Origin of the sequence: Alistipes montrealensis (genome assembly GCF_018362775.1) — a bacterium.
Classification (GTDB): domain Bacteria; phylum Bacteroidota; class Bacteroidia; order Bacteroidales; family Rikenellaceae; genus Alistipes; species Alistipes montrealensis.
Map to the genome: position 1 here is coordinate 403,700 of NZ_JAGYXY010000001.1, position 57,671 is coordinate 461,370.

Annotated in this window: 48 protein-coding genes and 1 tRNA gene (2 of these 49 running past the window's edge); 32 read left to right on the forward strand and 17 right to left on the reverse strand. The window is 52.8% G+C overall.

Translation table 11 applies throughout. From position 1 onward, the window contains the following. From KG007_RS01620 to KG007_RS01635, 4 genes are all read right to left on the reverse strand, one after another. Positions 1–317: the beginning of an aminoacyl-histidine dipeptidase gene (locus tag KG007_RS01620; RefSeq protein WP_213347106.1), read on the reverse strand. The gene continues 1,141 nt to the left of window position 1, outside the view; the window shows 317 of its 1,458 coding nt (coding positions 1–317); it begins with the start codon at positions 315–317; the stop codon falls past the left edge of the window. 160 nt (positions 318–477) lie between these two features. Then, a complete protein-coding gene (locus KG007_RS01625; RefSeq protein ID WP_213347108.1) occupies positions 478–1,461 on the reverse strand; it encodes a PhoH family protein in 984 nt (327 codons plus the stop codon). A 3-nt stretch (positions 1,462–1,464) separates the two neighbouring features. Next, positions 1,465–2,058 (reverse strand): porin family protein, encoded by a 594-nt coding sequence (locus KG007_RS01630; RefSeq protein WP_213347110.1) that lies wholly within the window; start codon positions 2,056–2,058, stop codon positions 1,465–1,467. A gap of 18 nt (positions 2,059–2,076) precedes the next feature. Continuing rightward, positions 2,077–3,228, reverse strand: a complete 1,152-nt coding sequence (locus KG007_RS01635) for an MFS transporter (protein ID WP_213347111.1) — start codon at positions 3,226–3,228, stop codon at positions 2,077–2,079. Positions 3,229–3,513: 285 nt separating this feature from the next. Between KG007_RS01635 and KG007_RS01640 the strand changes: the two genes are divergently transcribed. Both KG007_RS01640 and der read left to right on the forward strand, forming a co-directional pair. Further along, the gene (locus KG007_RS01640; RefSeq protein ID WP_195458272.1) at positions 3,514–5,607 is read left to right on the forward strand and encodes a cation:proton antiporter; all 2,094 of its coding nucleotides are present in this window, start codon (positions 3,514–3,516) and stop codon (positions 5,605–5,607) included. 222 nt (positions 5,608–5,829) lie between these two features. Further along, positions 5,830–7,134, forward strand: a complete 1,305-nt coding sequence (der, locus tag KG007_RS01645; RefSeq protein WP_195458273.1) for a ribosome biogenesis GTPase Der — start codon at positions 5,830–5,832, stop codon at positions 7,132–7,134. A 199-nt stretch (positions 7,135–7,333) separates the two neighbouring features. Here der and KG007_RS01650 read toward each other — a convergent pair whose 3' ends face one another. Then, the gene (locus KG007_RS01650; RefSeq protein WP_394369636.1) at positions 7,334–7,927 is read right to left on the reverse strand and encodes a DUF417 family protein; all 594 of its coding nucleotides are present in this window, start codon (positions 7,925–7,927) and stop codon (positions 7,334–7,336) included. A gap of 88 nt (positions 7,928–8,015) precedes the next feature. Then, on the reverse strand, positions 8,016–8,849 hold the full coding sequence (locus tag KG007_RS01655; protein WP_213347112.1) for an AraC family transcriptional regulator: 834 nt from the start codon (positions 8,847–8,849) through the stop codon (positions 8,016–8,018). Between the two features lie 198 nt (positions 8,850–9,047). Here KG007_RS01655 and KG007_RS01660 point away from each other — a divergent pair, with 198 nt between their 5' ends. Continuing rightward, positions 9,048–10,547: a catalase gene (locus tag KG007_RS01660; RefSeq protein WP_195458275.1), complete on the forward strand. Its 1,500-nt coding sequence runs from the start codon at positions 9,048–9,050 to the stop codon at positions 10,545–10,547. Between the two features lie 99 nt (positions 10,548–10,646). Here the strand turns inward: KG007_RS01660 and KG007_RS01665 are convergent, their stop codons facing one another. From KG007_RS01665 to KG007_RS01680, 4 genes are all read right to left on the reverse strand, one after another. Further along, the gene (locus tag KG007_RS01665) at positions 10,647–11,300 is read right to left on the reverse strand and encodes a DedA family protein (protein ID WP_213347113.1); all 654 of its coding nucleotides are present in this window, start codon (positions 11,298–11,300) and stop codon (positions 10,647–10,649) included. 84 nt (positions 11,301–11,384) lie between these two features. Further along, on the reverse strand, positions 11,385–12,851 hold the full coding sequence (locus tag KG007_RS01670; RefSeq protein WP_213347114.1) for a DEAD/DEAH box helicase: 1,467 nt from the start codon (positions 12,849–12,851) through the stop codon (positions 11,385–11,387). Between the two features lie 21 nt (positions 12,852–12,872). Then, entirely contained in the window at positions 12,873–14,225 is a 1,353-nt protein-coding gene (miaB, locus tag KG007_RS01675) for a tRNA (N6-isopentenyl adenosine(37)-C2)-methylthiotransferase MiaB (protein WP_195458278.1), read from the reverse strand. Then, positions 14,226–15,215, reverse strand: a complete 990-nt coding sequence (locus KG007_RS01680) for a YitT family protein (RefSeq protein ID WP_195458279.1) — start codon at positions 15,213–15,215, stop codon at positions 14,226–14,228. It lies immediately after the preceding gene. A gap of 216 nt (positions 15,216–15,431) precedes the next feature. On the opposite strand from KG007_RS01680, the gene plsY reads away from it, so the two are divergent. The 4 genes from plsY (at position 15,432) to KG007_RS01700 (ending at position 20,041) form a co-directional block, all read left to right on the forward strand. Continuing rightward, entirely contained in the window at positions 15,432–16,133 is a 702-nt protein-coding gene (gene plsY, locus KG007_RS01685) for a glycerol-3-phosphate 1-O-acyltransferase PlsY (RefSeq protein WP_195458280.1), read from the forward strand. A gap of 120 nt (positions 16,134–16,253) precedes the next feature. Further along, on the forward strand, positions 16,254–17,954 hold the full coding sequence (locus tag KG007_RS01690) for an AMP-binding protein (RefSeq protein ID WP_195458281.1): 1,701 nt from the start codon (positions 16,254–16,256) through the stop codon (positions 17,952–17,954). Between the two features lie 283 nt (positions 17,955–18,237). Continuing rightward, positions 18,238–19,308: a sensor histidine kinase gene (locus KG007_RS01695; RefSeq protein WP_195458282.1), complete on the forward strand. Its 1,071-nt coding sequence runs from the start codon at positions 18,238–18,240 to the stop codon at positions 19,306–19,308. Continuing rightward, positions 19,301–20,041: a LytR/AlgR family response regulator transcription factor gene (locus tag KG007_RS01700; RefSeq protein WP_195458283.1), complete on the forward strand. Its 741-nt coding sequence runs from the start codon at positions 19,301–19,303 to the stop codon at positions 20,039–20,041. The genes KG007_RS01695 and KG007_RS01700 overlap by 8 nt, the downstream gene beginning before the upstream one ends. 26 nt (positions 20,042–20,067) lie before the next feature. Here the strand turns inward: KG007_RS01700 and KG007_RS01705 are convergent, their stop codons facing one another. Continuing rightward, the gene (locus KG007_RS01705; RefSeq protein WP_195458284.1) at positions 20,068–20,520 is read right to left on the reverse strand and encodes a type I restriction enzyme HsdR N-terminal domain-containing protein; all 453 of its coding nucleotides are present in this window, start codon (positions 20,518–20,520) and stop codon (positions 20,068–20,070) included. 51 nt (positions 20,521–20,571) lie between these two features. On the opposite strand from KG007_RS01705, the gene KG007_RS01710 reads away from it, so the two are divergent. The 5 genes from KG007_RS01710 to KG007_RS01730 all read left to right on the forward strand — a co-directional run bounded on the left by KG007_RS01710 (position 20,572) and on the right by KG007_RS01730 (position 25,610). After that, positions 20,572–21,870: a glycoside hydrolase family 2 TIM barrel-domain containing protein gene (locus KG007_RS01710; RefSeq protein ID WP_213347115.1), complete on the forward strand. Its 1,299-nt coding sequence runs from the start codon at positions 20,572–20,574 to the stop codon at positions 21,868–21,870. Positions 21,871–21,973: 103 nt separating this feature from the next. Continuing rightward, positions 21,974–22,046: transfer RNA gene (locus tag KG007_RS01715), tRNA-Lys, on the forward strand. Positions 22,047–22,350: 304 nt separating this feature from the next. After that, complete coding sequence (locus tag KG007_RS01720; RefSeq protein ID WP_213347116.1) at positions 22,351–23,565, forward strand: site-specific integrase; 1,215 nt, start codon at positions 22,351–22,353, stop codon at positions 23,563–23,565. Positions 23,566–23,576: 11 nt separating this feature from the next. Further along, positions 23,577–24,116 (forward strand): ORF6N domain-containing protein, encoded by a 540-nt coding sequence (locus KG007_RS01725; RefSeq protein ID WP_213347117.1) that lies wholly within the window; start codon positions 23,577–23,579, stop codon positions 24,114–24,116. Positions 24,117–24,326: 210 nt separating this feature from the next. Then, entirely contained in the window at positions 24,327–25,610 is a 1,284-nt protein-coding gene (locus KG007_RS01730; RefSeq protein ID WP_213347118.1) for a hypothetical protein, read from the forward strand. A 147-nt stretch (positions 25,611–25,757) separates the two neighbouring features. On the opposite strand, the gene KG007_RS01735 is transcribed toward KG007_RS01730, so the two are convergent. The 4 genes from KG007_RS01735 to KG007_RS01750 all read right to left on the reverse strand — a co-directional run bounded on the left by KG007_RS01735 (position 25,758) and on the right by KG007_RS01750 (position 29,550). Next, the gene (locus KG007_RS01735) at positions 25,758–25,982 is read right to left on the reverse strand and encodes a hypothetical protein (RefSeq protein ID WP_213347358.1); all 225 of its coding nucleotides are present in this window, start codon (positions 25,980–25,982) and stop codon (positions 25,758–25,760) included. Between the two features lie 5 nt (positions 25,983–25,987). Then, positions 25,988–26,728, reverse strand: coding sequence for a radical SAM protein (locus KG007_RS01740; RefSeq protein WP_249413212.1), 741 nt, complete (start codon positions 26,726–26,728; stop codon positions 25,988–25,990). A gap of 141 nt (positions 26,729–26,869) precedes the next feature. Then, positions 26,870–28,456 carry a hypothetical protein gene (locus KG007_RS01745; protein ID WP_213347119.1) on the reverse strand — a complete coding sequence of 529 codons (1,587 nt, stop codon included), beginning with the start codon at positions 28,454–28,456 and terminating at the stop codon, positions 26,870–26,872. A 161-nt stretch (positions 28,457–28,617) separates the two neighbouring features. Then, complete coding sequence (locus KG007_RS01750; protein ID WP_213347120.1) at positions 28,618–29,550, reverse strand: Fic family protein; 933 nt, start codon at positions 29,548–29,550, stop codon at positions 28,618–28,620. A gap of 163 nt (positions 29,551–29,713) precedes the next feature. Between KG007_RS01750 and KG007_RS01755 the strand changes: the two genes are divergently transcribed. After that, entirely contained in the window at positions 29,714–30,757 is a 1,044-nt protein-coding gene (locus KG007_RS01755; protein WP_213347121.1) for a hypothetical protein, read from the forward strand. Positions 30,758–30,819: 62 nt separating this feature from the next. On the opposite strand, the gene KG007_RS01760 is transcribed toward KG007_RS01755, so the two are convergent. Continuing rightward, entirely contained in the window at positions 30,820–31,758 is a 939-nt protein-coding gene (locus KG007_RS01760) for a HEPN domain-containing protein (RefSeq protein WP_249413213.1), read from the reverse strand. Positions 31,759–33,130: 1,372 nt separating this feature from the next. Between KG007_RS01760 and KG007_RS01765 the strand changes: the two genes are divergently transcribed. From KG007_RS01765 to KG007_RS01800, 8 genes are all read left to right on the forward strand, one after another. Next, positions 33,131–34,054, forward strand: coding sequence for a hypothetical protein (locus KG007_RS01765; RefSeq protein WP_213347123.1), 924 nt, complete (start codon positions 33,131–33,133; stop codon positions 34,052–34,054). A 279-nt stretch (positions 34,055–34,333) separates the two neighbouring features. Continuing rightward, on the forward strand, positions 34,334–35,167 hold the full coding sequence (locus KG007_RS01770) for a hypothetical protein (RefSeq protein WP_213347125.1): 834 nt from the start codon (positions 34,334–34,336) through the stop codon (positions 35,165–35,167). A 142-nt stretch (positions 35,168–35,309) separates the two neighbouring features. Then, the gene (locus tag KG007_RS01775; RefSeq protein WP_249413214.1) at positions 35,310–36,971 is read left to right on the forward strand and encodes a tetratricopeptide repeat protein; all 1,662 of its coding nucleotides are present in this window, start codon (positions 35,310–35,312) and stop codon (positions 36,969–36,971) included. 246 nt (positions 36,972–37,217) lie between these two features. After that, positions 37,218–37,604 carry a hypothetical protein gene (locus tag KG007_RS01780; RefSeq protein WP_213347129.1) on the forward strand — a complete coding sequence of 129 codons (387 nt, stop codon included), beginning with the start codon at positions 37,218–37,220 and terminating at the stop codon, positions 37,602–37,604. A gap of 112 nt (positions 37,605–37,716) precedes the next feature. Then, the gene (locus tag KG007_RS01785) at positions 37,717–38,976 is read left to right on the forward strand and encodes a BACON domain-containing protein (RefSeq protein WP_213347130.1); all 1,260 of its coding nucleotides are present in this window, start codon (positions 37,717–37,719) and stop codon (positions 38,974–38,976) included. 39 nt (positions 38,977–39,015) lie between these two features. Further along, positions 39,016–40,065, forward strand: a complete 1,050-nt coding sequence (locus KG007_RS01790) for a thiol-activated cytolysin family protein (RefSeq protein ID WP_213347132.1) — start codon at positions 39,016–39,018, stop codon at positions 40,063–40,065. Between the two features lie 290 nt (positions 40,066–40,355). Continuing rightward, a complete protein-coding gene (locus KG007_RS01795) occupies positions 40,356–41,969 on the forward strand; it encodes a thiol-activated cytolysin family protein (RefSeq protein WP_213347133.1) in 1,614 nt (537 codons plus the stop codon). After that, the gene (locus tag KG007_RS01800) at positions 41,969–42,406 is read left to right on the forward strand and encodes a hypothetical protein (RefSeq protein ID WP_213347134.1); all 438 of its coding nucleotides are present in this window, start codon (positions 41,969–41,971) and stop codon (positions 42,404–42,406) included. Before KG007_RS01795 ends, KG007_RS01800 begins: the two co-directional genes overlap by 1 nt. 83 nt (positions 42,407–42,489) lie before the next feature. Here KG007_RS01800 and KG007_RS01805 read toward each other — a convergent pair whose 3' ends face one another. After that, positions 42,490–43,404: a hypothetical protein gene (locus KG007_RS01805; protein WP_249413215.1), complete on the reverse strand. Its 915-nt coding sequence runs from the start codon at positions 43,402–43,404 to the stop codon at positions 42,490–42,492. Positions 43,405–44,481: 1,077 nt separating this feature from the next. On the opposite strand from KG007_RS01805, the gene KG007_RS14125 reads away from it, so the two are divergent. The 11 genes from KG007_RS14125 to KG007_RS01855 all read left to right on the forward strand — a co-directional run. Next, on the forward strand, positions 44,482–44,580 hold the full coding sequence (locus KG007_RS14125; protein WP_449500912.1) for a transposase-like zinc-binding domain-containing protein: 99 nt from the start codon (positions 44,482–44,484) through the stop codon (positions 44,578–44,580). A gap of 33 nt (positions 44,581–44,613) precedes the next feature. Next, the gene (locus KG007_RS14095; RefSeq protein WP_213347135.1) at positions 44,614–44,745 is read left to right on the forward strand and encodes a hypothetical protein; all 132 of its coding nucleotides are present in this window, start codon (positions 44,614–44,616) and stop codon (positions 44,743–44,745) included. 243 nt (positions 44,746–44,988) lie between these two features. Further along, the gene (locus KG007_RS01815; RefSeq protein ID WP_213347136.1) at positions 44,989–45,570 is read left to right on the forward strand and encodes an RNA polymerase sigma-70 factor; all 582 of its coding nucleotides are present in this window, start codon (positions 44,989–44,991) and stop codon (positions 45,568–45,570) included. 39 nt (positions 45,571–45,609) lie between these two features. After that, on the forward strand, positions 45,610–46,608 hold the full coding sequence (locus tag KG007_RS01820; protein ID WP_213347137.1) for a FecR family protein: 999 nt from the start codon (positions 45,610–45,612) through the stop codon (positions 46,606–46,608). Between the two features lie 120 nt (positions 46,609–46,728). After that, complete coding sequence (locus tag KG007_RS01825) at positions 46,729–50,280, forward strand: TonB-dependent receptor (protein WP_249413216.1); 3,552 nt, start codon at positions 46,729–46,731, stop codon at positions 50,278–50,280. A gap of 11 nt (positions 50,281–50,291) precedes the next feature. Next, positions 50,292–52,079 (forward strand): RagB/SusD family nutrient uptake outer membrane protein, encoded by a 1,788-nt coding sequence (locus tag KG007_RS01830; RefSeq protein WP_213347138.1) that lies wholly within the window; start codon positions 50,292–50,294, stop codon positions 52,077–52,079. 96 nt (positions 52,080–52,175) lie between these two features. Next, a complete protein-coding gene (locus tag KG007_RS01835) occupies positions 52,176–53,423 on the forward strand; it encodes a BACON domain-containing protein (RefSeq protein ID WP_213347139.1) in 1,248 nt (415 codons plus the stop codon). A gap of 19 nt (positions 53,424–53,442) precedes the next feature. After that, the gene (locus tag KG007_RS01840) at positions 53,443–54,726 is read left to right on the forward strand and encodes a BACON domain-containing protein (protein ID WP_213347140.1); all 1,284 of its coding nucleotides are present in this window, start codon (positions 53,443–53,445) and stop codon (positions 54,724–54,726) included. Positions 54,727–54,847: 121 nt separating this feature from the next. Next, on the forward strand, positions 54,848–55,813 hold the full coding sequence (locus KG007_RS01845) for a family 43 glycosylhydrolase (RefSeq protein ID WP_213347344.1): 966 nt from the start codon (positions 54,848–54,850) through the stop codon (positions 55,811–55,813). Between the two features lie 46 nt (positions 55,814–55,859). Then, on the forward strand, positions 55,860–56,939 hold the full coding sequence (locus KG007_RS01850; protein WP_213347141.1) for a metallophosphoesterase: 1,080 nt from the start codon (positions 55,860–55,862) through the stop codon (positions 56,937–56,939). Between the two features lie 29 nt (positions 56,940–56,968). Continuing rightward, a protein-coding gene (locus KG007_RS01855; protein WP_213347142.1) for a glycoside hydrolase family 2 protein crosses the window boundary here: on the forward strand, positions 56,969–57,671 show its 5' portion. 1,163 nt of this gene lie beyond the right edge of the window; only the first 703 of its 1,866 coding nucleotides appear in the window; it begins with the start codon at positions 56,969–56,971; its stop codon lies beyond the right edge, outside the window.

Genomic DNA, 57,671 nt, shown 5'->3' on the forward strand with positions numbered 1-57,671 from the left:
ACCCAGTCGCCGTCGACATATGCGTCGACGGGGTCCTTCGTGAAATCGAATTTCTTGTCGTTGTTCTTCTGCGGAACCATGTCGAGGTGGGCCTGCAGGATCACGCCCTTGCGGTTCTCCATCCCCTTCGAAGCGGGTTTCGAGACGTAGACGTTGTGCGCCGAATCCTCCTTGCATTCGAGGCCCTGCGAACGGGCGAAGTCGAGCACATATTTGCGGATTTTCTCCTCGTGGGACGAGGGGCGCGGAATGCGGACGATCTCCGCGAAATGCTTCCAGACGAGCGCCGGTTTCAGCGCAGCCAAATTACGATCCATAATATTGAAGTTTAATAGTTATATCTTTCAAATCCGGTTCTTTTACCGATATTCCATATCCGACCGCCGTTATCGCAGCCCCGGGACGCGTTTACATGCCTGCCCCATCCCGGCCCTCCCTCGGGGAGGGAGATGGCGTCCGCTCCGGACAGGCAGCCGATCAGCGGTCTCCGGCCTCGTCCTTTTCGACACTTTTGTCGAAGGCTTCGACGATGTGTTTCACGAGCGGGTGGCGGACGATGTCGCGTTTGTCGAACTCCACGATGCCGATGCCGCCGACATCCCGCAGAATCTCCATCGTGCGCACCAGGCCGCTGTCCGACTTGCGCGGCAGGTCGATCTGCGTCACGTCGCCCGTGACGATGAACTTCGCACTGCGCCCCATGCGCGTGAGGAACATCTTGATCTGCGACAGGGTGGTGTTCTGCGCCTCGTCGAGAATCACGAACGCATTGTCGAGCGTACGGCCGCGCATAAAGGCCAGCGGCGCGATCTGCACGGTTCCCTCTTCGAGGAACTTTTGCAGTTTCACGGGCGGGATCATGTCGTTCAGGGCGTCGTACAGCGGTTGCAGGTAAGGGTCGAGCTTCTCCTTCATGTCGCCGGGCAGGAAACCCAGTTTTTCGCCCGCCTCGACGGCCGGACGCGTGAGGATGATACGCCGCACCTGCTTTTCTTTCAGCGCCCGGACAGCCAGCGCAATGGCCGTATAGGTCTTACCCGAACCGGCAGGCCCCACGGCGAACAGCAGGTCGTTCTTGTCGTAGAGTTTGACGAGCCGCTGCTGGTTGACGGTCCGGGCGCGGACGATGTTGCCGTTGTTGCCATAGACGATCACGTCCTTGTCGACCGGGGCGTCGTCCTGGGCGATGCCGCCCGAAAAGCCCCCTGAGAAACACTGGTCGATGACCTGCGCCGAGATGTGTCCGTACTTGAGGTAATAGGCAGCAAGGCCCTCCATGCGCTTGGCGAAACGCACCGTGTCGGCCTCGGGACCGAGAACCTTGAGCGACTGTCCGCGCGCCACGATCTTCAGCGTGGGATACAGCGATTTGATCTGTTCGAGATAGGCGTTCTGCACCCCGTAAAGTTCGCGGGGATCGACGCCTTCGAGTGTGATTTCTTTTCCGACAGCTTCTGTCATAGGTTAAAACAAATATCCGAAGCTAAGCGCAACATTATAAGTACGAAGTTTGTCGAGCTGCCGTCCGTCGGGCAACAGCACGTCGTGTTTCGAGCGGAACTGGCCGTTGTAGCGCAGGTCGATCAGCAGGTGGCGGATCAATACGACCCCGGCGCCCACCGTGTAGGAAACCGAAGGACGCACGCGCCCGAAATCCAGCAGGTCGCCGCCCGACTTCTGCTTGCAGTCGTTCATCACCGTAAAGACCGGACCGGCATAAATACGCACGGGGTGCAGCAGGCGGAATGACGCCAGGACGGGTACGTCGATCGAGTTCGATTTGAGGTTGAGCTCCTTCTCGCCTTCGGGACGAATGCGGAGACCCTGGCGGACGTAAAGAATCTGCGGCTCGATGGCGAAAGCCCCGAGGTTGACGGCTGTGACGATACCGGCCTGCCAGCCCAGTTTGTTCTTTACGTCGGTGGCATCCATGTTGGTCGAGTAATCGGGGATGTTGATACCGCCGATCACGCCCCACTCCACCCGGGTGCGGGGACGCTGTGCGGCGGCACTCGCCGCCACGGCAACCAAAAGCAGGGTTAATAATACTTTGCGCATTACAGCAATTTTTAATTCTTAATTTTTAATTCTCAATCGGAAGGAGGCCCAGAGCATGTAACCGATGCACGCGGCAACGAACAGCATGCCCAGGTGCGGGTTGCCCGAAGCGCGGATAACCGCACCGCAGACAGGCCCCGAGACGGCTCCGGCGGAGATGGCCATGATCATCAGCCCGGCCACTCCGTTGGCATTCTCCGGAACGGCTTTGGTGGCGACGGCATAGAACGTAGCGAAGACGCACGCCATGGCGAACCCCAGCAGGCCCACGGCGGCATAGATGGCCGCTTCGTTGCGCACGAACAGCAGCGCGGCGCACAACGCCAGCGCCCCGGCCATGTTCCAGCTCAGGTACTTCACGTCGGAGACCTTCACCAGCACCCAGGCCCCGATAAGCGTACCGACGATGCGGCAGGCGTAGAACCCCGTGGTCGTGAGGATCGACGAAGGGTTGTCGATCAGCCGCACCGAGAGAAAACCGATACCCACATCGGCGGCGATGAACGCGGCCACGCCCAGCGTCGAGAGCAGCACGGCCCGGTTTTTCAGCAGGCGGAAGCAGTCGGCCAGCCCGGCGGCACGCTCCGGCTGCACAGGCTCGGGAACCGTCGTCAACTGCAACCAGACGCCCCCGACGACCGTAAGGCCCGCATAGATCGGCAGCAGAAGCCGCCACGACCCTGTCAAGGCCACCAGTCCCGTGACGATGGGCGCCAGCAGGAGCAGCGAAGTGTTGCGGAAAATCTGCCCCACGGTGAGGTAGCTGGTCATCCGCTCTCCGGGAACGATGGTCGCCAGCAGCGGGTTGACGGCCACCTGGATCGCCGTATTGCCGATACCCAGCAGCCCGAAGCCGGCGAAATACCAGCCCAGGGCGCAGTCCGCGCCTGCGGCATAGGGAACCATGAGGCCCGCGATCGTGAAGCCGTAGCCCAGGAGCGCCGTAGTCTTGCGCCCCCAACGGTTCATCAGCGCAGCGACCGGAGTCGAAAGCACCAGAAACCAGAGGAAAACCATCGTCGGCAGGAAGCTCACGGCAGCCTGCTGTCCGGGCGGGAACTCGGCGGCGATGCGGCCCGTGATCGGGGCCACCATGTCGCAGAATCCCATGATGAAAAAGCCCGCAAGCACGGGCCCGAGCAATCGTTTATCTACTTTGTCTACGCTCATCCGAGGCGAAATTTCCTGTTCCAAATTTTTCAAAGTTACATTTTTTTCCGCAAAAACCGAGTTTCGGACGGCTATTATTTCACATCTCCTGCTCCGCCGAACACAACAAATGCGACTCAATGAACAAAAAGCGTGCGAGATACGCAGGCCGCCGAAATATGGCGCAGCCCTGAAAAAGCGACCTTCGCACCGGCAGGCAGGCCGCGACGGCAACAAAACCCGGCGCACCGTTTGGATATAAACGCAGATTTCATTATATTTGTCTAAATACAACCGAATAATTCGATGCTTCTATTCTCGCACATAAACCTGACGCTGCCGCTCGAGGACCCGATCCTGAAGTTCCTGCTGATCCTGGTCATCATCCTCGCGGCTCCGCTCCTGCTGAACAAACTCAAAATCCCCTATTTGCTGGGGCTCATCATCGCCGGAGCGGTGATCGGTCCCCACGGCCTCAACCTCGTGCTGCGCGACAGCAGCATCATCCTATCGGGTACGGCCGGCCTCCTGTACATCATGTTCCTCTCGGGACTGGACATGGACATGTCCGATTTCCGCCACAACAGTTGGCGAAGCCTCATCTTCGGACTCTACACCTTCGGCGTACCGCTCACCTTCGGCATCCTGGCCGGCTACTACATCCTCGGGTTCTCGATCTATTCGTCGATCCTGCTCGCAGGACTGTTCGCTTCGCAGACACTCATCGCCTACCCCATCGTCAGCAAACTGGGCATCGCCCGCGACAAGGCCGTCACGATCGCCGTCGGCGGCACGGTCATCACCGACACGCTGGCCCTGCTGCTGCTCACCGTGATCGTCGGCATGGCCACGGGCAACGTCGACGACATGTTCTGGTGGCGGCTCGCGGGTTCCGTGACGCTCTGCATCGCCATCATCATCTTCCTGTTTCCGCTGCTGGCCCACTGGTTCTTCAAGCAGGTCAGCGACAACGTATCGCAGTACATTTTCGTGCTGGTGATGGTCTTCCTGGGCGCTTACCTCGCCCACCTCGCAGGGCTGGAGCCGATCATCGGCGCATTCCTCTCGGGACTGGCCCTCAACCGGCTGATCCCCCGCACATCGCCGCTGATGAACCGCATCGAGTTCGTCGGCAACGCCATCTTCATTCCCTTTTTCCTGATCGGCGTGGGCATGCTGATCGACTACCGGGCGTTCTTCCGCGACTGGGAGAGCCTCGAAGTGGCGGCGATCATGATCGTGCTGATCACAGCAGCGAAATTCATCGCCGCATGGCTCACGCAGAAGACCTTCCGCCTCTCGCCCGACCAGCGGACCGTCATCTTCGGCCTGAGTTCGGCCCACGTGGCCGCGACGCTCGCCGCCGTGATGGTCGGCTACAACATCATCCTGGGCCATACGCCCGACGGGGAGCCGATCCGCCTGCTGAACGAAAGCGTGCTCAACGGCACGATCCTGATGATCCTGGCGACCTGCACCGTGTCGACCTTCGCCACGCAGCGCGGCGCCCACAACATCGCCATCCGTAACACGCAGGACCACGAGGATAAAGCCCCCAGGCAGGAGGACCATATCCTGATCCCCGTGGCCGACGAACGTACGGCCAACGAACTGGTGTGGCTGAGTTCGATGCTCAAGCGCGCCAAGGAGCCCAACGGGCTTTACGCCCTGCACGCCATCGACAACAAGGCCGAAGACCCGAACCTCGAAAAACGCGCCCAGAAAGTCCTCGACGTAGCGGCTACGGCGGCGGCCTCGGGCGACATCTACCTGCAGGAGCTGATGCGCTACGACGTGAACATCTCCAACGCCATCGTCAGCGTCGTCCGCGAACGCAACATTACCGACATCGTGATGGGTATGCACCATGCATCACAGGCCGGGCCGACCCTGACGGGCATCCCCGGGACATCGGGCCCCGGCATCGGCAAGATGGCCGCCGACGTACTGGCGCAGAGCAACGTCACGACCTTCATGTACAACCCCATGCAGCCGCTGAACACCATCAAACGCCACCTGATCGTCGTGCCCGAGAAGGCCGAGCAGGAGGCGGGATTCCAGATGTGGCAGCGCCGCATCCGCCTCCTGGCCGAAAACTCGGGGGCCAAAATCGTCGTCTTCGCCCCGGAAGCGACGCTGGAATACCTGCGTCCCAAAGGGCGCAAACGCCCGGCGAACATCGACTTCGTACCCTTCGCGCAGTGGGACGACCTGCCGTCGCTCGAACACGACATGCGTGCCGACGACTGCCTGTGGTTCGTGATGAGCCGCCGCGACCGGGTTTCGTACAACCCCGTGATGAGCCGCATCCCGGCCTATCTCGAACACTTTTTCGCCGGGTACAGTTCCGTGCTGCTCTACCCCGTGCAGGCGGGCGACACCGAGAGCCGATATATCTGACGGACGGATGTAAAAAACGCGAAAAAATTTTTCTGCTCGCGGATTTGCGCTATCTTTGCAAATAATTCGCCCGGTCGGCATTGAGGCCGAAAACCCGGCTGCGATACGACAAGCCCCGTCCCCGGAGGAGGGCCAGGCAGGCAAACGCCCCAGAAACCGCAACTGCGGCGGGCGAAGCGGCCAAACAGAGCGAACAACAGAAAAATAAGAAAAAGATAAGATATGAGCCTTGTAGCAATCGTAGGCCGTCCGAACGTCGGCAAAAGCACCCTTTTCAACCGCCTCGTGGGCGAGCGGAAGGCCATCGTCGATGCGACGGCCGGAACCACCCGCGACCGCCATTACGGCAAGACCGACTGGAACGGCAAGGAGTTTTCGATCATCGACACGGGCGGTTACACTGTTAACTCGGAGGATATTTTCGAAGACGAAATCCGCCGCCAGGTGCTGCTGGCCATCGACGAAGCGGACGTGATCCTCTTCCTCGTGGAGGTAAGGACCGGTATCACCGACCTCGACATGCTGATGGCCGACATCCTGCGCCGCACCTCGAAGAAGGTGATTCTCGTCTGCAACAAGGTCGACAACAACGACCAGATTTACTCCTCGCACGAGTTCTACGCGCTGGGACTGGGCGATCCTTACTGCATCAGTTCGATGTCGGGAAGCGGCACGGGCGACCTGATGGACGCCATCCTGGCCGCGCTTCCCGTGGAGACGCTCGCCGAAGAGGACGAAGACCTGCCCCACATCACCATCGTAGGCCGCCCGAACGTCGGCAAGTCGTCGCTCACGAACGCCCTGCTGGGCGAAGAGCGCAACATCGTGACCTCGATCGCCGGGACCACCCGCGACTCGATCCACACGCGCTACAACAAATTCGGCATGGATTTCTACCTCGTGGACACGGCCGGCATGCGCAAGAAGGGCAAAACGATGGAAGACCTCGAATTCTACTCGGTGATGCGCTCAATCCGCGCCATCGAAAATTCGGACGTATGCATCCTGATGATCGACGCGCAGCAAGGCCTCGAATCGCAGGACCTGAACATCCACAACCTGATCGTCCGCAACCGCAAAGGATGCGTGATCGTGGTCAACAAATGGGACCTGATCGAAAAGGAGACCAATACGATGAAGGAGTGGACCGAGTTCCTCAAAAGAAAGCTCGCACCGTTCAACGACATTCCGATCATCTTCACCTCGGTGATGAACAAACAGCGCATCTTCGACGTACTGCAAACTGCCATCCGTGTCTACCAGTCGCGCAAGCGCCGCATTTCGACCTCGGAACTCAACGACTACATGCTGCCGCTGATCGAGAATTACCCGCCCCCCGCAACCAAGGGCAAATATATCAAGATCAAGTATGTGACCCAGTTACCGACGCCCACGCCGCAGTTTGCGTTCTTCGTCAACCTGCCGCAGTACATCAAGGAGCCTTACCGCCGCTTCCTCGAAAACAACATGCGCGACCACTGGGATTTTTCGGGTGTTCCGATGCAAATCTATTTCCGACAGAAGTAAGGTTTCGGACAGACGCACAACTCCCAACGGCTTGCAGACCCGAAAAATCCGGTACTGACAACCACCCCAAACCCCTCCTTGACAGGAGGGGCTTTTGTTACGGGTGTTCCGATGCAAATCTATTTCCGCAGAAGTAAGGTTTCAACCGATAGTCAAAGCATAGCCCATAGAAAAAGCCCCTCGGATTGAGGGGCTTTTTCTATGCCGTCCTGCGTCGTTCGAGCAGCCGCCGGGCCGTATCGGAGAGCAGGACCACGACGCCTGCCAGGATGGCCGTATCCTTGATTACGAGCCTGCCCGCGCCCGAAAGGAGCGGAAACCCGAACTCGCCGCTGCCCAGGTCGGGAACCCAGACTTCGGGGGTCGTCGCCAGGAACGAGAGGGTTCCGAGCGTCATCACGACAGCCAGCAGTTCGCCGACCAGTCCCACGCGCGCCGAGAAGAAGCCCAAAAAGGTCAAGATGCCGATCGACATGATCAGGATGCCCAGCCCGTGCGAGAATCCGTAGGTATTGTTCCGCTCGTGCCATTCGTGTTTGGCGGGATCGAAACTGCCTTCGGGCAGCTTGTACTGCTTGTACTCGGGAGCTTTACTGTCGTAGAAGAAACTCATAAAGGGGCTGTTGGCCACAAAGGGCACGATGCCTTCGGCTTCGTAGTTCCAGAATTTGAGTCCGCCGATCCAGACGAAGATCACCAGGACAGCAACCCGGATCATACCGAGTCCGAGCCGCTGCGAAGCAGCAGCGATTTTCAGAAAGCCGTAAAACAGGCCGGAGAGTTTTTGCATCATCGTTATTGAGTTTTTAGTGTTTCGATGGTGCAAAGTTCGGCATTTCAGGCCCGCAGTACGATAGCAGGACCGCCGGAAATATTGGCGATTATTCCCGTTGCGCCCGACGACGGAAATCGGTGATGCTTTCGCCGTTCATTTTGGCGAAAAAACGGCTGAACGCCGCCGTATCCTCGTAACCGAGCAGGTAGGCGACCTCCTTGGCGCTTTTGTCGGTATAAAGCAGCAGACGCCGCGCCTCGGCATTCACACGGTCGTGGATGACACTCAGCGGCGACGGGCGGCCGCAGGCGGCGAAGAGGTTGGAAAGGGTCTTGGGCGAGCGGTGCAGGAGTTCGGCGTAATCCTGTACGCGGCGGCGGGTGCGGAAATGTTCGTCGACAAGCACATAGAAACGACGCACGATGTCGAACAACTGCTCCTGCGGACCGTCGACCCCGAGATGCTCGCGCGCGGCGCGCGTACATACGATAATAAAACGTTTCAACTGCATGCGAAGCATCTCTTCGCGCAGTCCGTCGTCCACTTCGTACTCGGCGCACAATTCGTCGACGATGCGTCCGAGGGCCTCCTGCCGTTCGGCGGAAAGCACCAGCCGCAGCGGTTCGGAAGAGCCGTTGAACAGCAGGCCGTTGCACGAAACTTCACCGTCGTGGCCGAAGATGCAGTAGAAATTGCTGTCGAAAAGCAGCGAAAGGCATTCGCCGTCGGAACGAACGTTGCCCAGGCGGTGGAGGGGCGTCAGCGATATGATCTCCCCCGCAGCGAGCCGCAGCGGGACATGGTCGACCTCCAACGACAGGCTGCCCTGCCGCACCCAGAGGAATTTGTAAAGGTCGGAGCGGTGGATCGGTTCCGCATCGCGAAGGTCCCGGCACAAAACGAGATTGCCCTTCAAAGGAGTGCTGAATGCTATATTCATATTCCAAAGATAACACCTGAAAGCGAAAACCCTGCACAAAAGCCGAAAAAACCGGGTTCCGGATTTCGATCTGCCCGGGCATGATTTTGGCTATTATCAGTTTTTGTTATGCTGCCATCAATATTATTAATTTGTTTATCAGTAAATTATATTATACATTTACAAGAAGAAATTCTGCTCTAACCAAATAAAAAAATTATGGACAAAAAGAAACTGACAGCCGAAAACGGCCGGCCGATCGCCGACAACCAGAACATTCAGACAGCAGGCGTCCGCGGCCCCGTGACGCTGCAGGATCCGTGGTTCCTCGAAAAACTCGCCCATTTCGACCGCGAGGTCATTCCCGAACGCCGCATGCACGCCAAAGGCTCCGGCGCATTCGGGACCTTCACGGTCACACAGGACATCACCCGATACACCCGTGCGTCGATCTTCGCCCAAGTAGGCAAGAAGACCGAGTGCTTCGTGCGGTTCTCGACCGTGGCCGGAGAGCGCGGCGCGGCAGACGCCGAGCGTGACATCCGCGGCTTCGCGATGAAGTTCTACACCGACGCAGGCAACTGGGACCTCGTGGGCAACAACACCCCCGTATTCTTCCTGCGCGACCCGCTGAAATTCCCCGACCTGAACCATGCCGTGAAACGCGATCCGCGCACCAACCTGCGCTCGGCCAACAACAACTGGGACTTCTGGACATTGCTACCCGAAGCACTCCACCAGGTGACGATCACCATGTCGCCGCGCGGCATTCCGGCCTCTTACCGCCACATGCACGGATTCGGAAGCCACACGTACAGCTTCTACGACAAGGACAACCGGCGCACGTGGGTGAAGTTCCACCTCACGACCCAGCAGGGCATCAAAAACCTGACGGATGCGGAGGCCGAAGCCCTCGTGGGCAAGGACCGCGAATCGCACCAGCGCGACCTCTACGACGCCATCGAGCGCGGCGATTTCCCGCGCTGGACGATGTACGTGCAACTGATGACCGAGGAGGAGGCCCGCAACTACAAGCTCAATCCGTTCGACCTGACGAAGGTGTGGTATCACAAGGATTTCCCGCTGCACGAGGTCGGCGTCCTGGAACTCAACCGCAATCCGGAGAACTACTATGCGGATGTCGAACAGTCGGCATTCAACCCGATGAACATCGTCGAGGGCATCGGCTTCTCGCCCGACAAGATGTTGCAGGGGCGTCTGTTCTCCTACGGCGACGCACAGCGTTACCGGCTGGGCGTAAACCACACGGAAATTCCCGTGAACAAACCCCGCTGTCCGTTCCACGCCTTCCACCGCGACGGGCAGATGCGCACCGACGGCAACTACGGTTCGGCCAAGGGTTACGAACCCAACAGTTACGGCGAATGGCAGGACAATCCCGCCCTCAAGGAGCCGCCCCTGGCCGTGAACGGCGACGTGTACAACTACGACGAGCGCGAACTCGACAGCGACTATTTCACCCAGCCCGGTCTGCTGTGGCGCGTAATGTCGCCCGAAGACCAGAAGGCGACCTGCGAGAATACAGGCCGCGCCATGGGCGACGCCGAGTTGTTCATCAAGCAGCGCCACGTGCGCCACTGCTACTACGCCGATCCGGCCTACGGCAAGGGCGTGGCCGAAGCCCTCGGGATTTCGCTCGAAGAAGCCCTCGAGGCCGAGGACCCTGCGCATCCCTCGTGGGACCCGCGCCGGCATTAAAAAGACCCACCCTGCCGGGAGGCCAGCCCTTCGGGCCGGGGCCGGCAAACAAAAATCCCCGAAACTGCACAGTTTCGGGGATTTTTTATCGGGCCGGAATTATCGTTTCGCCGTTTTCCGAAAGGCCCAACGCGCCCGGATCACCTCGAAAACAGCCGGCAGGACCGAGACGAAAACAATCGCCACGATGAGCAGTTCGAGATTGCGCTGTACGAACGGCAGGTCGCCGAAGAAATAACCCGCACAGCAGAAAAGCAGCACCCATGCCGCTCCGCCGGCAACATTGTAGGCCATGAAATAGGTGTAGTGCATTTTTCCCATTCCGGCCACGAACGGCGCAAACGTGCGGACGATGGGCACGAAGCGGGCGAGAATAATGGTTTTGCCGCCGTACTTCTTATAAAACTCATGCGTTTTGTCGAGGTAGCCCTGCCTGAATATCCGGGAATCGGGATTGCTGAAAAGCCGCGTTCCGAAGAAATGGCCGATCATATAGTTGCACGAATCCCCCAACACGGCGGCGACGAAAACGACGAGAATCAGCATCGGCAGGGTGATCGGTATGCCGGGCAGCGCCGCAATGGCCCCCGCGACGAACAACAACGAATCGCCCGGCAGGAAAGGCGTGACCACCAGTCCCGTTTCACAGAAAATGATCAGGAACAGGATGGCATACGTCCACATATGATATTCCTGTACGATACCGATCATATACTGGTCGATATGCAGGATAAAATCAATTACGAAATCCATCGCTGCCCAGTTTACAAACACCCCGCCCGATTCCGGCGCCCGGCACTACTTTTACCCCGCGAAATACGACCTCCGACATTCCGGCTACGCCTGCGGAGCCCCTCCGCCGTTCTGCGGCTCTCCGCCCTGCGGCTTATTGCCGCGGCCCCGGTTACGGCCCCCGCGGTGGCGACGGCGGTCACGCGTACCGCGGTTGCCTTCGCCGCGGCCCGAAGCATGGTCGCTGTCCGGCGAAGCGGGTTGTGCGGCGGCAGATTGTGCACCAGCCGGACGCTCGCTGCGGCGGTCGCGGTCATTGCGCCCCGAACGGTCGTTCCGTCCGCCGCGGCCCCGGCCGGAACCGCCTCCCGAACCGGGACGGCCCCTGCGGCCACGTCCGAAGCGGGCACGGTTCTCGTCGGGAGCATATTTCGGCCCTGCACCCACGCTTTCGGGCAGGTCGGCCTTGCGGATATCCCGTTCGATGAATTTTTCGATCTGGTGGAACTTGCCCTGTTCCTCTTCGTTGACGAAGGTCACAGCGCTGCCCGTAGCCGCCGCGCGGGCCGTACGGCCGATGCGGTGGATATAGTCTTCGGGATCGTGCGGCACGTCGTAGTTGAGCACCAGGCCGATGTCCTCGATATCGATGCCTCGGGCGACGATGTCCGTAGCCACGAGAATCTTGACCTTGTTATTCTTGAAATTGAGCATCACCTCCTCGCGCTGGGCCTGCTCCAGGTCGGAGTGCATGGCCGCAACGTCGAGCTGCATGCGCTTGAGCGTATGGGCCAGCTCCTTGACCTTGAGTTTCGACGACGAGAAAATGATCGTCTTCGAATCGGTCGGTTCGGCGAACAGCTCGCGGATAATACCCAGTTTCTGGCTCTCATAGCAGATGTAAGCCGACTGGTCGATGGCCTCGTTCGGCTTAGAGATGGCGATGTTGACCTCCGCAGGGTTGCGCAGGATGGTTTTAGCCAGTTCGCGGATTTTCGGGGGCAGCGTCGCCGAGAACATGATCGTCTGCCGATCGGAGGGCATGTACGAAATGATCTTCATGATGTCGTCGCTGAAACCCATGTCGAGCATACGGTCGGCCTCGTCGAGAATCAGGTACTCGACGTGCGAAAGGTCGACGCCGCTGTTCTGCAGGTGGGCGATCATGCGGCCCGGGGTTGCGATCACCACGTCGGAACCCTGCAACATGCCGTTTTTCTGGACATCCCATCCTTTGCCGTCGCCGCCGCCGTAAACCACGGTCGTCGAAAGGGGCGCATAATAGGAAAAACCCTGGAACTGCTGGTCGATCTGCTGCGCCAGCTCGCGCGTCGGCACGATGATCAGCGACTTGACAACATTGTCGGGGTTGCCGTCGAGTAAAAGTTTATTGAGCAGCGGCAGCGTATAGGCCGCCGTCTTTCCCGTGCCGGTCTGGGCGCAGCCGATAATGTCGCGGCCCTCCAGGATCACCGGAATCGTGTGCTCCTGCACGGGAGTCATCTCGTGGAAATTCATATCCTCAAGGCCGTCGAGGATTTCATCCTCCAGGTCGAGTTCGTCAAAACGCATAACTTTATACTTTATGTATTATCAATAAATCTCTTCTCCGAAAAGCGTTGCAGGCGTACAGCCCGTAATGCGGACCTTCACGTAGTCGCCGACGCGGTGTTCGCCGCGGTCGAACACGACGACCTTGTTCTGCGAAGTGCGGCCCGACAACTGGTTCTTGTCGCGCTTCGATTCGCCCTCGACCAGCACCTCGAACTCCCGGCCCACGTCGCGCAGGTTGCTCGCATGTCCCAGTTCGTTTTGCAGGGCGATGATCTCCGACAGGCGGCGCGACTTCACTTCCTCGGGAACATCGTCCCCCAGGTGTTTCTCGGCAAACGTCCCGGGACGCTCGGAGTACTTGAACATGTATGCAAATTCATACCCGACCTCGCGCATCAGCGAAAGGGTCTGCTCGTGCTCCTCCTCCGTTTCGCCCGAGAATCCGGCGATCAGGTCGGTCGTAATCGTACAGTCGGGCAGGTAGCGGCGGATGGCGGCGATGCGGTCGAGATACCACTCGCGCGAATACTTGCGGTTCATACGGTCGAGCATCGACGTGGCGCCCGACTGGGCCGGCAGGTGGATCGAGCGGCAGATATTGGGCATCGAAGCCATGACCTCCAGCAGGCGGTCGCTCATGTCCTTGGGATGCGAAGTGGCGAAACGCACGCGCAACAGCGGCGAAATCGACGCCACGCGGCGCATCAGTTCCGGGAAATCGACATCGCCCGTACGGTAGGAATTGACGTTCTGACCCAACAGCGTCACCTCGCGGTAACCGTTCTCGAACAGATTCCGGGCCTCGGCAACGATAGTCGCAGCGTCGCGGCTCCGCTCACGGCCCCGGGTATAAGGAACCACGCAGTAGGAGCAGAAATTGTTGCATCCGCGCATGATCGCCACGAAAGCGCTCACGCCGTTGCGGTCGAGGCGCACAGGGGCGATTTCGGCATAGGTCTCCTCGGTCGAAAGCAGGACGTTGATCCCCTTGCCGCCCGCTTCGGCGTCGCGCACCAGGCGCGGCAGGTCGCGGTAGGCATCCGGCCCGGCCACGACATCGACGCCGTGGGGTCCCTCGACCAGTTTTTCGCGCAGACGCTCGGCCATGCAGCCGATGATGCCCACGACGAGGCCCGGATTTGCACGCCGGTAGCGCTTCATGTCTGCCAGGCGTCCCCAGATACGCTGCTCGGCATTGTCGCGGATCGAGCAGGTGTTGATCAGGATGACATCGGCCTCGCCGATCTGCTCCGTATAGACGTAACCCTCCCGCTGCATGATGGAGACGACCGTCTCGGTGTCGCTGACGTTCATCTGGCAGCCGTAGGTCTCGATAAAAAGTTTGCGCCCCGCACCTTGGAGCGGCCTTAATGTATTGCTGTTAAAACCCATTTATTCCGCGTGTATCTCGTTTTTCTCGGGGAACTGCTTGAACCCTTCCCCGAATGTTTCGTAGGCGTCGGTCACCACGACGAAGGCCTTGGGGTCGATCTCCTTGATCTTGTGCTGCACGAGGCGCACCTCCTTGCGGCTTACCACCAAAAAAATCATGTCGCGCAGCGAATCGGTGTACATGCCCTTCGATTTGATATAAGTGGCGCTGCGGTCCAGGTCATCGATGATGAACCGTTTGAGCTCCTCGTGGTGGTCGCTGATGATGAACAGCAATTTGTCGTACGACGCACCGTCGAGCAGGTAAGCGATCACCCGCGAGGAGATGTAGATCGTGATGAGCGAATAAAGCGTCAGCATCCAGCCGTTGGCGGCCGCTTCGCCCGTGCCTATTCCGAAGCCTATCACCGCGAGCCCCGACATCACGACGAAACCGTCGGCCAGCAGGATGCCCGTCGAAAATTTGATCCCGGCGAATTTCTGCAACAGCATGCCCACGATGTCGGTCCCTCCCGTGGTCGCCTGCTGCCGCACGACGATGCCCTGCCCGACGCCGATCACCACGGCGCCGATGACACACGTCAGCAGCAGGTCGTTCGAAAGGTCCAGCCGCCCGCCCAGCAACAGCGAAGGGTCCAGCGACTGAACCGCCTCGGCATCGGGGTAAACCAGCCGCGTGAGTATGTTCATGAAACCCGGCGTAAAGAGCGCCGCCAGCACCGTGCGCGTGCCGAATCCGCCGCCGAAGACCAGCATGGCAGTCAGCATCAGCGGGATGTCGAACATGTAGCCGAACGTTCCGACCTGTATCGAAGGAAAGATGTTGTGCAGCACGATACCCATGCCATAAACCCCGCCCGGCACGAACTTGTAAGGATTGACGAAAAGCACGAATCCCGCGCCCATGATCGAGCAGCCGAGGAAAATCAGGAACCACGAGCGCCACCACGCCCACGAGCCCATCGGTTCGAGCAAAGCCTTTGTGTTCATACGTTAAAATCTATTAGGGTGCAGGGATAACGCAGGCCATGCACAGCGGCATTTCAGGGCCGTGCCGAGGCGTCGCTTATCCGAGCCGGGGTTAATTCCTCGCAAAGATACTAAATTCTCCGGAAATGCAGGACATGCGGTCTGTTTTTTCGGGAGCGGTTTTCACATCCGGATTTTTTGATTATATTTGCATTAACAAGTTAACGTGCAAAAGTGATGATTCTGACGATTTATACGGCTACCACCATGATTATCATCGCCTATCTGCTGGGCTCGATTCCGAGCGCCGTGTGGATCGGCAAGAAATATTACGGCATCGACATCCGCGAACACGGCTCGAAAAACGCCGGCACGACCAACATGCTCCGCGTGCTGGGCCGCCGGGCCGCCCTGCCGGTCTTCGCGCTCGATTTCCTGAAGGGTTTCGTGGCGGTAACGATCATCGAACTGATGCAGTACGACGACCTGATCGGCATGAACGACCTCATAAACCTCAAGATCGGCGCCGTATTCGCCGCCGTGCTGGGACATATCTTCCCGATCTTCGCCGGATTCCGCGGCGGCAAGGGCGTCGCAACGCTCGTCGGCGCAGTGACGGGTATCTATCCACCCGTGGCGTTGCTGTGCTTCGGCGTATGGCTGGTGATGCTGATGGTTTCACACTACGTATCGCTTGCCTCGATAATCGCCGGCTGCTGTTTCCCGGTCTTTACGCTTATCTCCCCGAAAGTCAACGGGTCGGTTCCCTTCGTCGTCTTCTCGTTCGTGATCGCCATCCTGCTGATTTACACCCATCGCAAGAATATCGAACGCCTGCGAACGGGGACCGAATCCAAAACCTTCATCTGGAAGCCGCGGCGCATAAAGATAGACGACGAAAAGCCGAAAAAAACAGAAAACGAGAACCGTCCCAAGTAGTATTCCACCACCCTTTTGGTAGAAATAATCCGCAAAAAAGGATAAATTTCGCGGCCGACATACGGCAAACTAAATTTTTGCGTTATCTTTGCGCCGCAATAAGGACCTAAAGCAAGTCTTATGTTACAGGAAAACCTGCTGAAAATATACGAAAAAAGTTTTCGCGAAAACCGTGAAATGTCGGCGTTGACCGACTATTTCAAGGACGAGACGTTTTCGTATTATGAAATGGCCAAGGAGATTGCAAAACTCCACCTGCTCTACAAGAAAGCCGGTATCAAGCAAGGCGACAAGATCGCGCTGATCGGTCGCAACAATCCCCGCTGGTGCATTACCTATATAGGAACCATCACGTACGGCGCAGTGATCGTACCGATCCTCCAGGATTTCACCCCGACGGACATCATCCACATCGTCAACCATTCGGAGAGCCGCCTGCTGTTTCTGGGCGACAACTTCTGGGACGTGATCGAGGAGGACCAGATCAAGCAGATCGAGGCGGTATTCTCGCTGACGGATTTCCACGTGATATACGAGCGCGACGGCAAGTCGCTCACCAAGTTTCAGCGCGACATCGTCAAGAACTACCGCGCAAAATATCCGCGCGGCTTCAGCATAAACGACATCAAGTACCCCGAAATCCCCAACGACAAAGTCATCCTGCTGAACTACACTTCGGGAACGACCGGCTATTCGAAGGGCGTGATGCTCACGGTGAACAACCTCACGGGCAACGTGGTGTTCGCGATGACGATGGTCAACACCCAGACCGGGCAGCACTATTTCCAGAAAGGCGGACGCACGCTGTCGTTCCTGCCGCTGGCGCACGCCTACGGCTGCGCTTTCGACTTCCTGGCGCCGCTGGCCGTCGGAGGGCACATCACCCTGCTGGGTAAGATTCCGGCAGCGAAGATCCTGCTCGAAGCGATGGCTGTCGTGAAGCCCACGATCATCTGCTGCGTACCGATGATTCTCGAAAAGGTCTACCGCAAGCAGGTGCTCCCGATGCTGGAGAAGGGCCCGATGTCGATCGCCATGAAGATTCCGCTGCTCAACTCGGCCATCTACTCGGTGATCCGCAAAAAACTGATGGACGCCTTCGGCGGCAACGTCGGCATTTTCATCGTCGGCGGCGCACCGATGAACCAGGAGACCGAATCGTTCCTGATGAAGATTCGCTTCCCGATCACGATCGGCTACGGCATGACCGAATGCGCTCCGCTGATCAGTTTTACGCCCGACAACGAGTTCAAAGCCGGCTCGTGCGGCCGTTACCTGAAGGGGCTGCTCGAAGTGAAGATCGATTCGTCCGACCCGCAACAGGTGGCCGGCGAAATTTTCGTCCGCGGCGAGCATGTCATGCGGGGCTATTACAAGAACGACAAAGACACCAAAAGGGTTCTCGACGAGGACGGGTGGCTCCACACGGGCGACATGGCCACGATGGACCCCGACGGTACGCTCTACATCCGCGGACGTTCGAAGACCATGATCCTTTCGGGCAACGGACAGAATATCTACCCGGAAGAGATCGAGGACAAACTCAACAACATGTACATGGTACTCGAATCGCTGGTGCTCGACGCCGGGAACGGCAAGATCAAGGCGCTGGTGGTTCCCGACTACGAACAGGCCGAGGCCGAAGGCCTCGACAAAGCCGAACTGCCGCAGATCATGCAGAACAACCTGCAGGAACTGAATGCGCAGTTGGCCTCCTACGAACGGGTCTCGGACATCACGATCTACCCCACCGAATTCGAAAAGACCCCGAAACGAAGCATCAAGCGTTATTTATACGAACCATCGCTCTTAAACAAATAAGGCACAGGCAGGTAACCAATTGGATTCTCTATCCCAAAATTCTTCATAGTCACTGAATCCATTCTAACACAATGAGGCGTCACTAATTAGTACGGTTACCTGCTTTCTTCACACCCCGGCTCTCGGAGAGCCGGGGTGTTGCGTTCGATAGAATGCGTCACGGCAAAGCCCGAACAAGTTTGGCTTTGCCCGCAACTTTCACTATATTTACAGAACATAGGAGGCGTCACGGCAAAGCCCAAACAAGTTTGGCTTTGCCCGCAACTTTCACTATATTTGGGGCATGAAAATCCAGAAAAAACAAGCCATAGGCGAAAACCTGCTCTACCTGATGGTCTGGGCGGCCATCATCCTGGTCCCCGTCCTCAACTCGCAGATGATGTCCGAGATGCATGTCAACCTGGAGAACGTGCTGATCGCCTGGCGGCAAATAGCCCCCTACCTGATCATTTTCATCATCCACAATGCGATCATCGCCCCGCGCTACATGCTCAGGCGCAAATACGGGAAATACCTGCTGAGCAACCTGGCGCTGATCATCAGCGTATTCTGGCTGGTGCAGATCTACGAAGACCACCTTTCGGACCATCTGCTCACGCAGGCCGACCCTGAAGCCCTCGACGCTTACCGCAAGGCGTCGTTCTCCAACCTGGAGATGTACTGGAGCGTGGTGCTGGGGTTCTTCATGACCGGAGCCAATACGGGAATCAAACTGATATACCAGTCGATGCGCGACGAGCAGCAGATGGAGACGCTCAAGCGGCAGAACCTGCAGGCCGAAATGGATTACCTGAAATACCAGATCAACCCGCACTTCTTCATGAACACGCTCAACAACATCCACGCACTGATCGACATCGACTCCGAGTCGGCCAAAAGCGCCGTGATCGAGCTTTCGAAGATGATGCGCTACGTACTCTACGAATCGGGCCGCGAAATCATCTCGTTGAACCGCGACATACAGTTTGTGAAAAACTACATCGAACTGATGCGCATCCGCTACACCGAGGACATGGACATTCGCGTGGAGTATCCCCACGACCTGCCCGAGCAGTTGTCGATCCCGCCACTGCTGCTGATCGTCTTCGTCGAAAACGCCTTCAAACACGGCGTCAGCTACAACCATCCGTCGTTCATCCGCCTCACGATCGAATACGCCGACGGGCGGGTAACCAGCACGCTCACCAACAGCCGCCACGCTGCACAGAGCGTCAAACACCCCGCAGGTATCGGGCTGGAAAACGTCCGCAAACGCCTCGAACTGATCTACGGCGAGAAAAACTATTCGCTCGAAATCCGTGAGGAAGAAAAAACCTATACCGTAAAACTCGTAATCCCGACGCTCCATGCTTAAATGTATCGCTATCGATGATGAGCCGCTGGCTCTGCGTCAACTTGCAAACTACATCTCGAAGATTCCCTACCTGGAACTCGTCGCGAAATACAACAACGCCCTGGAAGCGCAGCAGATGCTTGCAACAGAGAAGGTGGACCTGATTTTCGTAGACATCAACATGCCCGACCTGAACGGCGTGGATTTCGTCCGCACACTGATCGACCGGCCGATGATCATTTTCACCACGGCCTACTCGGAATACGCCGTCGAAGGGTTCAAGCTCGATGCGGTGGACTACCTGCTCAAGCCGTTCAGTTTCGCCGACTTCAATCGTTCGGCAGCCAAGGCCAACTCGCTCTACGAACTCCGCCACAACCAGCGTCCGCCGCAGGAAGGAGAATCCGAAGCGCTGCCCAAGGACAAGGAATATATCTCGGTAAAAGCCGATTACAAGGTCTCGCTGGTGAAAATCAGCGACATCGTCTATCTCGAAAGCGAAGGCGAATACGTACGCATGCACCTCGCCGACGGAACGACCATCACGACGCTGTTTCGGCTCAAGAACATGGAAACGGCGCTTCCGTCGGAGTTGTTCATGCGCGTACACCGTTCGTACATCGTCAACCTGCGCATGATCAGGGCCTACGTCAAAGGGCGCATCTTCCTGAACGACATGGAGTACGTGCCGATCGGAGAGAATTACAAAGAGACCTTTCAGGGATATATCGACAAGAACTTCAAAAACCTGTAAAGGACTGCCCGGGCCGCATCCGGGAGCTATTCGCCGGAGAAGTCGGGAAAACCGGTCAACTGGGCATATTCCCCGTCACGGTATTCGCAGCAATAATGCCTCAGGCCGTTGGTCAGGATGATGTAACGCGCCCCGAGCACCGAGTTATAACGTACGGCCTGCGCAAGTGTCTGGCTGTTGATCGGGATGCCCGGAGCCTTGCACTCGGCCAGGAGCACCGGTTCGGCCCGGTCGCCCACCACCACGACATCGGCCCGCTGGGGCTGGCCGTTGAGCGCCACGGCATATTCCTGGACAATACGTTTGGGCAGCACGCCGCAATGCTCCGCCAAGTAAGCGATCAAGTGCTGCCGGACCCACTCCTCGGGAGTCAGCACAAGGTAAATTCCCCGCAGCGAATCCCAGACTTCCACGCTGTCGCCTCGGCGGCGAGCACGCAGCCGGATGGCAGGAAAATTGAGTTTGGGAAGCCCGGACATCGTAGTATCGAAAAATTTCTGTATCTTTACGGAGGACAAATATACGAACTTATGCGGACTATCCTTTCGACCATAGCGCTTTTTTCCCTTTGCGGGCTTTGCGCACAGGAGTACACCCCGTCCTACGGGCGCGAACTGCCTCGCGGCGAAATCCTCGTCTATCCTTCGGCCGAAGCGGCCACGGCAGCCGACGGAGGCGACACCCGCTACTTCACGCGGCTGACGGAGTGGAACCTGAAGGACAACGTTTTCTCGACGCAGTTCACCGTACCGTTCGCATGGGCCAACCGGCAGGTACTGTTCCACCTGGGCTGGGCATCGGGCGACTACGAGGTGCGTATAAACGGACGCCCGGTAGCTTACAATGCCGACGGGAACGATCCGTCGGAGTTCAACATCACCAAACAGGCTAAAGAGGGCCGCAATACGCTCGAAGTTATTCTCACACAACCGTCGGCCGTAGCGCCGCTCGAAAGTTGGAAAGAAGCTCCTTCGCCCGCCATCGGCGGAGCCTGGCTGATGAGCCAGCCGACCCTGCACATACGAGACGTACTGACCAAGACCAAGATCGCCGAAGACGGCAACGCCACGGCCGAGATTGCGGTCGTCGTGAAAAGCGACGCCCTCAATGCGCGCAGTTCCCGCATTCATTACCAGTTGCTTACCCCCACGGGCGAAAACGCCGCAGCCGGCCATAAAGACGTTACCCTCGACATGCGCCGTGAGGACACGCTGCGGTTCCTGGCCCGCATCCCATCGAACCTGTTGTGGAGCGCCGAACTGCCGACCCAGTACATGCTGCGGCTCAGAACCCAGCATGAAGGCCGCTACGCCGAATACCTGGAACTCCGGCTCGGGTTCCGTTCGGTGGAGATGCAGGAGGGCCAAATGTTCCTGAATGCGCGTCCCGTAACGCTGCACGCACGCGAAGTTCCTCCTTCGATCACCGAGAATGAAATTGCAGCATTGCGCGAACAGGGCTTCAATGCGCTCAAGTTACTGCCGGGTCCCGTGCCCGAATCGTTGCTGAATTTCTGCGACATACAGGGGCTCTACGTAATCGCGCAAGCGCCTGTCGACACCCGCCGCAGCGGGGAGTCGCGCCGCAAGGGCGGCAACCCGTCCAACGATCCCATCTGGAAGCCGGCTTACCTCGAACGCGCGGAGAACAGCTACCATACGACCAAACGCCATCCGTCGGTAGTCGCCTTCTCGCTGGCTACACAGTCGGCGAACGGCATTAACCTCTATGAAAGTTATTTGAATATGAAGCGTTTCGGCGATTCCCGGCCCTTCATATATCCGGATTCCGGCGGCGAGTGGAACAGCGACAAACTGGCGCTGGAATAACCCCCAAGGCCGAAAAGAGATAATTTTTTCAAAAATTTTGCAGCATTTTTTTGGAGATATAAAAATTATAGCTACCTTTGCAACCGCAATCACAAAGATTGATGCCTCTTTAGCTCAGTTGGTAGAGCACGACACTCTTAATGTTGGGGTCCAGGGTTCGAGCCCCTGAGGGGGTACAGATGGGGTCAAAAGTTGATACAGAACGGCGTCAGCCAAGTGTCAAACAAAGACCAACTTTTTGTAAAACCCTTGTAGTAAGCGTACTACAAGGGTTTTTTCTTTGTTTGGTTACGACAGCAGGTAGTCAAAGTGCGACAAAACTGCATACCTAAATCGTAACCAGTTTTCCCAAAACCATTTTGGTTACGATTTTTCCCTGTTTTTGGTTACGATTTGTCTTAAATGCCCGTTAGTTGTCATTTGATTGTCAGGCGTTTATACCGTTTATTAAACTACATTCGTAACCAAAAAAACAGAACTATGAAAAACACATTCAGCATCCTTTTTTACCTCAAAATGCAGCAAAAAAGGAACGGGTTACTCCCGATTATGGGGCGGATAACGGTAAATAAGCAGGCTACGCAGTTCTACACGCAGTTAGCCATTGACCCGCTCACGATGGAGTGGGATCGTAAATCGCAGAAAGTCAAAGGAAAAGGTGTATCTAACATCAACAACCAACTGCACAACCTCGAAGCGAAGATCAGAACAACCTATTACGAATTGCTGCAAAACAGGACTTTCGTAACTGCCGAGCAGGTAAAAAACAGTTTCCTGGGATTGACAGATTCCACTAACACCATTTTAGGTGTCTTTGCGGAATATAAGCAGCGCCAAAAGGATATGGTCGGCGTCTGTCGTTCGCTCTCCACGTACAAAAGAATCACCCTCGTCTATGACCGGGTAGAAGCGTTCATCAAGGCCGAGTACCGCCGTTCGGATATGTGTGCCGTGGAAGTCGATACGCTGTTCGTCGATAGGTTTTCCGATTTCCTGTTTACGACATACAAAATATCGAACAATCAGGTGCAGAAAATCATGCAGGTTTTCAAGCACGTCACGAAAATCTGCATCAAAAAGGGGCTGCTGAAAGCGGACCCGTTCGCCGACCATAAAATCAAATTCGACCCTGTAAACCCGAATTTCCTTACGGTGGATGAACTTAAACTTATCCTTCAAAAGTCCTTTACCGAGAACCGGCTGATTACGACCAAAGACCTTTTCGTATTCAGTTGCTTCACCGGATTGGCGTTCGTCGATGCCATGAACCTCAAACGGAGTAATATCACCACGGGCGACGACGGGAAGATGTGGATTAAGATTATGCGTCAGAAAACGAACATCCTTTCGATTATTCCGGTAATGGACCTTGCCATGTCCATCATCAAGAAATATGAAACCCTGCCTGGCGAGTGGGTACTACCCCGCTCCACACAACAGCATATTAATACCTATTTGAAAGAGTTGGCCGAGCGCTGCGGAATCAACAAGCGGCTGACATTCCACATGGCAAGGCATACCTACGCGACTACTGCCATGTCGTTCGGCGTTCCGCTGCCCACCATCGCCAAAACGATGGGACACGCAAATATGCGTATGACCCAGCATTACGCCCATGTTCTTCCCGAAAAAATCATCAACGACATCAGTGCGCTCAATAACGCGACGAAGCAGATACAAACCCTTTACCAATAAACTACTATATTATGGATGCAGTTCAGACAGCAATTAAAGACAAAATCATCGTTGTTCAGGGGTGTCAGGTGATTCTCGACAGCGATGTAGCAGTCCTTTACGGCGTCGAAACGAAGCGCGTAAACGAAGCGATCAAAAACAACCCCGACAAATTCCCGGACGGGTACATCCTCCAGCTTACCCCGGCAGAGTGGGAAGATTTGCGGTCGAAAATTTCGACCACAAAATCCGCAAAGGTCCGCTATGCCCCTAAAGCCTTTACCGAAAAGGGACTTTATATGCTGGCGACGATCCTGAAATCGCCTGTTGCCACGCAGACGACAATCGGGATTATCGAAACCTTTGCAAAGGTGAAAGAACTGTCCCACACGATGTCGGCGTTGCAAGAACCTGCCGACCCGCATCTGCAAGAGCGGCTTGCCGAGAAAGGCAGCCGCATCATCAGCGATTTGCTGGACGATGCTTTTGAAACTACGCAATCCGAAACCACTATCGAATGCAATTTAATTATGCTGAAAGTTAAGCATACAATTACACGAAAGCCAAAATAGTATGCAATCAGACTTGCAGGGACAATACCGTTCTACCGTATGAACCGAGAACGTTTATCCAGAACGTTACACATAAATCGAAATGATTATTATCCATGTCAAAACTGTGTAATTATCTATTTTTCTATTCTATATCAAAAGAATAGAATATTTTTCGTATATTCATAGTCGCGGAAGTAACCTGATTAAATAATTTAACCCCCGATAACTATGAAAATAGATTTTGAAAATTGGCTGGATAAACAATCTTATATCAAAGACGATCATCGAAGAATTTTCGACGATGCGGTTTTATGCTATAAAAACGGAATAATTCGCCCTGCACTTATGTTGTCCTATATCGGCTTTTTAAATATTATAAAAGATCGTCTACAAAACGCCCAACCTCCAACTCCATTTCCTGCTGCTCAATGGACAAAGATGCAACAAGAATTAGTAAGTGATCGTGATTGGGAAGAAACTGTAATAAATGCCTTATTCTCGCAACAAAAGAAAGACACCAACAAAGTTATAACAAAAGAAGCAATCTTCAATATCAGCGACGATATACGGGAACAGATTAAATATTGGAGAGATCGGCGAAACGATTGCGCCCATTACAAAAGAAATGATATTACGGATTCTCACATTCTGGCTTTTTGGGCATTTCTGAAAAGTAACCTTCCACTTATTACAGTCGAAGGCGGTTATATGTCATTAGTTAATAAATTTACAAAATTTTTCGACCCGTCAGTCACCCCGCCAGGATCAGATATAAGACCGTTATTAGCAGAAATCCCGGATGTCGTAACCGATGATAAGTTTGAGGATTTCTTTAAAAATGCCATTACTCTTCATGCCAGCGATATATATAGTACAATACATACAATAATACATCAAGCTCCAGCAAGAGTGCAAGACTTAATGAAAGGCTTGCTTATGATAAAACCAACGCTTTTATACCGATACCTTGCCGAATATCCGGCTGAAGTGGGAAATCTACCTTGGCCAAGCAAAGAAAGAATCAGAAAATATTGGTATAAAGACATAATACTTCACAGACAAAATTCCCTTTCAATATATGCAGAAATGCTTAACGCAGGATTAATCCCAGCGAAAGAAATTGAGGAAGCTAATAAGCATCTTTTAAAGCATTGTTATAGTGAAGATGTAGGAATAAATGGCATTTTGAAAAATCAAGTTCGTATTTTAAAATCTTACGACTTTTATGACATATTTATATCAGAATATGTTACCGAATACCATTTCAAACAAAATTATATTGCCACAAATTCCCATGCAGGTTTTTATCAGACCATTATTTGGAACTTTGGATTAAATGAAAAATTAGTCGGATTGTTATGCGAATATTTTAAACCTGGAGTAAAACATCCGTATACCGTAGAAATATATTTGCATAATATATTCGAAAATGATGCGGCCCTAAAAACTCAATTTATAGAAATTGCAAATGCACATGGTTGGGAAATACCTGACAACTTATTAGTAAAATAAAACTAAAGCGAGAGATTAAGCCTCTCGCTTTTTTCTATCAGAATTGGAGTTGTCGGCGCCCCTCCTGTGCGGATATCTCACCACGCAGAACATAAAATCCCCTATCGCATTAACCGCAACCATCTTTTTCCCGCGTTATCCAGCCAATTAAACGACACTATCCGGATTAAGGCCGTTTAGATTAGAATTCAGACCGGAATATGGTAAGACGGAATTAATAGGATAATCCCAGCCGGGGATTTTCACCGTGTCTATCCCAACTCCGGGGCACGGTATTTCGTCGATGGTTTCGACTTCCGCCAGCTTGCAGCGGGTCAGACCGAATAGGGCCAGCAGCACGATTAAGATGCTTACGAATGTTTTTCTTTTCATAGTTTCTATTCTTTGTAGTTTTTGTAGTTTACGGTGTGAAACGTCGCTTTGTGATTGCACCAGCGGGCCAGTCGCCGCTGTTCGGGTGTCGGATGGATTTTGTTCTCAAAATCGCGGTATGGCTGCGCAAAGGGCTGGCAACCCAGCGCCGATAATTCCTCGATGCGGGCCAGCGCGTCGTCCACCTCCCGGACCAGCACATAGAAAAACATCTTTGAAGCCGAGACGCCGCATTTTTTCAGCCTTTCTATGGCCTTGCGCACATCGTCACGGACGGCGGTGCTGTCGTAAGCCATGCGAATATATTTCAACCATTTCACCCGCGATAGCAGTTCGGCGATTGGGGGATTCCGGGCGATCTGCCGGGCATCAAGTCCCTGATTGAAGTCTACGCGCACCCCTAACCGGATAATCTTCTCGATCTGCTCCAGTCCCCATCCGGATGCAAGTACGTTGTTGTCGAGCAGTACGGCGTTGCGGCGTCCGTCTAAAAATTCTTCTATGTCGGCATTTCCCCGCAATGCACCCTCTTTGCGGGGGACCACGCACCACGGACAGCGGTTCACGCATCCGCGGGTCAGAAAACCTACTGCCGCGGGATAGTCATACAGCCCGTAATCGGGGCAGGTGTGTTCGACCTCCGGGGGCAGCACGGTCGAGTAGTCCCGATACCCGGTTCCGCCCTTTACCACCTCGCAGGGGAATCCGTGCGGATAATCGGGTGTAAACGTAAATACTTTCGACATATACACCCGGTCATATCGGCCGAACATGGGGTCGGCAAACTCCACGCTGTCGCCCTGGGCTTTGTGTCATGCCGAAAGTTTCATCAGGGCGAGGTTCGGGAAGTGGTGGCCGTCTACGTCTATCAGTCCTATCTTCATGGCTTATTCCTTTAAAAGTTCGGTTATTTCGGGGTCGAGGTTCCCGCGGTACTGCATCCGCTCGTCCATGCCGCAGGCCGTCAGGAAATGTTCGCGGCCCTCTGCCTTGCGTCCGAGCCGGGAGCATGCCACGGCTTTGAGGTATTCGACGGTCGCGGACTGCTCCAGCCCGTCAAGCATTTCCAACGCCTGCGCATCATGGCCGAGCGAAAGGAGCGTTACGACGGTGTTGCGGTCGTGGTATTCAAGCAAGTTGTAAAGGGCTTTCGCATACCTGCGCTTTTGCAGCAGGTCCACACCCCGCATATAAGCCGTATCGACCTCGCGGGTGTGAATGGTGTCCTTTATCATTCCCTGACGGCGCAGGTCGTACCGCAATGTCACGGCCCGCAGCCACGGATAGACGCTTTCTTTAAGATAGCGATAATCCGCCGGGTATCGTTCGCGGATCACCCGCTCACGACGGTCGGGGTCTTTCTCGGCGGCGATCAACTCCAGTATTTCGACGCGGTGCGACAGGCTTTCATCGCCACGGATGCGGGCAGCCAGTTCGGGCCAATCTTCCGCCACCCACCGCACCCGAACGAGCGTATCGACTTGGGACCCGATGCGCTCCCGCAGGTAGCCTTTGAGGGCACGGGCGCGGCCTTGCGCCAGACTGCGGTTGCGGGCAAAACTGCCCTCCGGGGATGCCGAGGCCGTGAGCACGACGCTATCGACGAAAAATTCCTGCTGGCCGATCAACCCGGCCATGCGTGCGCCGATCTTGTCAAGCTCGGCGGTGTTCTTGCCGAGGGTGTCGAGGACGCGGGTGTCGTTCACGAGGAATTGAATGTAGTTGCGATCCTGCACGGTCGCGTACTTGCTTATGACCTTTATTTTGTAGCGCGTCGTGGTATCGACGAATGAGAGCATCGAGGAAACGTGATAGGTCAGCGTGTCGGACGGGGGCAGCGTATAGCTGCTGTCGTCGAGTGCCACGACGCGGCCCTGTAAGGTTATGAGCATCGTTTTCGACGTTTCGTCTGTCGGCACTTCCTGCGAATAGTAATATGAGATATGGCCGGGATGGGCCGCTACGCTATCGAGCCGCACGCCCTCCGGGTAGGGATATTTCACGAAGCGGGCAAAAGCGCGGGCTTCGGCTGCGCTGTCGGGCGCGAATACCCGGACATACTTGCCGAACTGCCAGTAGTCGCGCTGCTGCACCCGTGAGAACAGCCCGCCGCGGATGGTGATGTCCTGCAACGGGTGTGCTTCGCCGTACTTGTGCAGAAAGGGCGTAACTACGACACTCCGGCACGCGCCCTGCAACTGGCGCGGCATGTCAATCACGAAGTCGATTGTGACCTTTCCGAGCCGTTCGGGGAGTGTCCGGGCTGTGGCCCGGATTGTCACCTCCTGTATCTGCATCGCCATGATGCGTTCGCCGTTCTCCTGCACCTCTGTCGGCACGAGAAAGAAGCGGTTGCTGTCCCGCTCGATCTTCAATGCGGGCGGCTGGTAGGTCTGCTGCTCACGTTCGCGCTGTTCGCTGCTGACGTGCAGCACGTCGGCGCGGTACTGGCGGCGTTCCAGATGCTCCGTCATGGAACAACCGCAAGAAAGTATCAAAGGGTTTATGCTTCGTGCATGGAGCCTTTGTTTTGTTCATAGGATTATCGAACGAAAATAGCTTTCCTACACCTTTCGAAGTGTAGGAAATGACAAAACCGGGAACTTGCGTTCCCGGCTCCATTGTATTTCTGCTATTATTTCAATCTCCACACCCCCGAACGCGCGGCCCCGACCCGTTCAATGATTCCTTGTTCAGTCAGCCGCCGCAAGTGATACTTCACCGTGTCCGGGGATATGCCGATCAATGCGGCCAGCTTTTCGCGGGTTATCTTCGGGTTATTGCGAATCTTGTCAAGTATAATTTCTTGGGTAGTTTTTTGGGTAGGTTCTTGGGTAGTCAGCGTTTCCGCGATTACCCCCAAAACAAATTCCACGAACGGCGTACAACCATCCTTTCCGCCACTCACGGCAATAGCCCGGTAATACTCTTTCTGATACTTGTAAACGATATTCTCGATAGGCAGGTTTTTGAAGATAGCCCGCCACCTGGAGAGGATAAGCGTCTGCCATAACCGCCCCGTGCGACCGTTGCCGTCAGCGAACGGGTGGATAAATTCGAACTCGTAATGAAATACGCAACTTGCGATCAGCGGATGTTCCTCTGTCGTCCGGAGCCAGGCGAACAGGTCGGCAATCAGGTAGGGAACGCGCCCGGCATCCGGGGCATGATGTATCACCTGATCCCCGGACACAACACCCGCGCCGCCCTTGCGGAATTGCCCGGCTTGGTCGATCAACCCCGCTTCCATTGCGGCGTGCGCTTTCAGCAGATCATCGACCGAAAACGGGTCGAGTGTGTCGAGCAACTCGTATGCCTTTATCGCATTGCGAACCTCCTGTACTTCGTTCATCGGCGCGACAACGGGTTTCCCCTCCAGCACCGCCGTCACCTGCTCGGAGGAAAGCGAGTTGCCCTCGATGGCAAGCGTACCGTGAATCGTTTTGATACGGTTGATGCGGTGCAGACGCAAATTTTCGTGGGCGTAATATCCGCCGACGGCTTCGCTGATCTGCGCAACCAGATTCGTAATTTTCGGGGTGATGGTGTACGGTGGCGTATAGGACATGGTATCGGTGCTTTTCGCAAAGGTAGCAATTATTTCTAATTTGGGTAGTATTTGGGTAGTATCTTATCGAATTGGAATCAGAAAATAGTGAACTTACGACATCTACTTCACGGAAAATTGTATCTTTGTAGTATTCAGTTCCATTCTAACTATTTTGGGCATTATGGTAAGCGAAGGATTCTATTACATTCTCAGGGCTACGAGAGATACAATAATTGATAAAGGTCTATCTTCGATTTTTGAGTTAAAAGATAATACTATCACGTTTTACAAATTAGAGTGCGTCTATGGCAACTCTACTCTTGTTGATTCTTTTCTGACGGAAGATTCCTATTTCGAGGGCGACGCCCCTTGCCCGGAATCATTTCCTTATAAACCTGAATGGGATTTACAAGAAACCATTTTTCAGCGTCATTCGACATACAGAAAATTCGATCCAGATACTTTTTGGGAACAGTTCCAAATCGTAAAAGCACCATTGGGAGCCGGCGAATACTATCCTATGGTATTCCGTCCGATACTTAATAAAGATGGAATTAGCAACGTGTATATTGATAGTTTGAATGATGGGGAAAATTATCCTCTTTATGGACCAAACTATACCTATTATAGAAACAAATTACCTCAATTCGAATTATTGATAGACGAATTAACAAACGTCTTTAAAGTTATCGAGCCGATACCCGACAATAAAAACACATACGGACATCAGTTGCGCAATATCCTAATCCTTGCCTGTACCGAAGTAGAGAATCTTTTAAAAAGTTTTTTAAAAGTTCATGGTTATCCCAAAGACGGAAATTTGTCAATGACTGATTATTGGCTGGTAAATAATTATCTCCATTTAAGCAAAACTCATTCCTATTTCTTCCGTTACAACAGTTGGGGATTCGCCAGACCCTTTGTAGCATGGGAAGCCGCAGAATATACTCCGCTCCCGTGGTATGCGGCCTATAACCGCGTTAAACATGACCGAGAAAGTAATTTCAAGGAAGCAACACTCGAAAATGCCGTATTAAGCGTTGCTGCCGTGGGAATAATTTTAGTAATGATGTTCGGGAACGGCAATGCGTTTTGGAATGAAAAAGCCGGAAAGTTTTTAAGCGTTCAATATAGTTTATTCAAAATAGAAGAATACTATTTACCCTATATTTATCCTTGCGATCCACATAAAAAGTGGAATCCAAGAACGATTGATTTTAAATAGATTGTGCGAAAGTCAACCTATTATATATCTTGCCGCTGGGGCATATCGGAGTTATCAGACAGCTATCCGGCTTTCTGGCTGGAATAGTAGCCGATCTGCGCCGTGCAGACCCGTTCCACGATGTCGCGGAGGCGTTCGACTTTCGGAAGCAGGGCGTCAAGGTCCTCTTTCGTGATTTCGAAGTCGGGATTATAGCGGGATTCGACATAGGCCCGTTCCAGGAGTTTGAAAAGCCGTTCTTCCTCCGGCGTGTCGCGCGGGAACACTTTGAATATCTCCGGTGCGTATTCCTTGCAGGCTTTCATCAAGGCAGTAAGATTATGGTCCTTGTGGCCGTAAAGAATAAAGACCATAGGAATTACCCGCAAAAAGTTCTCCGTTGCTTGGTGTAGTTGGAATGAAGATAACTTATACCAAGTTTTATTATATTCAAATTTCGTTGTTTCAAGAAAACGGCAAGCTGTAACAAATTTATCATCGAAATATTTCTGCGCCCGTTCTTTGATTTCTTCGAAATCCAACTTACGGCGGCGGGCCAACTTGTATTCGCCCGAATCGTACAGGATAATTCCCTCGCGTTTTATCTCCGTTTCGAAATAGTGCGCTTTTGAGAGTGCATAGTTGAAATCATCTATTCCGTAATTGATAAACTGCGGGTGGGTGTGAAACGGACGGTTCTTGTGTTGAAAAAAAGCATCCGTAATTTTATCATACAGCGAATATTCAATCGCCCCGATCTCCTTGCGCGTCAGAATCAGAATATCGTAATCGCTCATGTAATAAGTCGGCACGCCGAACTCGATGCGCTGGTCGTAATCGACATATTTATTCTTCGCGTAACTCCCGTAAAGAATAATCATGCCGACGTTCTTCACGTTCTCGCGGATAAGGCCGACAAGTTGTTTCAGATCGGATTGTTTCTTTTCGGGTAAGAAGTTGACGCTCTTTTTCATAACTACAAAATTATGAAAAAAGTTGGTAAAGCGCGTTGCCTTGTTCATATTTTCCGTATATTTGCTTATCATTCCTGCAAATAGTCTGCAAAAGTTTCCGAAATGAGGTGGCAGGAGCCACTTAAAAGAAACCAAAACAGATCATTATGCGGAATTATCATAACTCGGCATAGCCGACGGACATAATAAAGAGCAGCAACTCTTTATACCTAAACAAGAAAATTAGGACGTTTTTGTATTAGAGGTATAAATGTTGCCAGCCCTTGTTTTGTTCCGTCCGTAAGGACGGGACTTGCAAGGGCGCGGTACATTCTCCGATACGGGTTTCCTAATACCTCTTGTTTGGAATGTTATCGCGTCCCTTGCTTTTTTTATGCCTATCCGGGGCGCATATTTCCAAAATCCCACGAATTTATGGAACCCCGTCGCGTCCTACTGCCATTGCGTACTATCGCCGCACCTGCGGATTGCACCCGTCCCCAGCTTGGGAACGGGCGGAATCGGTATGTTTCGGCGGTTCCGGCATGGAGCGGAACGCCGGGTCTTGCCGCGCAAAATAGTAAATCCCGCCTGAACGGTCGGCTCTTCAAAATCTGGTCTTGCTGTCCTGCTTCGTATGGATGCGGGCAGCATGTTTGCGCGGCATCTACGGGGCGGGTTCTCCAGCCTGCTCCGGGGGCGGCCGTTGTTACTATTATGGGGAAAATGCAAATTGTTGACGCGGCCGCCCCTTTTTTCGAGAAAAAGCCTATTTCCATATATGCCCGGTCTACTGGCCGGGAATCGTCAAACCGTCGGTCAAAACTGCATCAGCATAGGATTACAAAAGGGAGTAATTCGACGGACGGCGGAACAGCCGTAACAAACCCGGCCTGCAAGCCGGGCAACACGACATTGCGGCTGTTCCTTTCTTGGGACCTCTCCGTCTCCAGACCTACAAATAGACAAGTGCAGTCATGCCGGCAGATCACGATGAGGCAAAGTGAGGTAATACGTTTTGCCGGCTATACTGCCAGGGGCGCGTTGGCACATACTCCCGCGCCCCGTTCTTCGACCCACCGACCAAACCAACCATAATGAACCGCCCCGGCGCATGGGTAAAGCGACCGGGTTTAGGGTGCAGCGTCAATATATGATTTTTCATAACGGTTAGGCGCCTTTTTGACCTGCACCCCTTTTTACGACTGAATGAAAACTACATAGCGACAACAAACTGAAAATAATGGGATAATAGAATTTACATAACGGAATTTAGCTGCTGATCTCCAACAAAACGCCCACTTTGTAAAGCCAGATTGTCATGCGGATTTAATTTCGTGCTGCGGCACGGGGTTTAAGTCTGTATATCTGGTGGGTATGGGCGTACCTGTTTGGAGTAAACAGCACTTTCCCCGTGCTTTTTCTTCCCCGACCTTATATCATGGAAAAGAATCTGATTCTGGGTTTTATCGGCAAAAATTCGAAAGGTGTGCACCGTCTTTCGAATGAAGCGATTGCGCAGTTGATCCGTGAGAATTACCCGCTGGGCTACGCTACGGTACTGACAGGCATCGACGGGGCTTTCGAAATGAGTTGCGCGAATAGGGCGATACGGTTGCGCAGCGACGGGTTGGAAATAAGGCTGACCGTTGCCGTTACGCAAAGGAAATTCGAAGCGTTCACGCGCCGTGTCCGCGAAGGTCGGCCCCTTAACGACGGACAGCTTATCATCAGTCAGGCGGACGATTTGCAGATCATCGGGGGAGGCAGTGCGCTTGCCGCCGACATTCTACGGGACAGGTATATCATCGACAGCAGCGATTTGCTGTATTTCTATGCTCCTGCGGGTTGCGAAAGCTACCGGGGCAAATATATTTCCTATTACCTCTCGCAGCTTCCGCACAAGAACAGTTGCAACCTCTCGGAAAAGAGTGCGCGGGCTTTCGTGGCCCGGAAAGCCAGCCTGCGCTATATCCGGCTTCACGACCTTGTAATCATGTCGAACGACATAGATAAGGTTTATTTGCAGGACTGGCTTGCTCCAGATACCGGACAACTGAGAAAATACTTTAAGAACCCCGAAGCGACCGCGGCGCAACTGCTCCGCGAAACGGGTGTCTGCGACCCGAAGCTGCTGCCGCTGCGGGTGTTCTTCTATGCCTTTGCCAATTCGCTTTTGGTACGCATTACACGGCCTGAAACCTATTGGCCGAACAGCCGCGCCTACTTCGAAGATTTCCAGCATATTTTACGGATCATCCGCCTGGCGCGGGTAAATAATATCGAACTTCCGAATTTCAACATTTTCGACTTCTCGCACTACAAACAGATCTTGCGAGACATTTTGCAGTACCAGAAACCGTAATAGCAACCTCCAAAATAAACTACCATGTTACGACGATTACTATGTTTTCTGTTCGGCCCGTTCCCGTCGGCACAAGCAGCCTCTTTGCCGGAGTTTTTGAAGCTGCTGGACGAGAATTATAGCTATATCCGTGAACACGATTTCCGGATTCTTTCGACCGAAGTACCCGACGACAAACTGAGTACATGGCTCTTGCCGGAACCCGGCGGAGCCGCCGCCGAAGAGTATGTCCGGAATTTCGCCCGAAAACGAGGCGTTTTATCCGAGAAACAACTGCCTATGTTCGTGTTCGATTATATTATGCAAAACCGCTTCGGGCGTGACATAGCGTCCTTCGACGAAACAGAATTGGAGGCCGCCGCCGAGGATTTGAAAATGTATGTCCTGCTGCTGAATTACATTTCCGGAATGCGGAACGACGGGCAGACACCAGTAGAATTTGACATTTTCGACGTGGAGAACTTCGCGGCGATCATCGACCGGATCAAGGAGCAAGCGCCGGACAGATGGCCGAAAGAGGTCCGAGAGTTATCCCCCGACGAAGTGAAAGCAACGACCAACGCAATTTTCAGCGGCTTGATGGACGGCTATATCGACGAGATTATCGGGGTGCTGAAAGAATATATGACGATAGACATTTTCCGATGCGAAGAAGTACTTGTACGGGTGATGTTCCGGGATATGGCGCATTTCGACATGAATCCCGGACTGGATATGCGGGAAAACTCCTGCGATATGTTCGTCGATAAGATCGAATACAACGAGGACGAGCAAAGTTTTTCGCTGCATCTTACGGAAGCCAACTTCCATGTAGACGACCTATTGAAAAAACCGTTTAGGTGGTGGCGCAAAATCAAACGGACGAATGTAGGACATCAGATCGTTATCCGGCGGGGCGAGTGTATGACTGCGCCTTACATAACCCCCTCGACTTTCTTTCTGCTGAAAAACACGGTGAAGCGTTACGATGCGTGTGAACGGGGCAAGCGCAAAGAGGTTAAGGTGATGAACGGGCAGGAGCAGAAAGAGGAAGCGATAGGTTTCATAAACGATATTGAGCAGGCCGCAGACAAGCACGGCATCGACATCGTGCAATTCCTTAAAGCCCTTTAACGAAAAGGTAAACATTCAGGAGCTTTTACAGGTCGGGAATAGGCAGTAAGCCGGAGCAACGCTTCCGGCCTATTGTTCATTTTTCCTCAAATAAGGTTGCTAAATCATGGAATTATTGTTATTTTGTTTAATAATTCGTGCCATGAAATACATACTTACCCTCTTAACCCTCCTGGCCTTGTGTGGTTGCGGCAATAACAGCCAGATCGAGCAGGAGCTATACCAAGCCGGACAATTCATGCGCTCTGCTCCGGAGAGTGCATTATCTATCATCGAGGGAATCGACCCGGAGGATATTACCCGCCGCAGTACTCGGGCAAAGTATGCACTCCTGTATTCCCAAGCTCTCGATAAAAATTATTACGACATCGACGACGATTCTTTGATTCGTATTGCATACTGTTATTATGACAAACGGATGTGTTCGGATTCGGTGCGGTTCCTGCTGAACTATCACTACGGGCGAATCCACCAGAACGCGGAAGATTATCCGTCAGCAATACGCTACTATCTGACAGCAGAAAAATACGCCCTTGCCGGAAAGTCTAACTACTTTTTGGGATTGGTATATACCCGCATTGGCGATGTTTATTCCGAACAACTGAATTTTAACGGGATGCTGGAGTACTATATGAATGCTTATAAGAGTTTATCAAAACTCCATAATCGCGCTTTCCAAAACAATGCTTTGCTCAATATAGGCAATGCTTATTCAAGTCTGCAAGACAGCGCAAATGCCCTACATTATTATACGCTCGCATTGGACTTAGCCAAAGAGAGGCAGGATAGCGACATTATTTCGGCTTGTTTAAGTAATATCGGGATGATTTATACAGAAGAAGGCAATATCTCCAAAGCATTGCAGATGGTCGAAGATATTCAAAATATATCACCCGAAGCCGTAACAAATTTGGAATACATATTATTGGCAAAGGCATATTATCAGCGACATGATATTGACAGCGCACGTTATTATCTTAATATAGCCTCCAGATTGACAACAGATATAAGGGATGAAGCAGCGATCAAATATCAATCGTTCCAAATAGAAATGGCTGCCAAGAATTACGATGTTGCTGAAACGGCGATCAATGATTATATTCTTTTAAGCGATTCTATTTCACGGGTAGTCGTGGCTCAATCGGCTATTGCCGCCGAAAAGAAATTTTACAAAGAGCAAACGGCCTTTACCAGTTTCCGTTTAAAAACGCGAAAGCATTTTGAATATGCAACTGCGGCTTTTATTTTCATTCTGCTTGTATTTCTTATCTATTATTATAGGCAACGCATCCGGCAAAAGCAAGAACAGATTGAACGGTATATGTCACTCGTAGACAGTATTCGGTTGTCAAAAGATCTTATCGTCACAGAATTGAAACAAAAGACGGGCATGGAAGTCCGATTAAAAGAATTGGTATTGTCTCGTTTTGATATTCTCGATCAACTCGGGCGGGCATTCTATGAACGGGCCAACACCAAAGCGCAGCAGGAAGAAATCTTCAAACAAGTAAAAACCTTTATTACAAACCTGTCTACCGACAGTGTAACAAAAAAAGAAATGGAAGGAATCATAAATACCGTAAACGACAATATCATAATAAAGCTACGGGAACAATTCCCTAAAATCAAATCTTCTGATATTGATGTACTCAGTTATATCTATGCGGGATTTTCAGCACAAATTATCAGTGTCCTGATCGACGATTCAGTTCCAAATATCTATAATCGAAAGTCGAGATTGAAGGCGCGGATTGCTGCTTCGAATGCTCCAGACAAAGAGTTATTCTTAGAAAAATTAACATAATCAACTAACAGTCAAATATATACAAAGAAACAGAACACACAGGGGGGGGGTATTTAGCTGTTTATCAGCATATTACACGAACAAAATAAAGGCTGATGGATTTTGCCAAATTCATCAGCCTTTATTATATTGATAATCTGCATATTACACTTTTCAGATGATAGATTAAACACACCCATTTTTCGCCTATTTTCAAATCATCAACATTAATTTTGTATAACACCTAACCCCTTAATTTATTAAGTTATGAAAAAACTTGTATTCTTGATTCTGCTTTGCAGTTTCGCAGTTGGGCTTGGCCTCAGAGCGAATACCAAAAAAGGAAAGCACTCTACCCTAGTAACGGTCTACCTGGAAAGGAAAAGGACAAGTAAGGGTATACGAAGTATCGTTCGCCCGCTTATCGGGACAATCGACCCGACGTGTACCTGGATGGAACTCAATTCGCCCGAAGAATCGGGTATGGCCCTCGTTACCGTTATCGGCAATAACGGACAATCTCTTACCGATAGAATCGAATTTTCGGACCTGAAATCGGTATTGGACGTATCTGAACTCGACCTCGGGGTATATACTATTTCCGTGGAATTTGAAAACGGCGCTATATACATCGGCCAATTCGAATTTATATAGGATTTACGGTAAGTATTTAGTACATTTGTTGTATACGGGTTTATTGCATCTAACGGTAAAACAAGAAGCTGCAACTATAACTTGGATTGTATCACCATAACGCGCTATGGTTATGAAGCATTTAGGACTATTTCTTTTGACACTCGCATTTGTAGCCTGCCACGACGATACGCCGAAGCAGCCATATTACATAACAATTAATGAAAACAAGGTCGTAACCGACTATGCAGGTATTCAGAAACGCATAGAAGTTACGTCAAATTGCGATTGGTCAATCGGGGTTATTCCGAAATGGTGCATAATCGAAAAAGTCGCTGTGGACAATGCGAAATATCTGGATGTACAGGTGTTGCCAAACGATACGGAAACTCCGCGCGAGGCAACGATAACGCTGTCTTACTCGCACGACAGATACAAATTGACGGCAGCCGAACTGTTCATTTCCCAATCCGGACAGGAAAAGCCGGAATACGATCCTTTGCAGTGGCACACGTTCGCAGTTAATAAATTCAACGATAACAAATACGACCTTCTGCCGGATAATGTTATGCGCAAATACCGGATCTTGGCCGAACAGTCATTCATAAACCCGGCATTCAGGACGCAGGTTTTTCCGGGGCATTTGATTAACTGCCATACCAATAACCGTATATTAACAGTCTACGACCAATATACTTACAATCCTATCACGATTAGCGCCTTTGTCAATGGCGTGTTTTATAAAAAGGAATTGCTGCCCTCATTAGACGGTATGAATGAAATGGTGCAGCAAATAACTTCCGAATTGCCGACGCAAAGTCCGCAATTCTATTACGTCGGCCCGTTGCAATACTACTCACACAGGCATCTGCACCTGCTGGGAGTAGGCAACCTGGGCCTCAACCTCGATGAACTGATAAGCGGAGAACCCTATACTGAAAAAGAAATGGGGAAACGGACGGGTTTTTTCTATAACTATTCCTGGGAAATGTTTATGATCAGGATGGATAATCCTCTTAAACTAATTCAAGAAACAATTAGCGAGGAACAACTACCCGATATGTCCTATATTACCCACATGACCTTTGGCCGAATGTCTTTGCTTTTCGTTGAGACAGACCAGGAATATACGAAGGCAATAAGCGTTGTTGATAAAATCATTAAAAAGGAAGAGTTGAGTGCGGATGATATTCAGGTTAAGAATGATCTTCTCGCCTATTATATGTATTTCGATAAAAGCAACAACGTGCAAACGGTAAAAGGCGGCGACGAACTGATCGGAAGATTTATCAGCGACATAGGATCGCTGAATATCACACCTTTAGGGTTCAACACAAATAAACTATCAAACAGTCAGGTTGGAAATTTAGCAATAGAATTTACATTGCAGTAGACGTTCTGATCTACATTGTTCCACTAAATTTTTAACATTATGAAAACAAACTTTTCGAAGTTTGGAAGCATCGTATTGGTGCTTTCAATGGCAGTGTGTGCATACTCTTGCACGAAAGAGGAACCGGAAACCACCCCGGAAAAAGTGAAATCCTCCAAATATATTCCCGATCCTATCGTCCTGCCTACGGACCATCTGGAGTGGGACGAATCCTATCATCCATACGACAAGACCACCCGAGCCAACAACGAAAGCGACCAGATGGCCGTAACTTCCTCTAATGTTTTTTTAGGCGCTGTATATACGGGAAAATCTATTGAAAATTTGACTTATGACTGGATTCAAAAGCCTATTGAACCGATTTATGTTACATTCACATTTCCTCGTTATTATTTCGACGAAATTCAAAGACCCTCGGTATCAGGGATGTATCAGTCATTGCAGAAAGCAACCGATTCATCGGAGTTTAGCGGGGAGCAATCTCTTGGATTTGAATATGATATGCGCCAGTTTTTCAAATATAGTGAACTAAAATTAGCTTTCGGCGCCAATCTAAATATTGCCACCTTCTTTAAATTAGACGCCTCGGTAAACTATACGAATATTAAAAGTAAATCGGGATTATTTGTTCGTGTAGTTCAAAAAAACTTTTCGATGATTATGGACTATCCCTACGATGGTAATATCTTTTTGAATAATGATGATCTGAACGGCGTTTTGTCTAAATCTCCTGTTTATATAAATTCTATCATATTCGGACGCATGGCAATTATCGCCATAGAGAGCGATTATAGTTTCGATGAATTGAGGTCAGCAGTCAAGGCTTCGTTTTCCGCCGGAATCGTCGGTGGCGAGATAAACATTTCTGCTGAACAAAAGAAAATTCTGCAAGAATCGACGATGCGTTTATGCGTGACCGGCGGTAAAGGCAGTGACGTGGCTAAAATCGTCGAAGGCTATGACAAATTCAATGAGTTCATAGTAAACGGAGGTGAATTTACCAAAGAGGTTCCGGGTGCGCCGATCTTCTTCACAGCAAATTATGCCGAAGATAACTCCGTTTTCCGAACTTCGTTCGCCACTGAATAAGTTGTAAAACATCTCCTAATACTGCATTGTTATCCTTAGAAGAACAAAAAGATATTGATGTTCAGTGTCGTCAGGTCCCTCACAATCGGAGGGCTCCAACAAGGTCCTCCGTTCTTAGACACACTCGTCAATATGAAAATGGCAAGTATAGCCAGCTTAATCCCGTTGCACCATTATACTTGTACATATCACTATGTAAAGGATAGCTTTCCCTTTAGTATGTATATCGACTTAACAATCAATTATGCGAAAAAATAATATTTCTACCCTACTAATCCTAACCGTAATTTATGAAACGAATAATATATTTCGGGGCTATTGTATGCAGCATATTAATAGCATCCTGCACTAAGGTCGATGATAGTCCGAACGGAGCCGGAAAAGCCGAATCCACTAAAACGTCTGACATCGTTATCGACATCAATACGACACGAAGTGCCGGAAATATTCTTGGGGCTGTGGCCGAGAATGGGTCGGGGCCTGCAACCAGAGCCATGGGCGACGATCCCTTTACAGAGATTCGAAAAGTAGAATGCTTTGAATCTGTGGTATTGCCGGAATTGCATCCGCATATCTGGATAGGCAACATTATGACTAAAGGCTCCGTTGCAAACTGCGCCTATAAACCGCTGATCTATCCCAGAGAGCCGATAACCGTGTCGCTCACTCTGCCTGGAACTTCTCCGCAGGAGATTGAAAACCCTGCATACAGTAGATTTATGGCTTATATTCAAGAGCAAACTGGCAACGGTACATTTTTACAAAATGGCGAATTTAGCTTCTCAACGGAACAATTCTCATCCTACAATGAATTGAAAGTTGCCTTCGGAAGTAATACTAATATAAATAATATTTTTTGGGGTTCATCTTCAAGTTCTTCCAGCACGGAACATTTAATAAATAAGGCGACTGGATTGTATATAAAATTCTATCAGAGCAGCTATAAGGCGATTATGGACTACCCACAAGGACAGATTGCAAGCATTCCGGCAAATATGATTGATTCGACGGTGTATTTAAATTCCATCACCTTTGGTCGATTAGGCATTCTGGCGTTGGAAACAAATGAAACTGCATTCGATGCAAAAGTTCATATTGAGAATATATTTAGGACTATTTTTTATAGCAGTTCCTCGACTTTTACAAAAGAAGAACAATCGTTTTTGAGTGGTTGTGATTTTAAAGTATACCTGATTGGAGGCAATGGAAGCACCTCAGTTGAGTCTTTTTCGGGTCTCAATGGGTTTATTCAACACATCAAGAAAGGATCATTCAGCAGGGACCAACCTGGTGCGCCCATATTTTGCACCTTTAATAATGTAAAGGATAATTCTCCTTTAAGCATCAATTTCAAATTCAGCGTAAAAAAAGAACCGGTATATGTGGAATTAATACAAAGACCTGTAACGATACTTCCTCGCAACAAGCAATATGCAGGTATTATAAATAAGCCTGGGTATTTGGACAATCTTTCTAAAATAAGGGGGCATGGTGAGTTATTCATCAATTTTTATAGAGATCGGGCGAAAGTAAAAACCATAGCTGATCCCAGAATCGTTTTTAAGGTAATTGAGAAAAAAACAGAACGGCGTTTTCCGAAATCAGGTGCTACGAAAACTACTACTACAATAACTGAAACTGAGGTACAAAATGCCGGGAATGATACATTTGCCGGCGTCTCATGGAAATATATAAAAGGCTATGGTCGAGGTGGTAGCGTAACATACGACTATAATTCGATAATAAGTATGTATACATATCAACCACCCGGTTCAGGACGATACTCAACAACTGATGCTATTGAATGCGAGTATGAATATTCGATAGAAGATAACGATAACTTTGTTGTTATTGGGAAACCTTTGAATCAGAATAATACACCTCTCTCTCGCAGAGATGAGTAATGAGAGGTTGGGGGGGGGTATATGTCAAATTCTACCGGGATAGAGCCAAAGTATCCACGATTACACATGCTGCATTACCGATTAATGTTCTATTAAAGCATACGTGTATCACGCATTATCCGGATGGCAGAACAGAACAAGAGGTCACAACAAAAACAGTAGAAATAAAAAATGCCGGACAAGAAACATCGATGGATGTAGGATGGCCGTATACTTACTATGTGGGTGGTAGGAGAGACCCCGGCGCAGAAAAAATTGGATACGATCCTATAATTTGGATGTATGACTATGCGCCTGGAAAAAAAGATCGTCGTGGTCAAATGGGGCCTTCTACTGAGGATATTTACGAATATTCATTAGTCGGAAGTGAATACCATGTTATTCTCGGCAAACCTCTAAATCAAGATAATTGCCCTCTCTCCCGAAAAGATAAATAATAGCAAATCTGACGCTTTCAAAATTAATATTCGGTACTATGTATGAAGACAGGCCGGACGAAATTCTCGTCCGGCCTGTTTTGTTAGCGTGAAATACCCTGCTTCTTGCGGCGTTTGCGCTTGCGTGAAAGATTCTGCCGCAGGGCTTCGAACTCTTCCTGCGACATGGGGCCGTCCTCGGCGAGTTGTCCCAGCAGGTCGCTCGCGGCCCGGAACAGGCTTTCGCCGATACCGCGGGATGCGGGTTGCGCCGGGCGCGGCTGCGGAGATAATCCGCGCGGCTCCGTGTGGATCTTCTCCGTCTGCCGCGGTGGTGTCGGGGCGGGCTTCGGCGGCTGTTCTGCTGTCTGACCTGCAGGCGGCACGACGCGCGGCGGTACGGCTGTTTCGGAACGCTGCGGTTTGGGCTGTTCCGCCGCCTGCTGCCGGGGTGTCGCCGGAGCCGGGGCCATGAGCTTCGGAAGCAGCGACGCCCGGTCCGCATGGGGATTGTTGAACAACTCCTGAAAGACATTGGCCGAATAACTCTTACCCAGCCGGGAGCCGTTCAGCACGATTTTCGTCCGGTGGTTTACGAACGTTGCGCCCGTGATGCGTCCGTCTTTGTTCTCCCGCAATACGGCGTCGATGCCGTCGGCTTTGAGCAGGCGCACGAACTCGTCCTGCGTCCGGGCGCGGTGCATGGCGCGGGCCACGGTCGCACGAATGGGACCCTTTATCTGCTCGGATTTGATGTCGGCGTCGTTCCTGACGATCTGCTTTTGCAGAAACTTGTAGCCGCCTTTCGGGGTCAGGGACGAGGATTTGATCGGCGAGCCGACCCACGCGCCCTGTTCGTCGGTGGCGGTATAAACGATGCCGTTCCACCGCTTACCGTCGGCTTCGCCCTTGCGTTCCTCCAGATCGACATTATAGAGATTCAGCAGGGTTCGGTACTCAGTAATCGAGCCGAACCTATACTGCTCGGCTAACAGCGTAGGCAGATTGTTGTTAAACATGAACACGCACATTTCGATTTCAATGTCGAGTAGTTCGATCAATAAATCAGTCTGCGTTTGTGGTTTGGCAAGCGCAGTTTTTTTTGTATATTTTACATATACCTCGATTTGTTTTAGCCCCCGCAACTTGTCAATAGGATTAGAGGCGACTTCATTTAATTTGCAGATCAGTTTGCTAAAGCCCTCTGCAAAGACTTCCAGTTTATCTTCAAGTGCTTTACTTTGAAGATACCGCAAAAGCTGTTTCAGCGTTTTGCCATTCAGGTTTGCATCATTCATAAGCTATGGATTAGGAGTTATGTGTGTCAATACCTATCACGCATACATCCGTCACCCCATATTCTTCATAGTCAAGTTTCCGTTCTCAATAAATTTACATAATTTTTAGTACAACGACAAATTATTAATACAATATTTTACATTCAACCATTACTTATTGTCGTTTTTTTACTATTAAAGACTATGTCATTGGCAGGTTCATACCCCATTTTTCAATTTAACATTTTTCTAATCAGAATATTTGCATTTTTCAGTTACTTTTACTACCTTTACATACAGAAACAAGTCATTGGACGGCCAAACCCTAGACAATACTTGCCAACTAAGTTCTTTACCATAGGCCGTAACTAAAACGTAACCAAATGAGAAAAACGGTTTACTCCGTCTCTCTAATACGCGATTAGACAAGACCTTACAAAAAAGACAAGATAAGCCCCTGAGGGGGTACAAAGCAAAAGACTGATAATCAATGATTATCGGTCTTTTTGTTTTTGTGCGCCTGCCCTGTCGTCGGGCATTTTCGGACGGGAAAGAAGGTGTTTTCGGGGAAATGTTTAACACTTTGTTTAACACTAAATCGGTTGGTTAAACTTGTTTGCGCAACAATGCAAACAAATGAATATCAGCATTAACGCCGTCTTTCGCAAAGACAGAGTGAACACCAAAAAGTCGGAAGAAAAAATCTTCCAATCATGAATGACTTTAGGGTCGCCCTTATTATTTCTGCCCCTCCCCGAAAACTGAGCTAAATGATTTTTGTCCGGACTTACCGGGCTTCATGTTACAGATTAGGGGGTAATGATTTGCAAATTTTGCGGACACGAGTGTAAAAAAGACGGGTATCAAGCCAACGGCACTCAAAGGTATCAATGTAAACGCTGTCGCAAGAAACAATAAGAAGGATATACGTATAATGCTTATTCTCCCGGGTTGAACGAAAAGATCGTTCTTTACACCAAAGAAGGTACGGGAATTCGAAGCACGGCAAGAACCGTAGAACAGTATCAAGAACGAAAACACGAGCAACAAAGCCATGCCGCGAATCCTGTTTCGGCATTGTAGATACAGTATTGGACTTAGCCGATACGCAGGCCTATGAAGAACAGCAGAGACCAATTCAATGGTGGAGAAAACGAAGATTATGCAAATTATACAATACGTAATAATTGTTTTATTGAGTGAGATTCGTAATTATCGTATCAGGCTAATTGTAATATATTAAAACGAGGGGTTTGCGAATAATCGCTTAATGGGATTCGCTTTTTTGGTAAAATATACTTAATTTAGCCACATACTAACCGAATCATGACCAGCACATCTGATAAAGATATTCTCAAAAGGCTTTCCGACGGGGACGCATCAGCCTATGAATATATCTTCGACCGTTACTATACAAAGGTGTGCCGGTTCGTGAAATCGATTCTCTACGACACCAACGCCGTCGGCGACATCGCCCAAAATGTCTTTATGAAGATATGGATCAACCGTGCGGAGCTTCCCCGGGTAAATTCGCTGGACAATTATTTGTTCACCATTGCCCGCAACGAAGCCTTCGACTTCCTCCGGCGCCGGAGCAGCAGGTCCCGATACGAGCAGTACACCCTGCTCGACGGCATGGAACATTCCGACAGGCTGTCGCTTACCTATGACATGGAACAAATGGAGCGTATCGTCGAGAAGTGTGTCGAGGAGATGCCCCCACAACGCAAGCTCGTCTTCAGGTTGAGCCGGGAAGAAAAACTGACCAATCAAGAGGTCGCCGATCGGCTGCAACTGTCCAAGCGCACCGTCGATAGGCATATATCGCTGGCGCTTAGTGATATCCGGTTTGCACTGAAAGACATCGTGTCCCTGTTTATACTTTTTTTATTTTCCGATTGGGTATGAGGTCGGGAATGTGCGTCTACTTTATAAACGCACCCGATCATGGAGACACCCGCACCGGAAAAAATAAAAGCGTACCTGAACGAGGAACTTCCCCGGAAGGAGCGCGAAGCCATACGCCAATGGATCGCCGTCAACCGCGACCATCCCCTATTGACTGCAGCCCTGAAAGAGCACTGGAACAGGATTCCGGAACACATGCAGCCTGCCGAAAGCCGGAGTGCATTCCGCAATTTCGAACGGTCGGTCGGAGGATTCCCGCATCCATCCGGAAAACCGGCGTTCCGGGTCTTTTTCGGACGCATCCGCAACATCGCAGCCATACTGACTATCCCCCTGCTTATCTGCAGCATCTTCCTATGGAGCCGCTCTTCTGCCCCGGACCCTGACTACCTCGAATTCGCAGTTACCAACGGCCGGCAGGACTCCGTCCGTTTGCCGGACAACACGATGGTCTGGCTCAATTCGGGTTCTAAAATCATCTATCCCATGAAGTTCGGACGCCGGAGCCGCCAGGTCTTCATCTCCGGTGAAGCCTTCTTCGACGTGGAGAAGGATCGCAAACGCCCCTTCATCCTCAAGGCCAACGACATCAGCATAAAGGTCCTGGGCACCAGATTCAACTTCAATTCCTACGAAGATGCGAATGCCGTGACGGTAAGCCTGCTGGAGGGTTCGGTCCTTCTGTATACGGACCGGGCGCAAAAGGAAGGCAGCGTAGCCCTGTGTCCCGGAGATGTCGTCCGTTACGACAGGACCTCCGGAGATATCGAACGCACGCACATTTCGACGGACGCCTACTGCTCGTGGCGCAACGGTGGATTCTATTTCAACAACCAGAGCCTGTCGGAGATCGCAGCTCAATTCGAACGGGTATTCGACGTGAAGATCGTCGTCCTCGGCAAAAAACTGCAGGAGGCCCGCTACACGCTCGCATTCGTCAACGGGGAATCGCTCGGACAAATGCTCAGCGCCATCAACTACAATGGCAGCATGCAGATTGTCAAAGACGAGGAAACAGGTGTCATAACAATCAAATAAACGGGAGGAACTGCCTATGACATAATCCGATATAAAACAGAAAGCCGGAAAGTTCGCACACTCCCCGGCCTGAAATAAGCTATCAATCTGTCTCATAATAACCTAAATCACTACAAATGTATGAAAAAAAATCCTCATTTGAAAGTTAAGCCGGGGATTCCGTTCAGATGGCTCGTGGCCTCGCTCGCCGCAGTCCTGTTGCTGTTCGGGCACGCATCCGCCCAACACGAAGAGCCCCGGATCTCGCTTTCGATGGAAAAAGCGACGGTCGAATCCGTCCTGGAACAACTGCGCAGCCGCTTCGGCTATTCGTTTATCTACCAGCCCCAGGACCTCGACATCCGTAAACCGGTGTCGATCCATGTCACCGACAAAAGCATCAGCGAGGTGCTGGACATCGTGCTGGCTTTACAGCCCGTAACCTACGAGGTCCGGGCCAAAATCATCCACATCTCCCCCAAGAAAAAGACCGAGACCGCCGCCGCGACCAAAAACAGGTCCATCGAAGGCAGGGTGACCGACGAAACGGGCGATCCCGTCATCGGGGCGGCCGTCGTGATCAAGGGCACGACCCGGGGTGTCAGTACGGGCAGCGAAGGGAACTTCCGGCTGGATGTCCCGAAGGATGCCGTGCTGCACATCACGGCTCTGGGGTACGTTTCCACGGATATCCCCGTAAACGGTCGATCGTACATCGCCGTGAAGATGCTTCAGGACACCAAGATCGTGGAAGAGGTAGTGGTGGTCGGATACGGCGTCCAGAAAAAGGCCAACCTCACGGGAGCCGTCTCGACGATCAACGTCTCGAAGGAGATCGCCTCTCGGCCGCTGACCAACCTTTCGACAGCCCTCGCCGGAATGAGCGCCGGACTGCAGGTCATGCAAAGTTCGGGTCAGCCCAACGGTGACGTGGCGAGTTTCAGAATCCGCGGCACGGGAACCCTCAACGCGTCGTCGCCGCTGATCCTGATCGACGGCATGGAGCAGACGTTCACTGATATTAACCCCAACGATATTGCTACGGTTTCCGTGTTGAAAGACGCAGCTTCCTGCGCCATCTACGGCAACCGGGGCGCCAACGGTGTCATCCTGATCACCACCAAAACGGGAACCAAGGGAAAAATCAATGTCAACTACTCCGGTGTCTTTTCATTCAACCAACCCTCCAATCTCATCGAGCTGGTCAGTAATTCGGCCGACTACATGGAATTGATGAACGAATCGAGCAACAACGTCGGACAGGGCGACATCTTCTCGGCCGAGACCATCGCCTTGTGGCGCAATGCGGAAAAGGACCCGAACGGCATCTCGTCCAAGGGCTATCCGAACCGGGTCGCCTACCCCAATACGGACTGGTACAAGGCAATTTTCAAGAACAAGATGATGATGGAGCACACCGTCTCGGTCGTGGGGGCCACCGAAAGGACAAATTTCAACTTCTCGGGCACATACCTCGACAACCCGGGACTGATCACCGGTTCGGGACTAAAAAAATACTACATCCGGTCGAACATATCGGTGAACATCGCCGACTGGCTGACCGTGGGTAACAGGACTTACGGCTACCAGAACGACGTAGAGCGCAACTCGACATCGGGAACGCTGACCGGACTGGGATTCAAGAAGATGGTCCCGAGCATCTACCCCTACTACGACGGCATGTACGGGGCTCCCGAACCGAAGGAGGAGGACCCGCAGTCGCACAACCCGCTGTGGGACATCGAATCCACCGGAGGGTCGTACACCTATTCGCAGATCAATACCTCGATGTTTGCCGACGTACGTTTCCTGAAGGATTTCGTCTACCACGCCAATTTCGACTGGACCCGCTACTGGCGCGAGGACCTGTACCATACGAAGAGCGTCGGAAAATACAGTTTCAGCCAGGGGCAGATGGCCATTGCACCGAAACCCTCCGAAGAGCTCTCATCCATGTTTTACACCCTGGGCAACAAACGGTGGCGGTTCGAACAGACGCTGACCTGGAACAAGACGCTGAACGACGTGCATGAAATCGGTGCGCTGGTCGGATACGAGGAGATGAAGGCTTCGACCTATACCGTGGATGCCCAGAAAACAGGACTGATCGACGAAACAATCACAGACCTGTCGACCGCCACTGAGATGAAGGCAATCTATGGCGGCAATTCCGAATATTCGTCGAGGTCCGTATTCGGGCGTGTGACCTATGCTTACGATTCCCGTTACCTGCTGGAGATGAATTTGCGCTGGGACGGCTCATCGCGGTTCGCACCGCAGAGTCGCTGGGGCTGGTTCCCCTCGTTCTCGGCCGGATGGCGGATTTCGCAGGAACGGTTCATGGAAAACGTTCCGCTGGACAACCTCAAGCTGCGCGCCTCGTGGGGTAAGCTGGGAAACAACAGTATCGGCAACTACGAGTGGCAGTCCACCTACGATGCGGCGAACTACCCGCTGGGGAACTCGCTCCATTCGGGGCTGGCGATGACTGCACTGGCCAACAGCTTCCTGCAGTGGGAATCGACCGCCATCACGAACATCGGCCTGGAGATCGGGGCGCTCCGAAACAGACTCATATTCGAGGCCGACATTTACCACAAGCTGACTGACGGTATCCTCTACCGCCCGGCCATCTATGCCGCCATGGGTAACAAGACCGCTCCCTACGAGAACATCGCCGAGGTGGTCAACCGGGGCGTCGAACTGTCGGCGGGCTGGAACGACCGGAAAGGCAATTTCACCTACGGCGTCAAAGCCAACTTCGCCTACAACCGTAACCGGGTCTCGAAATACAAAGGAGAACTGCAACGGGGCTGGACCACCGACAGCGAAGGAAACCGGGTCTACCAGACCAACATCGGAGATGTCTCGACCGGAACGACCAACCGGGTTATCGAAGGGAAGATGATCAACGAGTTCTATACGCTGGAGACCTACAAGGGTGACCAGACCTATTTCCATCCCGACGGATCGGTGAACATCAACGGCGGTCCGAGGGACGGCATGATCCGCACGCCGAAAGACATGCAGTGGCTCTCGGCGATGAAAGATGCCGGCTATTCGTTTTATCCCAATCAGTCGATCGGGGCCGCCAACATCTGGTATGGCGATTATATCTACGCCGACCTGAACGGAGACGGCGTCTACGGCAACGGCCACGACTACGATTTCCAGAACCTCTCGACACAGCCCAAATACAACTACGGCCTGCAGGCCTACGTCTCGTGGAAAGGCGTCGATCTCTCGATGAACTGGGCCGGGGCCGCCGGATTCGGTATCTACTGGTACGAGGTGGGCCAGAATTCGTCGGCAACGATCTTCGGCTACGCCATTCCCAAGGCCATTGCGGACGACCACTACTTTTACGATCCTGCCAACCCGAACGACCCGAGAACCAACCTGACCTCCAAAAACCCGCGCCTGAGCCGCAACAGCGGAGCTTCCCAGAACGGAGAGGTCAGCACGCTTCACCTCGAACGGGGCGACTACCTGAAACTGAAAAACCTGACCGTAGGCTATACTTTTCCGTCCGGCATTCTGCGTAAACTGCGCATGCAGAGCCTCCGGGTATACCTTTCGTGCGAGAACCTCTGGACGATCACCGGATTCAGCGGCATGGACCCCGAAATGCAGACGGGAGTGGGTTATGTTACAATGCGGCAGTTCGCCCTCGGTGTCAATGTCACTTTTTAAAACCACGGAAAATGAAGATCAAAAGATTATACGCCATACTGCTGACAGCCAGCATCTGCATCCTGCAGGGATGCCAGTCCGGGCTGTTGGACACCATTCCTACCGATGCCGTAAGTTCCGAGAACATCTGGAAAAAGGCCAACCTGGCGGAACAGGCCGTGGTCGGGGTGTACAACTGCCTGCGTGAAGACTACGCCTCGAACGGCAACAGTGCCTCCGGGCGCCACTATCCGGCGTGGGACGTCCGCTCCAGCGTCATGGATTACGACGCCAACTGGATCGGCAACCTCCCGATGCTGCGCGGCAACGCCACCCCGCGGAGCAACGACTACTTCGTCTACTGGAAACGATACTACGAACCGATCCACCGGGCCAACGACGTTATCGCCAACATCCACAAGGTTCCCGACATGAGCGATTCGAAAAAGGCCCAGTACATCGCCGAATGCAAATTCCTCCGGGCTTGGTACTACTACCGTATGAACATCCTGTGGCACGGCGTGCCCGTCTACCTCGAACCGGTGGAAGCCTCGCAGGCCAACCGGGGCCGCTCCTCGGAGGAGGCTGTCTGGGAGATCGTCCTCGCAGACCTCAAGGATTGCATCGACGAGCCCAACCTGCCGGACAAATACGCATCCAGCAGCAGCGACTACGGGCGCGTGACGAAAGCCGCAGCCTATGCTCTGCGGGGAAAGACTTACCTCTGGCTGGGAAAATACGAAGAGGCGGAGGACGATTTTCTGGAAATCACGAAAATGGGCTATTCGCTCTTCACCGCAGACAGCTACAAGATGCTGTTCAAGGAGGAAAACGAACGCTGTGACGAGATGATTTTCTCGGTGCAGTTCATCGAACAGAGCGGCTACGGATCGCCGTTCAGCTGGGCATTCGGCAGCCGCGGCGCCGCAGGTGCAGGTTGGAACAATTACCTGGCCAACCCGGCGTTCGTCGATTCGTATGAATGTGCCGACGGGAAACCGTTCAACTGGGACGATTTCCTGCCCGGATACAGCACCATGACCGCCAAACAGCGTTCGGTGTTTTTCCTCCGGGACAACATGACCGACAAGGAGATCGCCACGATGACCGCCTACGGAGCCGACATGAGCAAATACCTCCCCTCAGGCAACGAAGCGCGGATACGCAAGGCCTATGCCAACCGCGACCCGCGGCTGGGCATGAACGTCATCACGCCCTACTCGACCTTCCTGGGCGGCATTACGGGCTCGGCCGTCACTTATACCCTGCGCTGGCCGTACCGGGGTTCGGACAACGCAGCCCCGTATGACCTGCGCACCGATACCAACGCGAAGTTCTATTACCTGATCCGCAAATTCGTCTTCGAAGGCCGCGAGCACGTCTACCAGAACTACTCGCCGATCGACCTGCCGCTGATCCGCTACGCCGACGTGTTGCTGAATCTGGCTGAAGCGCTAAACGAACAGAACCGGACCTCCGAGGCGGTCGCCTATGTCAATGAGGTGCGCAAACGCGCCGGAGCGCAGCCGCTCAACACGAATGCCTACACGACCGTCTCCGGCAAGGACGACATGCGTGAACGCATTCGCAACGAGCGTTACTGGGAACTGCCGTTCGAAGAACACCTCTATTTCGACGAATTGCGGTGGAAGACCTGGCAGGAGAAAAAATTCCGCTCCGGGAACGGCTTGACCGAGATCTGGGGTACGACCACTTATACCTACAAATGGGTTGGCGACCAGAACTGGACATGGCCGATTCCCGCTGCCGAAAGGGAGAAGAACGGGAATCTGACTCAAAATGAAAATTGGATCGATTAATTCCGGGCATTCCGCCGGCAGTGGAAACCGGACCCAATTCAAACGGACAAAGTCATGAAAATAAACTATCATCAATTTTTGAAAATACCGGGAGTATTGCTCCTTACACTCCTCGTCCTGATGGCATGCGGAAAGGACGATCCCTTCCTGACCATCGAATCCGACGAGTCGTTCACCGTTCCCAACGACGGCGGCGACTTCGACATCGCCGTAAGCACCAACCTCGGCTACTACGAATTCCGGTTCGAAGAGGGCGACTGGCTGACCGGAAGGATCACCGACAAGGGTGTTACGCTCACGGCCGAAGCCAACTCCGGAATAACGGAACGCAAGGCGGTCTTCAAGATCGTATCGCTCGACCATCCCGAAGTAAACCGGAGTATCCGGATCATTCAGGAAGGGACCTACCTACGGATCGTGCCCGAACGTGTTCCCTACCTCAAACCGGGCGGCGAGAGCGTTTCGCTGACCGTGGAGACCAACCTGAAAACGGGCGAATGGAACGTCAGCGTCCCGGACGGGAACAATTGGCTCTCGGCGTCGGCCGAGACTCCCGGAACGATCAGCCTGACAGCAGGTCCCAACGCCGACACCTACCCCCGCATGGCCTCCCTGTCGATCGTTTCCAACCGTTTCGCGGCGCTGAACATCTCCATCCCCGTTATTCAGTCCGGCTCGGACGAAAGCATCGAATCGGTCATCTACACCGAAGATTTCAATTGGATGAAGGACAAGAACGGCACTCCGTTTTCGCCAGACATCTGGGATGACAAAGTTCAGCTCGAGTTTAAAGACTGGCCTCAGGGCCACGGCTGGGAGGCTTCGAACAACGGAAGCGGAAATTACACACGCCTCGGTTATGTGAAGATGGGACGCGCGGCGCTCACCTCGGACCTGATCACGCCGAAGATGTCGTCCATCGAGGAGTCCCGGAACATTCTGGTGGTGTTCAAATCCTTCACGTTCATGGACAAGAACGGTAAGGCCGACGACAACGCATTCTGCGTCTCGGTAGTAGGCGACGGCAAAATCACCGAAATCCGGAAGATCGGCGGTCAGTTAGCGACACCGTCCGGCAAACAGGCGAGTGCGGGCGAACTGACCCCGGAAGGGGCTCGGTTCTACATCGGCAACTACAACAACCCCGCTTCGGCCGACATGCCCAACTGGATCGACGCGCCTGATTACGACCATTTGGCTGCGGAGCTGGCCGAACGTAGTTTCGTCGTAACCGGCGCTACCCGGAACACGCAGATCCGGTTCCTTGCCGGCAATACGCTGGGAACGGTAAGTTCCCCCAACCGGATCGGCTTCGACAACGTCCTGATTGCCGTTCTGAAATAGTATTCCAAAACATCCCGACATGAAAACAAGCAAAAAAATATACGGAATGTGCCTCGCCCTCATGGCGTGCGCGGCAGTCCTTGTCGCCTGCGACGAGGAGTTCGACGCTTTTCTGGACATCGACCCACAGGAGACGATCGCCCTGCCGGCCTCAGGCGGTTCCACGACCGTGACACTGGAAACCAGCGTCAGCGACTGGACTTTCCGGTTCGAATACGGAGAGTGGCTCACCGCAAAAGTCGTCGACAACACGATCGTCATCGCCGCCGACCCCAATGACAACCTGAACAGCCGCGGCGCCATGCTGGCAGTCACCTCTTCGTCCCACCCGGAGGTGAACAAGCGCATCGGCATCCGGCAGAACGCCCTCTCTCTCACGCTTGAGCCCGGTCAGCTCGCAATGTTCCCGACCGAAGGCGAAACAGCGACCGTCACCGTGAATACGAATATCGGCATCGACGACTGGGGAATCGCCGGCGACCCCGCTGCCGACTGGATCACGGCTGAAAAGACCGCCGGCGGAATCGCAATCACCGTAAAGGAGAACCCCGAAATGCTGCCTCGTTCGGGGACGATAACGATCAGTTCCGAAAAGTTCCCGTCGCTGACGACGGTATTGCCCGTCAAGCAATTCGGGACCGACAAGACCATCCGGGAAGTTATCTTGTACGAAACATTCGACTGGCTGCTGGTTCCCGGAGCGGACAACATTTGGACCACCTCGGGCGAACAGCGCGTCGACAACTGGATTGCCAAATACGGCGACCGTGCGCAGGGATGGGGCTATACGATGGTGACCACCTCCAAGGGAAACAAGGAACCGCTGTCGTTCAGCCGCAACGGATTCGTGAAAATGGGCATTACGAACTACTCCGGAGACCTGATCACGCCGAAGTTGGAAGCAATCGAAGGTACGCAGACCGTCGAGGTGATGTTCAAGGCCTGCGGCTATGTGGAGAACGGCGGGAACACGTCGTACAGCGGTCGGAAAGACCCGATCCAGAACGGCAAGCACGTCGACGTGCCGAACGTGATGCGAATCGCCCTGATCGGCCCGGGAACGCTCAGCCACACCGAGTTCGAGATCGACAACTATCCCTACTCTTCCGGCACGACCGACCATGCTCCCGGTTACGTTTGGCAGAACGATACGCAGGCATCGCAGCGGAAATTCACGATTACGGGTGCGACTGCAGAAACCCGGGTGCAGTTTATCGCCGGGCCGCAGTTGGGCGCCTCACCGGAAAAAATCACCTACCGGCAGGGTTTGGACGACATCCTGATTGTCATCCGGGAAAAATAAACCAATCATTAACACAGACCCGGGAGCCGGCCGCGAGTACGGTCGGTTTCCGGGTCCACAAAGCAACCGAAAAATGAAAGCATTCAGAAATTATTGGATATTGGGTTCGCTTCTCCTGACAATGCCGTTGTCGCAGCGATGCAGTTCGGACGAGGGCGGCGACCGCGGGCCGGTGTCCACCGAATACAGCAACCCCGTCATCCGGGCCAACGTACCCGACCCGACGCTGATCGAGGAGGACGGCTATTTCTACCTCTACTGCACCGAAGGAAGCCCGAAGAACATCCCGATCTATCGTTCCGCAAACCTCGTGGACTGGGACCTCGTAAGCACAGCCTTTTCCGACGCCACACGGCCCTCGTTCTTCCCCGGCGGCACGCTCTGGGCCCCATGCATCAACCGGATCGGCGGTCAGTACGTCATGTACTACGCCTTGTCGGAATGGGGAGGCTACGAAACGTGCGGGATCGGATGTGCCGTTTCCGATTCGCCTATGGGACCGTTCACAGACCTGGGCGCTATGCTTCGGAGCAACATCATCGGGGTTCGGAACTCGATCGACCCCTGCTACGTCGAGGACGAGGGTCGGAAATACATGTTCTTCGGCAGTTTCTTCGGCATCTACGGCGTCGAGCTGACCGACGACGGACTGAAAATCAAGGAGGGCAGCCAGCCTAGGCAGATTGCAGGTACAGCCTATGAAGGAACTTACATTCTCAAGCGGAACGGCTATTTTTACCTGTTTGCATCCATCGGACGGTGCTGCGACGGTCTGAACAGCACCTACACGGCAGTCGTGGGACGCGCCGAGTCGCTCTGGGGTCCCTACCTGAACAAGACCGGAGAGCGAATGATGGACAACTGCCACGAAATCTTCATCGCCAAGAACGACACGTTCTTCGGTGTCGGCCACGATTCGGAAATCGTGCAGGACAAAGCCGGGAACGACTGGATTCTCTACCATGGTTACGAGGTGATGCAGCCCACGGGACGCCGGCTGCTGCTGGACCGGGTCGAATGGGAGGACGGTTGGCCCTTGGTAAGGACCGGAACACCTTCTATTTCGGCCGAACGTCCGGTATTCTGAAAAGACGGAATTTTAGCCTTATGAACCCGTATAAATAAATAGAGCCATGAAACATTCGAATTTGCTGTTACTGCTGCTCTGCTTGCTGCCGTTTTTCGCCGAGGCACAGCACCGGGCCGACCGGCAAACGTTGTCGGACGACAAATCCTTCTCGATGATTCTGCTGGGCGATCCGCAGGGATACGTCAAATATGCCGTCAATCAACCGATCCTCGAACTTTGCACCGCCTGGATCGCCGATAACGTCGACAACCTGCACATCCGGGCCGTGCTGTGCACGGGCGACCTGGTCGAGCAGAACGAGAACGCCGTTCCCGACAGCAGGATGCTCGACCAGACGAGCCGGGAGATGTGGCAGGCAAGTTCGAAGGCATTCGAGCGTCTCGACAACCGGGTTCCGTACATCGTTTCGTGCGGCAACCACGATTACGGGTACAAACGTTCGGAAAACGGCATCACGAACTTTCCCGACTACTTCCCGATCGAACGCAATTCCGCCTGGCGCGGATGCTGCGTCGCGACCTTCCCCAACCGGAACTGCCGGGCGTCGCTCGAAAATGCGGCGTTCGAGTTCAACGACCCCAACTGGGGCAAACTCCTCGTCGTCACGGCGGAGTTCCACCCCCGCGACGAGGTTCTCAGTTGGATCGGGAAGCTCATCGCCGGCAAAGCGTATGCCAATCACCGGGTTATCTTCATGACCCACGGTTACCTGACCAACGGTAAAGACGCCAAACACATCGCCAACGACCGCTACGACATCACCCCCGGAAATGCCGGAATCGAAATCTGGGAAAAACTCGTCAAGCCCTCGGCCAACATCGACCTGGTGATCTGCGGCCATACGGCCAACGGCAACGGTAAATTCGCCGACAACGTCTCCTACCGCATCGACCGCAACGATGCGGGAAAAGAGGTCCACCAGATGATGTTCAACGTCCAGACCCTCGGCGGAGGCTGGGAGGGCAACGGCGGCGACGGCTGGCTGCGCATCCTCGAATTCCTGCCCGACGGAAAAACCATCCGGGTAAGGACCTATTCCCCGCTGTTCGGCATCTCCCCGTCGACGAAACATCTGGCACACCATACGGAGCCGTTCGATCGGTTCGACATCGTGCTCGAATAACCAAACATTCAAACCAACGAAAACCATCCATGAAAAGAATAATTATCACCCTCTTTCTCCTGTTCCATGCGGCATGCCTGTTTTCCCAGGTCCCGCGCCCGGAATACCCCCGCCCGCAGTTCGAACGAACCGACTGGATCAACTTGAACGGCGAATGGACCTACACGTTCGATTTCGGCGCAAGCGGTCTGGAACGCGGGTACGCCGACTCGAAGGGATTCGACGGTAAAATCATCGTGCCGTTCGCCCCGGAAAGCACACTCTCGGGCGTCGGCCACACGGACTTCATCAACTGCATCTGGTACCAGCGAACCGTCGAGATTCCTGCCGCATGGTCCGCGCACCGGGTGATGCTCAACTTCGGGGCCGTATATTACACCTCCGAGGTGTACATCGACGGCCGTTTCGTCGGGCGTCATTTCGGAGGCAGTTCGTCGTTTTCCTACGACATCAGCGCGTTCGTGGAACCGGGCGGAAGCCACAACCTGGTCGTCCTCGCATCGAGCGACCTGCGCAGCGGCAAACAGACCGCCGGGAAACAGTCGCTGCAATACGCCTCGCATAGCTGCGACTACACCCGCACGACGGGCATCTGGCAGACGGTGTGGATGGAGGCTGTGGCTCCCGAAGCCCTCGCAAGCGTTCAGGTGACGACCGACATCGACCAGCAGCAACTGGTCGTCTTCCCGCAGTTCTTCCGGGAGAGCCCGGGCACGCTCCGGGTGACACTCC

Excerpts from the sequence above, each read along its gene's own strand:
- KG007_RS01765 (WP_213347123.1), top strand. The coding sequence starts at position 33,131 with ATGGAAAAGAATCTGATTCTGGGTTTTATCGGCAAAAATTCGAAAGGT.
- KG007_RS01680 (WP_195458279.1), bottom strand. The coding sequence starts at position 15,215 with ATGAACACAAAGGCTTTGCTCGAACCGATGGGCTCGTGGGCGTGGTGG.
- KG007_RS01705 (WP_195458284.1), bottom strand. The coding sequence starts at position 20,520 with ATGTCCGGGCTTCCCAAACTCAATTTTCCTGCCATCCGGCTGCGTGCT.
- KG007_RS01655 (WP_213347112.1), bottom strand. The coding sequence starts at position 8,849 with ATGAATATAGCATTCAGCACTCCTTTGAAGGGCAATCTCGTTTTGTGC.
- KG007_RS01755 (WP_213347121.1), top strand. The coding sequence starts at position 29,714 with ATGGTAAGCGAAGGATTCTATTACATTCTCAGGGCTACGAGAGATACA.
- KG007_RS01815 (WP_213347136.1), top strand. The coding sequence starts at position 44,989 with ATGACCAGCACATCTGATAAAGATATTCTCAAAAGGCTTTCCGACGGG.
- KG007_RS01790 (WP_213347132.1), top strand. The coding sequence starts at position 39,016 with ATGAAAACAAACTTTTCGAAGTTTGGAAGCATCGTATTGGTGCTTTCA.
- KG007_RS01725 (WP_213347117.1), top strand. The coding sequence starts at position 23,577 with ATGGATGCAGTTCAGACAGCAATTAAAGACAAAATCATCGTTGTTCAG.
- KG007_RS01780 (WP_213347129.1), top strand. The coding sequence starts at position 37,218 with ATGAAAAAACTTGTATTCTTGATTCTGCTTTGCAGTTTCGCAGTTGGG.
- KG007_RS01760 (WP_249413213.1), bottom strand. The coding sequence starts at position 31,758 with ATGAACAAGGCAACGCGCTTTACCAACTTTTTTCATAATTTTGTAGTT.
- KG007_RS01840 (WP_213347140.1), top strand. The coding sequence starts at position 53,443 with ATGAAAACAAGCAAAAAAATATACGGAATGTGCCTCGCCCTCATGGCG.
- KG007_RS01735 (WP_213347358.1), bottom strand. The coding sequence starts at position 25,982 with ATGAAAAGAAAAACATTCGTAAGCATCTTAATCGTGCTGCTGGCCCTA.
- KG007_RS01825 (WP_249413216.1), top strand. The coding sequence starts at position 46,729 with ATGAAAAAAAATCCTCATTTGAAAGTTAAGCCGGGGATTCCGTTCAGA.
- KG007_RS01785 (WP_213347130.1), top strand. The coding sequence starts at position 37,717 with ATGAAGCATTTAGGACTATTTCTTTTGACACTCGCATTTGTAGCCTGC.
- KG007_RS01695 (WP_195458282.1), top strand. The coding sequence starts at position 18,238 with ATGAAAATCCAGAAAAAACAAGCCATAGGCGAAAACCTGCTCTACCTG.
- KG007_RS01805 (WP_249413215.1), bottom strand. The coding sequence starts at position 43,404 with ATGTTTAACAACAATCTGCCTACGCTGTTAGCCGAGCAGTATAGGTTC.
- KG007_RS01800 (WP_213347134.1), top strand. The coding sequence starts at position 41,969 with ATGAGAGGTTGGGGGGGGGTATATGTCAAATTCTACCGGGATAGAGCC.
- KG007_RS01850 (WP_213347141.1), top strand. The coding sequence starts at position 55,860 with ATGAAACATTCGAATTTGCTGTTACTGCTGCTCTGCTTGCTGCCGTTT.
- KG007_RS01775 (WP_249413214.1), top strand. The coding sequence starts at position 35,310 with ATGAAATACATACTTACCCTCTTAACCCTCCTGGCCTTGTGTGGTTGC.
- KG007_RS01650 (WP_394369636.1), bottom strand. The coding sequence starts at position 7,927 with ATGATGCAAAAACTCTCCGGCCTGTTTTACGGCTTTCTGAAAATCGCT.
- KG007_RS01820 (WP_213347137.1), top strand. The coding sequence starts at position 45,610 with ATGGAGACACCCGCACCGGAAAAAATAAAAGCGTACCTGAACGAGGAA.
- KG007_RS01700 (WP_195458283.1), top strand. The coding sequence starts at position 19,301 with ATGCTTAAATGTATCGCTATCGATGATGAGCCGCTGGCTCTGCGTCAA.
- KG007_RS01660 (WP_195458275.1), top strand. The coding sequence starts at position 9,048 with ATGGACAAAAAGAAACTGACAGCCGAAAACGGCCGGCCGATCGCCGAC.
- KG007_RS01640 (WP_195458272.1), top strand. The coding sequence starts at position 3,514 with ATGCTTCTATTCTCGCACATAAACCTGACGCTGCCGCTCGAGGACCCG.
- KG007_RS01710 (WP_213347115.1), top strand. The coding sequence starts at position 20,572 with ATGCGGACTATCCTTTCGACCATAGCGCTTTTTTCCCTTTGCGGGCTT.
- KG007_RS14125 (WP_449500912.1), top strand. The coding sequence starts at position 44,482 with ATGATTTGCAAATTTTGCGGACACGAGTGTAAAAAAGACGGGTATCAA.
- KG007_RS01665 (WP_213347113.1), bottom strand. The coding sequence starts at position 11,300 with ATGGATTTCGTAATTGATTTTATCCTGCATATCGACCAGTATATGATC.
- KG007_RS01770 (WP_213347125.1), top strand. The coding sequence starts at position 34,334 with ATGTTCGTGTTCGATTATATTATGCAAAACCGCTTCGGGCGTGACATA.
- KG007_RS01845 (WP_213347344.1), top strand. The coding sequence starts at position 54,848 with ATGCCGTTGTCGCAGCGATGCAGTTCGGACGAGGGCGGCGACCGCGGG.
- KG007_RS01730 (WP_213347118.1), top strand. The coding sequence starts at position 24,327 with ATGAAAATAGATTTTGAAAATTGGCTGGATAAACAATCTTATATCAAA.
- KG007_RS01670 (WP_213347114.1), bottom strand. The coding sequence starts at position 12,851 with ATGCGTTTTGACGAACTCGACCTGGAGGATGAAATCCTCGACGGCCTT.
- KG007_RS01830 (WP_213347138.1), top strand. The coding sequence starts at position 50,292 with ATGAAGATCAAAAGATTATACGCCATACTGCTGACAGCCAGCATCTGC.
- KG007_RS01720 (WP_213347116.1), top strand. The coding sequence starts at position 22,351 with ATGAAAAACACATTCAGCATCCTTTTTTACCTCAAAATGCAGCAAAAA.
- plsY (WP_195458280.1), top strand. The coding sequence starts at position 15,432 with ATGATTCTGACGATTTATACGGCTACCACCATGATTATCATCGCCTAT.
- KG007_RS01625 (WP_213347108.1), bottom strand. The coding sequence starts at position 1,461 with ATGACAGAAGCTGTCGGAAAAGAAATCACACTCGAAGGCGTCGATCCC.
- KG007_RS01690 (WP_195458281.1), top strand. The coding sequence starts at position 16,254 with ATGTTACAGGAAAACCTGCTGAAAATATACGAAAAAAGTTTTCGCGAA.
- KG007_RS01740 (WP_249413212.1), bottom strand. The coding sequence starts at position 26,728 with ATGTCGAAAGTATTTACGTTTACACCCGATTATCCGCACGGATTCCCC.
- KG007_RS01635 (WP_213347111.1), bottom strand. The coding sequence starts at position 3,228 with ATGAGCGTAGACAAAGTAGATAAACGATTGCTCGGGCCCGTGCTTGCG.
- KG007_RS01630 (WP_213347110.1), bottom strand. The coding sequence starts at position 2,058 with ATGCGCAAAGTATTATTAACCCTGCTTTTGGTTGCCGTGGCGGCGAGT.
- KG007_RS01795 (WP_213347133.1), top strand. The coding sequence starts at position 40,356 with ATGAAACGAATAATATATTTCGGGGCTATTGTATGCAGCATATTAATA.
- miaB (WP_195458278.1), bottom strand. The coding sequence starts at position 14,225 with ATGGGTTTTAACAGCAATACATTAAGGCCGCTCCAAGGTGCGGGGCGC.
- KG007_RS01750 (WP_213347120.1), bottom strand. The coding sequence starts at position 29,550 with ATGTCCTATACGCCACCGTACACCATCACCCCGAAAATTACGAATCTG.
- KG007_RS01745 (WP_213347119.1), bottom strand. The coding sequence starts at position 28,456 with ATGACGGAGCATCTGGAACGCCGCCAGTACCGCGCCGACGTGCTGCAC.
- der (WP_195458273.1), top strand. The coding sequence starts at position 5,830 with ATGAGCCTTGTAGCAATCGTAGGCCGTCCGAACGTCGGCAAAAGCACC.